Genomic DNA, 54,511 nt, shown 5'->3' with positions numbered 1-54,511 from the left:
CCTTTCACCAAGGCGCCGCCGTGTTCGCCAGCCTCACTCTCATTTTCCGTCATCTGCTGGCCTGGGCCGCGGCGCTGGTCGTGGCCGGCATGGTCTGGAGCGGCATCTTCAGCGGCATGAACGATGGCCCGGGCTGGATCTTCGGCCTGCTGGCGATGTTCCTGATGATTACCGCGCTGGGCAGTGCGATCAGCCATGTGCGCCGGGTCTGGCTGGTGGCCGGGCGCCTGGACGCGAGCACGCTGTCCGGGCGCCAGCGTCGGCAGGTGGAGCTGCCGATGGATGCCGGCCAGGCCTTTGCCGTGGTCGAGGCGGCCGTGGCCGAGCTGCCCCGGGTGGAGGACGTGGAAAGCGCGGCCGGCAGCCTGCAGGTGCGCGCCTACGTGCGCCGCGTCGACCCCTGGAACGGCCGCCAGCCCTCGCGCTGGAACCTGCCCGCGCGGCTGGCGATCAAGCGCAACGGTGTGCTGGCTACGGTCACGCCCGGGCAGGGCACCAGTACCGTCACCCTGCTGTTCGAGCCCGATGCGGGCTGGTGGGCCGATCTGCTGGCGCTGGACGAAGGCAGCAACTACGAGAATGCCGAAGCGGTCACCCGTGCGATCAGCCGTCGGGTGGCCGACCAGCGCCGCACCGAGCAGGCCGCGGCGGAGCAGACCCAGGTGGAAAAGGAGCTGTCGGTGGCGCGCCTGAACCTGCTGCACGCGCAGGTCGAGCCGCACTTCCTGTACAACACGCTGGCCAATGCCCAGGTGCTGACCCGCACCGATCCGGCGCGGGCCGAGCAGATGCTGGGGCACCTGATCCAGTACCTGCGCAGTTCGTTGCCGCAGGTGGACGAATCGATGTCGACCCTCGGCGTGGAGCTGGAGCGTACCCGCGCGTACCTAGAGATCCTGCGGATCCGCATGGGCGCAAGGCTGGCGGTGGAGGTGCAGGTGCCGCCGGAACTGCATGCGGTGAAGCTGCCGGCGATGGCGCTGCAGACGCTGGTCGAGAACGCGATCAAGCACGGCCTGGAGCCCAAGCCCGGAGGTGGAACGATCTGGATCCTGGCGCGCGGCTTCGACGACCACGTGACGGTGACCGTGGCCGATGATGGGCTGGGCTTCGGCCAGGGCACCACCAGTGGCACCGGCATCGGCCTGAAGAACCTGCGCGAGCGGCTGCGCCTGACCTGCGGCGAGCAGTCCGGCGTAGCGATCGTCGCCAATTTCCCCAGCGGCGTTGCTGCGACCATGACATTGCCGCCATCCAGCAAGGAGCGCAGCCATGCCGCTTGAAGCCCTGATTGCCGAGGACGAGGAACTGCTGCGGCAGTCGCTGGTGGACCAGCTGCGCCGGCTGTGGCCGGAGCTGAAGCTGGTGGCCGAGTGCGAAGACGGCGCCAGTGCACTGGAGCAGCTGGCCGAGAAGCAGCCGGACATCGCGTTCCTCGACATCCGCATGCCGGGCATCACCGGCATCGAGGTCGCGCGTGCACTGTCCGAGCTCAGCCCGCGCACGCAGGTGGTGTTCGTCACCGCCTATGACCAGTACGCCATCGATGCCTTCGAACAGGGTGCGATGGACTACCTGCTCAAGCCGGTCAGCGATGAGCGCCTGCTGGCCACGCGCGAGCGCCTCCTGGCGCGGTTGCCCTCCACGCGCCACGATGATGCGGTGCTGGAACGCCTTCTGCAGCGTCTGGGACCGGGACAGAACGGTGACCGCCCGCCGCTGGCGTGGATCACCGCCAGCAATGGCCGCGAGACCCAGCTGATCATGCTGGAGGACGTGGTCTACTTCCGCGCGGACAACAAGTACACCACCGTGATCACCGCCGCCGGCGAGAGCCTGCTGCGCACCCCGCTGCGCGAACTGCTGGAAGTGCTCGATCCGCAGCACTTCCGCCAGATCCACCGCTCGACCATCGTCAACATGAAATCGGTCGCTGCGGTCAGCCGCGACGATACCGGGCGCGGTGTGCTGCGCCTGCGCCAGCGGCCGGAGACGCTGGTGGTGAGCCAGCCCTTCATGAGCCTGTTCCGCGGCATGTAGCCGCGACGTTGCATCTGCCCCGAGGAATGACCATGCCCCGTCTGCTGCTTGTGTGTGCTGTGCTGCTGGCACTGGCCGGCTGCGAAAAATCCAGTAATTCCTCGATTACCCGCGCGCGCGCCAACGGCGTGGACACGCTGTACAGCAAGGGCACCGTCGTCGATGGCCAGGCGCGGTTCCAATGCATCGCCAGCAGCAGTGGCCGGTGCCACTATCTCGTGCTGGATCCGGCCTGCAGCACCGAGGCCACCTGCGCCACGCCGCCCCTGCGGCGTTTTTCGGTGGCCGTAGGCCAAACCGAAACCATGCGAGGCCTGCCCGAGGGCTTCCAGCAATGCGTCAGCCAGGACCCGATAGAACAATGCCACCGTGAGTGATCACGGTGGCATTGTGGACCCCCCCGTTTTCCGCAAGGGTCAGTAGGCAGGCTGCAGTGTCAGTTCGTGATGGTGTTCGGTTTCGCCTACATGGTTCAGCCGGCCGACCAGTTCGGAGTGCTGCTTCATCCGTCCGATCTCGGTCATGATGCGGATGTCCTCATGGCGCAGCTCGCGCCTGGCGGTGACCGCCTGCTTGTAGTCCAGCACTTCCGGGTAGTGCTCGGCCAGGTCCAGCGCCTCGGCCACATGCTCGACACTGTCGGCCTTGGAACTGATGCGGGCCCGGCTGTTGAAGGCTTTCATCCAGCGCTCGAAGCCGGCCTGCTGGTCGAACATGTTGGCCATGAACCAGATCACGAACAGGATCGAGACCCATGAGCCGAACACGATCACCACGCGGGTGAAGGTGATATGGAAGTCGTCACGCCACAGGTAGTTGGCGATCAGGCCCAGAATCACCAGCGACGCCGCCTGCCAGCCGATGATGGAGGCGATCAGCCACTGGCACTTGGCCTGGGCCAGCACCGCCACTTCATCACGGATCTGCTGCTCGCTGAGATTGCGCCAGTGCGCGACCTGTTTGTCGAACGGGCTGCTGTAGAGCTCGTTGTCGCGAAGCAGAATTCCCAAACCCTTGAACAAAGCAATCATGGCTGGCTCCTTGTGGAACGTGCGTCGATCAGCGTTGGACGGTGTGGCGGGTTCAGTTCTAGCACTTCCAGCGAGCGGTGCAATGGGCGGAACGCCAAGCGGCGTAAGGGTCTTGTCCGGCCGGGTGAAGTTTTGTGCGGTGCAGCATAGTGCCCGCAGCCTGCGACAGGATGTCGCAGGGTGAAACGTGCTGCGGGCGCACATGAAACCGGGGATGAGCAGGACTCCCGGAGATCGGCCTCGTCTTCGGCCTGAATCGGCACCGACCGCGCAGCCCGCCGCGCCGGTGCAGATGAAAACGGGCGCCTCGCGGCGCCCGTTTCCCTCATCTCACCAGACTTTGACCCGCTTGTCGGGGGCCAGGTACAGCTTCTGGCCCTCCTTCACCTCGAACGCCGGGTACCAGGCGTCGATGTTGCGCACGGTGAGCGCGCGGAACTGGCCCGGCGCGTGCACGTCGGTCAGCAGCGAATTGCGCAGCGCCTGCTCGCGGCTCTTGCTGCGCCATGCCTGGGCGAAGCCGAGGAAGAAGCGCTGGTCCGGGGTGAAGCCTTCCAGGGTCTGGCCCGGCTTGCCCTGCAGCGACAGCTGGTAGGCGTCGTAGGCCGTTCCCAGACCGGCGACGTCGGCGATGTTCTCGCCCAGCGTCAGCTTGCCGTTGACGTGCACGCCGGGGAACGGCTCGTAACTGCTGAACTGGGCCGCGAGCGCGTCGCCGGCGGCGTTGAACTGCTTCAGGTCCTCGGCGGTCCACCAGTTGTGCAGCTTGCCGGTCTCGTCGAACAGCGCGCCGGCATTGTCGAACCCGTGGCTGATCTCATGGCCGATCACCGCACCGATCGCACCGTAGTTCACCGCATCATCGGCGGCCCCATCGAAGAACGGCGGCTGCAGGATCGCGGCCGGGAACACCAGGCGGTTCTCCAGCGGCACGTTCATCGCGTTGATGGTCTGCGGCAGCATCGCCCACTCACCGTGGTCGACCGGCTTGCCCAGCTTGGCGATGTTGCGCTGGTACTCGAACAGTTCGGCGCGCTGTGCATTGCCCAGCGGATCGTCGCGGCGGATTTCCAGACCGCTGTAATCGCGCCATTTTTCCGGATACCCCATGCCCACGGTCAGGCCGGCCACCTTTGCCTTGGCGCTGGCCTTGGTCTGCGGCGACATCCACGACAGCGCGTCGATGCGCCTGGCGAACGCGGCGATGATGTTCTTCGCCATTTCGTCCGCGCGCTCCTTGGTCCTGGCGTCGAAGTGCTTCTCGACATAGCGCTTGCCGATGGCCTCACCGACGGCGTGGTTGGCATCATCCACCGCGCGCTTCCAGCGATCGCTCTGCTGCGGCGTGCCGCTCAGCGCGGTGCCGTGGAAGGCGAAGCGGGCATCGGCGAACTTCTTCGGCAGGTACGCTGCGGCGCGATCCAGCGCATGGAAGGCCAGGTAATCCTTCCAGACCTCCAGCGGCTCGGTGGCCACCAGCCTGGACAGGCCGGCCACCGCCCTGGGCTGCCAGACGATGAAGTCCTGCTGCTTGCCCAGTGCTGCGGCATCGAGGAAAGCGGTCCAGTCCATGCCCGGGGCCTTGGCGTTGAAGTCAGCCTGGGTCCAGGGGTTGGCACCCTTGGTCACGTCGTTGGTTTCTTCCTGGGTGGCGTGCGCCTGCGCGATCTTCGTTTCCAGCGCAACGATGCGCTGCGCCTTGCCGGCCGGGTCGGCGCTGCCGGCCAGCTGCAGGAGCTGCGCGATATAGGCCTGGTACTGCTTGCGCAGTTCGGCCATGCGGCCGTCGCCCAGATAGAAGTCGCGGTCGGGCATGCCAAGTCCGCCCTGTACCAGATACGGCGCGGTGCGGTCAGGCTGCAGCAGATCGACCGAGACCCACAGGCCGAACAGGCGGTCGGTGTAGAAGTTGGTGGCATTGAGCAGGTCGACATCGGCGCGCATGTCGCCGCCCAGCGCGCGGGCCAGGCCGGCCTTGTCAGTGATCGCTTCGATCGCCTTCAGCTGCGGCTGCACCGGCGCGATACCCCGCTGCTCGATGCCGGCCTCATCCATGAACGCGGCGTAGTAATCGCCGATCAGCTTGTCCTCGCCGCTGGCCTGGGCATTGCCGGCAGCGCCTTCGAGGATGGCGCGGGTGTCGGCCTGGGTCTTCTCCGCGATGACGTTGAAGCTGCCGAAGCGCGAGCGGTCGGCGGGGATCTGGGTGTTCTTCACCCAGGTGCCATTGGCGAAGCCGAAGAAATCGTCGCCGGCGGCGATGCTGCGATCCATGCCGCTGGCATCGAAGCCGAAGCTGCCCAGCATCGGCTTGGCGGCTGCGGGGGCGGATGCGGCCGGCGCGGCGGTACTGGCCGCCGGATCGGCGGCGCGGTCGCAGGCGGCCAGGGACAGGCTGGCAGCAATGGCCAGTGCCAGGGTGGGACGGCGCAGCTTGGACATGGACTTCTCTTGCGGCGGGAAAACGCCAAGTCTAATCCGCTCCGATGCGATGGGTCGCACCGTTGTGGCGCAAGGCTGTGCAGGATCTGGCTGAACACGGTGCGGCGATCTTCACGCCGTCACCGCCGTGGTGCATGCTGCATGCCGGACCCCTGCGCGGACGCAGGCAGGTGACCCGGCGTGGCGGGCCCGGCGGTCAAGAATGGCAGTCGCCGGCCGCTGAGGTCGGGGATGTGGAGGAATCGTTCGCGCATGAAGCCAGCCCACTGGACAGGGAACACCCACCGATGCCCGCGCTGAAACGCGCGTTGGCCCGGCCACTGCGCGCCATCACCTGGGGCGGGGTGGTGCTGGGCGTGCTGCTGGTGGCCGGTCTGGCGATGATGCTGGTCAATGACCATCATCGGCGGTTGGAAGCGGCGCAGCGGCAGAGCCGGGCACTGGCGGTCGGCAGCGAGCGCCTGCTGGCATTGCAGCTGCGCAACCTGGAGCGGGCCATGGGTGGCATTTCCGCCGACGCCGCCGAGCTGTTCCGGAGCGTGCCGGCACAGGCACCGCGGCTGCTCGATGCGGCCGTGGCCGGCGTGCTGCAACGGCACGCCGAGCTGCACAGCATCGTGGTGCTCGACAGCTACGGACGTGCGCTGACCGCGGGCCAGGGCGACCTGCAGCTGCCCCTGTGGACCGATCCGCAACGGCGAGGGCCTGGCAGTGCGCTGTACATCGGGCCGCCGCAGCGGGACAGCGATGATGGCTGGGTGGTGCCGCTGGCGCTGCCGCTGGACGACGACCGCTGGCTGCTGGCGCGCCTGCGCTGCGGCGAACTGCAGCGCATCATCGGCGGGCTGGACGTGGGCCCGAACGGCCTGGTGTCGATCAGTGATGCCGAAGGCTACATGTTGGCGCGCGTGCCTGATCCACATGGCACGGTCGGCCACCGCTACGACCTGCCCGGGCGCGATCTGCTCGGCAGACAGGCGGTGATCGAACTGGGGAACGTGCCCGGCGTGGTCGACGGCGTGCCGCGCATCACCACCATCAGTACGCTGGAGCGCAACCCGCTGGCGGTGCAGGTGGGCCTGGCCGAAAAGGACGTGCTGGCGCCGTGGTGGCCCTACCTGCAGGCATCGGTGGCCATCGTGCTGGTCTATGTGGCCGTGCTGCTGGTGCTGTTGTTCGCCGTCCGGCGAACGATCCGCCGGCAGCAATCGATGGCCGAGGAACTGCAGGCCGGCAACGCGGAACTGCGGCTGGCCCACCAGGTCGGGCGGGTCTGCACCTGGTACGTCGATGAGGATGCTGCACTGCTGCGCTGGTCACCGCTGGCACGCGAGATCTTCGGCGTGCAGACCGACGCGCTGCCGGTGGCCGATTTCTTTGCCCGGGTGCACCGCGATGATGCCGCACGGCTGCAGAAGGCGTTTGACCAGGCATTTGCCGGCAACGCGGTGATGGATGAGGTATTCCGCCTGGTGCTGCCGGGTGGCGCGGTGCGCTGGGTCGGCGCGCGGGGCCAGCGCGTGCCGGTGGCCGATCGCCAGCGGCGCATGATCGGCGCGCTCACCGATCTCAGCGAGCGGTATCAGGCCCGTGAACAGATGAACCAGGTCGAACGGCGCTTCCGCCTGCTGTTCGACCGCAATCCTGCGCCGTTCTGGGTGTTCGATCCGGACACGCTGCGCTTCATCGAGGTCAATGATGCGGCCGTGCGGCAGTACGGCTACAGCCGTGAGGAATTCCTCACCATGAGCATCCTCGACATCCGGCCGCGGGAAGGGTGGGACGAGGTCAAGGGAGCCATCGCGCGGGCGCGCGTGGGCGACCTTCCCGATGCCGCGGTGCGCCTGCACCGGCGCAAGGATGGCAGTGTGTTCGAAGTGCGCGCGCACCTGTCCCGGCTGGATTTCGATGGCCAGCCGGCCTGCCTGGTCCTGGCCGAGGATGTCAGCGAGCGGATGGCCTATGAGCGCGACCTGGCTTACCAGGCGCGGCACAACCCGGCGACCGGGCTGCTCAACGTGCGCGCGCTGACCGAGCAGCTGGATGCCCAGGCGGAGGGCTATACCATCGCCTTCGTGCAGCTGCGTGGCCTGCAGCTGGTGGCCGACACGCTGGGCCGCGAGATCGGCGATGCGGTGCTGCAGTCGATGGCCTCGCGCCTGGGTGTGCTGGCGGCCCGTTACGGCGCGCTGGCCTTCCAGCCGGCGGAAGATTTCGTGTTCGCCATCGGCGCCGCGCATGACACCCGGTGCGTACTCGACGATCTGCTGCAGATCGTGTCGGCACCGATGCGTGGCAAGGATTCGCTGCACCAGTTCGAGCCGCGCATCGGCGTGGCGGTGCACACGGCAGATGATGGCCACAGCGCCGAGCAGGTGATCGGCATGGCGGCACAGGCGGCGCATGCCGCGCGTGCCGAAGGAGACGTGGTGGCCTGGTTCGACGCTGCGGTCACCACGCGCCTGGCTGATCGCCTGCGCCTGGCCGGGCGCATCCATGCGGCGATCGACAGTGAGTTCCAGCTGTACTTCCAGCCGATCCGCCACGCCAGCGACGGCAGTCCGGCGGCACTGGAGGCATTGCTGCGCTGGCCGCAGGCCGATGGCAGCTTCATTCCTCCCAACGAGTTCATCCAGCTGTGCGAGGACACCGGTCTGATCCTGGCCCTGGGGCGCTGGGTGATCCGTGCGGCGGCGCAGGCGCAGCGGCGCCTGGTGGAGGCGGGTTGGGGCGATCTGCCGATCGCGGTGAACGTGTCGGCCGTACAGTTCTTCAACAGCGACCTGGTGGCCGAGTTCACCCGTGCCCAGCAGGACTTCGGCCTGGCCCGCGGCGCGCTGCATGTGGAGCTGACCGAGAGCAGCCTGATGCGCAAGCCGGCGCAGGCGATGCAGACCATGCAGCGCCTGCACGAGCAGGGCATCTGCGTGTCGCTGGATGATTTCGGTACCGGCTACTCCAGCATGTCCTACCTGCAGCACCTGCCGCTGGACATCCTCAAGATCGACCGCAGCTTCGTCGCCGACGTGGAGACCAATCCGCGCAACGCATCGATCTGCAGGGCGCTGCTGTCGCTGGGCCACAGCATGGGCCTGACCATCATTGCCGAAGGCGTGGAAACGCCGGGGCAGCTCGACTGGCTGGCCGCGCACGGCTGCGACCAGGTGCAGGGCTACCTGCTGGGACGTCCGGCCCCTCTGGAGCGGATCATCGGCATGCTGGACGAGGTCGCTGTCTAGCCCATGTTGCGGCTCGCCGGGCACGGCCTTGCGCCCGCGTGTCACGGGTGTTGTCCGGTGGCGCGGTCAGATCCCGGCCTCCACCAGATAGTCGATGAAGCTGCGCACCTTCGGCGCCAGGTGGCTGCGGCTGGTGTAGACGGCGAAGATGCCGATCGGCGCCGCTTCCCAGTCCGGCAGGATGCGCACCAGGCGGCCGTCGGCCAGTGCCTCCTGGAGCAGGAAATCCGGTTGCAGGATCACGCCCATGCCAGCAATGGCCGCCTCGCGAAGCACGTCGCCGTTGTTGGCGCGCAGCACGCTGTTCACCGTGACCTGGACATCGCCTCCGGGGCCGTGCAGTGGCCACTGGTCGCCGCCGGCCCAGTAGCTGTAGCCCAGGCATGCGTGATCCTGCAGTGCCTGCGGCGTGGCCGGCGTGCCGTGCGCAGCCAGGTAGGAGGGCGCCGCGCACAGGCTGATCCGCGATTCGCCCAGGCGACGCGCGATCAACGTGGGCCCGGGCTCGCGGGTGATGCGGATGGCCACGTCGTAGCCTTCTTCGACCATGTCCACCAGGCGGTCGGACAGGGCCAGGTCCAGTTCCACCTGCGGGAACCGCTCGCGGAAGCCGGCCAGCAGCGGGCCGAGACGGGCGATGCCCCAGCTGACCGGCGCATTGATGCGCAGCAGGCCGGACGGTTCCAGTGCCTGTGCGCCGATGCTGGCCTCCAGTGCGTCGAACTCCGCCAGCAGGCGCACGCACTGCGCGTAGTACGCGGCGCCGGCACTGGTGGGGCTGACCCGGCGCGTGGTGCGGTGGAGCAGCCGCGTCGACAGGCGCTTCTCCAGCGCCGCAACCTGCCGGGTGACGCCGGCGGTGGACATATCCAATGCCTGGGCGGCCGCACTGAAGCCATTGCGCTCGACCACGGCCACGAACACACGCATGGCGTCCAAAGTGTCCATTGTTGCGCCTTATGAAATAAATACGGTCGAATCATCGTATTTATCGGCATCGGTCGGCGCAATAAGCTGTGCTTCTTCCCTTTCGAGGCCCCGCCATGACGACCTCTGCCGCTTCCGCTCCGCCGCTGGCGCCCTATGGCGCGACGCTGTTGCGCCTGGCCCTCGGCGTCTTGTTCCTGATCCACGGGCTGACCAAGCTGCTGGTGTTCACCCCGGCCGGCACCGCGGCGTTCTTCGAGTCGCTCGGTCTGCCGGGTGTGCTGGGTTACCTCACTCTTGCGGCAGAACTGGTGATTTCCGCAGCCCTGCTGCTCGGTATCTACGCGCGCTGGGTCGGGCTGGCCGGTGTGCCCCTGTTGCTGGGCACCATCGTCACCGTGCACGGCGCGAACGGCTTCGGCTTTGCCAATGCCGGCGGTGGCTGGGAGTACCCGGCCTTCTGGGCGCTGGCGCTGGTGGTGCTGTTCCTGGTCGGTGACGGTCGCTGGACCCTGCGTTCGCGTTGAGCGCTGGCTGATACTGCAAACGGAGAATTCCATGTCCCGCCTGCCTTCGCTGTACATCTCGCACGGTTCCCCGATGACGGCGCTGCAGCCGGGCGAGGTGGGCGTGCGCCTGGCCGAACTGGCCCGCGACCTGCCCACGCCGCGCGCCATCGTCATCGCCTCGGCCCACTGGCTGGGGCGGCAGCCGTTGGTCGGCGGCCACCCACAACCGCCGACCCTCCATGACTTCGGCGGCTTCCCGCGCGCGCTGTTTGAACTGCAGTACCCGGCACCGGGCGATCCGGCGCTGGCCGAAGACGTAGCCGGGCGCATCGCCGCGGCGGGCCTGCCGGTGGCCATCGATACCCAGCGTGGTCTCGACCACGGCGCCTGGGTGCCGCTGCGCCTGCTGCGTCCGCAGGCCGACATTCCCGTGGTGCCGGTATCGATCCAGCCGTTGCTGGGGCCTGCGCACCAGTTTGCGCTGGGCCGCGCGCTGGCACCTCTGCGCGAGCAGGGCGTGCTGCTGGTCGGCTCGGGCAGCATCACCCACAACCTGCACGACTGGGGCGACTACCAGGACGGCAAGGAAGCGCCCTATGTGCGGCCGTTCATCGAGTGGGTGGAGCAGCGGCTGGCGGCCGATGACCGCCCGGCGCTGTTGGACTACCGCCGGCAGGCACCGTTCGCCGAACGCGCCCATCCCACCGATGAACACCTGTTGCCGCTGTTCTTTGCGATGGGTGCGGCCGGTGCCGACCGCTTCGGCGCACGTCGCATCGATGCCGGCGTCGATGGCGGCTTCCTGGCGATGGACATCTACCGCTTCGACGGGGCATGAGCCGGTGCTGACGCAGCGTCGCCGCGGTTGTCGCAGCCGTGGTCGCCTGTGGTAGTTTTTTCCGGGTTTCCGGCGCTGGCTTCATGCCCCCCCACGCGCCGCTTCCTGGAAGAAGCATGCATACCATTGAAGTCGTGCTGGCGATGCTGGTGGCGGTCGTCGCCAGCGGATACCTCGTCCGCGTCCTGCCGTTCTCACTGCCGCTGCCACTGGTGCAGATCGGTCTGGGCGCGGTCATTGCGGGCGTGTTCAACCGCGGCCATGCGCTGGAGCCGGAAGTGTTCTTCCTGCTGTTCCTGCCGCCCCTGCTGTTCCTTGACGGCTGGCGCATCCCCAAGCAGGGCCTGTTCCGCGACAAGGGCGCGATTCTCGAGCTGGCGTTCGGCCTGGTGGTGTTCACCGTCATCGGCGCCGGCCTGCTGATCCACTGGATGATCCCGGTGATGCCGCTGGCGGTGTGCTTCGCGCTGGCGGCGATTGTTTCGCCGACCGATCCGGTGGCCGTTGGAGCGATCGCCTCCAAGGCCCCCATTCCCAAGCGGCTGATGCACATCCTCGAGGGCGAATCACTGCTCAACGACGCCTCCGGTCTGGTCTGCTTCCGCTTCGCGGTGGCGGCGGTGATGACCGGTACCTTCTCGCTGGCCACCGCTTCGCTGACCTTCCTGTGGGTGGCGGTGGCGGGCCTGGCGGTGGGCGTGGCGGTGACGCTGGGCGTGTCGACCTTCCAGCGTTGGTTGTGGCGCCGTTTCGGTGAAGAGCCGGGTGCGGCGATGCTGGTCAACCTGCTGATCCCGTTCGCGGCCTACCTGCTGGCCGAAGAGATCAATGCCTCGGGCATCCTCGCGGCGGTCGCGGCCGGCATCTCGATGAGCTACGTGGAAATGACCGGCCGTGTTTCCGGCAGCATGCGCGTGCAGCGCGCGGGCGTGTGGAACATGCTGCAGTTCAGCTTCAACGGCATCATGTTCGTGCTGCTGGGCGAGCAGTTGCCGGGCATCGTCGAGCGTGCAACCACCACGATGAACGAGACCGGTCACCAGAGCGCGTGGTGGCTGCTGGTGTACGTGCTGGTGATCAATGCCAGCCTGATCGCCCTGCGCCTGCTGTGGGTGTGGCTGTCACTGCGCTGGAACCTGCTGCGTGCGCGTCGGCGTGGCCTGGAGCGGGGCGAGGCGCCGAACTGGCGCATCGTGGTGGCCACCTCGGTGGCGGGCGTGCGTGGTGCGATCACCCTGGCCGGCGTGCTGACGCTGCCACTGTTCCTGCCCGATGGCAGTCCGTTCCCCGCACGCGACCTGGTGATCTTCCTGGCGGCAGCGGTGATCCTGTTCTCGCTGGTCGGCGCCAGCGTGGCGCTGCCGCAGCTGCTGAAGGGCCTGCAGTTGCCGGCCGACTCCGGTGAGCGCAAGGAAGAGGATCTGGCCCGCCGGTTGTCCTCGAAGGCGGCGCTGGCCGGGGTGGAGCGCAAGCGGCAGCAGCTGGTGCTGAACCAGAACACCGAGAACGTGCAGTTGTACAACGACGCGGCCTCGCGGGTCAGCCTGCTGTACCAGCGGCACCTGGATCGCGAGAACCCGGACGTGGATCCGGAGAAGGTGAAGCGGATGGAGGAGGGCTATCGCCAGCTGCGCAGCGCCGGCCTCACTGCCGAGCGCGAGGAACTGTTCCGCCTCACCCGGCGCGGCGTGATCTCCGACGAGATCTCGCGGCGCCTGATCCGCAACCTGGATCTGCTGGAGTCGCGCAAGCGCGAGTGACCGGCCCTGTGCATCGGGGTCGGATCCCTTTCCCGCGGAAAGGGATCTGACCCCGGGCTCCGTCAGGCCGGCTTCTGGTCGAGGAAGTAGGCCTCGACCTTGCCTTTGACCTTGATCGTCATCGGGTTGCCGCGACGGTCACGGGCCTTGCCGGCCTGCACGCGGATCCAGCCTTCGCTGACCGAGTATTCCTCGACGTTGTCGCGCTCGACGTCGTTGAAGCGCACGCCGACGCCGCGCTCCAGCGCCTGCGCATCATGGAAGGGGCTGGCCGGATTGATCGCCAGGTGGTCGGGAGGGGTATCGCTCATCGCTGCATTCACAGTGACGGCCACCAAGGCCGGCTTCAGCGATACAGGATAAACCGTAGAATGCCGGCCTGCCCCGAGGAGTTCCCGCCATGCCCGACAACAGCGATTACTTCGACTTCGAGGAGGACGTCCATGATTTCGATGAGGATGGCTTCGAAGCGCGGGTCTGGAACCTGCTGGTACTGATCAACCCGGGCGACGAGGAGCTGGCGCTGCAGCAGTTCAACCGCTGGCGCGAGCTGCTGGCCGAAGCCGGCGAACCGCTGGAAGCAGACGCCGATTGGCTGCCGCCACTGCTGTCCGCGATCGGCTGGCAATCCGGCTTCGAGGTGGAGCGGGATGACCTGGAAACGCTGATATCGGCGGTGAACGAGCTGTCCGCGCGCTTCAACCTGCAGCTTGACTGGGGCGGTGACCTGGACGATGAGGATTTCACCGAAGACCTGGATGGCGTGCAGCTGATGTCCACCGCCTTCGACCGCCTGCGCGAGCACAACTACACGCTGTGGAGCGTGGATGCCGGCAGCGCGGGTTTCACCGGCTGGATGGCACTGACCCGTGACGACGACGCCATGCTGGCGCTGTGCTCGCTGCTGAACGTGGAAATCCGCCTGGGCAGCGACCCGTTCTGAGCGTCATCCCGGTTCGCCGGGCATGGCCCGGCGCTACCCCATCCCGGCACGCAAGGTAACGCCGGGCCATGCCCGGCGGAGGCACACGCATCCAGCACGCCAGGTAGCGCCGGGCCATGCCCGGCGGAGGCACACGTATCCGGCACGCAAGGTAGCGCCGGGCCATGCCCGGCGGAGGCACACGCATCCAGCACGCAAGGTAGCGCGGGCCATGCCCGGCGGGGGCACACGTATCCGGCACGCAAGGTAGCGCCGGGCCATGCCCGGCGGGGGGGGGGCACTGCGGCCTACGGCCGGTACTGTGCCCGCGCGTTGGCGATCACCGCTTTCACCTGTGCGCGGTCCGTGTGCCGTGAAATCGCCACGGCACCCAGTGCGATCGCCTGTGCGCGCAGCTCGGTGGTGACGTCGTAGTGCGCGCCGCTGGCCTTGTTCTGGAAGGCCCGGCGGGGGATGCCGAGCTGCGCCGCCATGGCGTGCAGCTCGGCCAGGGTGTCGGCCATCAGATGCGCCCAGCGCTGGTCGCGCCAGGCATGCACTGCGTCATCGACGTAGACCGTCACCGCCGCGGCCGGATCAGGCCTGCGGCTTGCCGTCAGCGTCGGCAGCCGGAGCAGCGTCGGCGTCAGCGGTACCTTCGGCAGCGCTGGCTTCTTCGGCCACATCGCCTTCAGCGGTCTCACCCTCAGCTTCCACGCCTTCGAATTCGGCGACCAGCGCGTCCAGGTACTCGTCGGCGGTCTGGCCCGCTTCGGCGGCCAAGGTATCCAGCAGCTTCTGCAGCAGTTCGGAATACTCCAGGCTGACCTTGCGGCCTTCCTTCTCCTGCACGTTGGCCAGGTGCTTGAGCATGGCCAGCATCGGCACCGGGTTCTCGGCATTGCCCATGGTCTGACCGCCGATGGCCAGCAGCCACTCGCGACCCTGCAGGCCGATGGCGGCGACCACCTGGCCGTCCTCGCTGGTCAGCACGGCGTGGTTCTGCACCTGCTGCTGGGCGTTCAGACGGAGGAACGGGCGCTTGGCCTGCTGCTTCTTGCGCTGGTCGCGCTTGGCCTTGGAAGACTTGGACATCGGGGGTGTCACCTGAAAACGGAAAGACCCCCATTGTACCGGTAGCGCCGGGCCATGCCCCTGGTGGGCGCGGACCTTGGTCCGCATGCTTTCCCGGATGCGCGGACCAAGGTCCGCACCCACCGTCTACTTTGCCTCACCCTGCGCCGCCTGTACGTCCGCATCGATGACCGGCGCCGACAGACCCACCTGTGGACCGGCGCCGGCCAGCGCGGCCTGCTCGGCGGCGCGGGTCATCACCACGATGCTGATGCGGCGGTTGATCGGGTTCTGCGGGTCGGCCCGGTCGAACAGCACCGACGAGGACAGGCCGACCACGCGGGTGATCTTGCTGTCCTCCAGTCCGCCATCGATCAGGGCGCGGCGGGCCGCATTGGCGCGGTCGGCGCTCAGTTCCCAGTTGCCGTAGCCGCGGGCGGCGGTGTAGGCGGTGATGTCGGTGTGGCCGGTCAGGCTGATCCGGTTCGGCACGTGGTTCAGGTACTCGGCCAGCTCATGCAGGATCTGCTGCGTGTAGGGCTTGAGCGTGGCACTGCCGAGGTCGAACATGGGCCGGTTCTGCTTGTCCACGATCTGGATGCGCAGGCCTTCCGGGGTCAGGTCCAGCAGCAGCTGGTCCTTGAACGGCTCCAGCGCCTGGCTGCGGCTGATCGCTTCCTGCAGTTCCTTCATCAGCTGTTCCAGCTGCTGCTTGTCGCGCTGCTGCTGATCCACCGGGTGCGGGACGGCTTCCTGCTGGTTCTGGAAGGGATCGTTGCTGCTGCCACGCGAGATGTCGGTGGCGCCGCCGAGCTTGATCATCGACGTGCTGGCACCGCCGGGCCCGGCCATGCCCGGGGCCGGCGTGGCGCTCTGGCCACTGAGCGGGCTGGGGTTGCGGAAATATTCGGAAATGGCCGCACGATCGTTCTTGCTGGTGGTGGCCATCAGCCACAGCACCAGGAAGAAGGCCATCATCGCGGTCACGAAGTCGGCATAGGCCACCTTCCACGAGCCGCCATGGTGGGCGGCATGGCCGGCCTTCCTGACCTTGCGGACGATGACGGTGGGTTTGCTCTCGGCCATGGCTTACTTGACCGTCTTCAGGTGCTGCTCGAAATCGGAGAAGGCCGGGCGCACGTTGGACGGCAACGTCTTGCGGGCGAATTCCAGCGCGATCTTCGGGTTGTAACCGCGCAGGCAGGCCAGCAGTGCGGTCTTCACCGATTCGTAGATGCGGCTGTCCTGCTCGGCACGTGCTTCCATCGCCGCTGCCATCGGGCCGACGAACCCGTAACCCAGCAGGATGCCCAGGAAGGTGCCGACCAGCGCACCGGCGACATGGCCGCCGACCTCGACGATGTCGCCACCGATCGAGCCCATGGTGATGACGATACCCAGCACCGCCGCGACGATGCCGAAACCGGGCAATCCGTCGGCCACCTTGGTCAGCACCTGCGAGGGGGCCATCGCTTCGGCGTGGTGCTTTTCCAGCTCCAGTTCGAGCAGCGGCTCCAGTTCATGCGGCTCGATGTTGCTGCCGATCATCAGGCGCAGGCAGTCGGTGATGAAATCGATCAGGTGGTGGTCGGCCTGCACCTTCGGATAGTTGCCGAACACGGCGCTCTCGGCCGGGCGTTCGACATGATCCTCCAGCGCCATGAAGCCTTCCCGGCGCGCCTTGTTGAGCAGTTCGTAGAGCAGGCTGAGGACGTCGATGTAGTCCTGCTGCTTGTAGCGCGGGCCCTTGAACACGCCGACGATGGCCTGCAGCGTCTGCTTGACCGTCTTGGCCGGGGTGCCGACCAGGAACGCCCCCAGTGCGGCACCGCCGATGATGACCAGTTCGTAGGGCTGCCAGAGAGCCCCCAGGCGGCCGTGGGCACCGAGGTAGCCCCCGATCACGCTGATGATGACGACCAGGAATCCAACGATGATGAGCATGGGGCAACGCAGGGAGGGGGGATATCTCCTTGTCGGCCCAGCCGGCGGATTTCTGAAGAGGGAATTCTGTGAAACCGGTCGGCGGGGGTGTTTCAGCCCGCCACGCCGCTTTCCGCACCGCCACGCTGCAACGGGTTGGGCCAGGCCTCGCCGTTGCCGGCAAACGAAAGTGAGACGGAGTTCAGGCAGTGGCGCTCATGGGTGGGCGGCGGCCCGTCCGGGAACACGTGGCCGAGGTGGCTGCCACAGCGGGCGCAGGTGATCTCGGTGCGGATCATGCCGTGGCTGGTATCACGGATCTCACGCACGTGTGCCGCGTCGTAGGGGGCGAAGAAGCTCGGCCAACCGGTGCCGGAATCGAACTTGGTGCTGGAGCGGAACAGGGGCAGCCCACACAGCCGGCAGCAGTAGACACCCTCACGCTTGTTGTCCAGGAACACGCCACAGAACGGTGCTTCGGTGCCGTGCTGCAGCAGCACGCGGCGTTCTTCGCTGCTGAGGCCGGCGACCAGGGTGTCGGTCTGGGAGGCGGTAGGGGGCGTCAGGTCGAAGGCACTCATGCTGGCTCTCCGTGGGGTCGATGGCCTGGGGATGCCTGCAGACGTGGGGGTGTGACCGCCGTCTTGCAAGTGTGAGCTGCGTTCATGGGCGGCACACGGGGGCAGGCGCATGGTGGGGAGGATTCCTGCTGGAGCGTGCCATGAAGACCCTTTCCATCTGGGTGCTGTCGGCTCTGCTGCCCCTGTCGGCACAGGCCCAGGTGCCCACCACATCGCCGACCACCACCCGCAGCACCACCACCGTGGCGCCAGCGCCGGTGACGCCGCCCCCACAGCCGGCAAGACCGCAGCCGCAGGTCCTGCCGTCACCGCAGCCAACGCAGCCGATCAAGTCCACCGGCCCGGCGCAGGTGGTGCCGACGCCGGCGCCGAAGCTGCCGGACAAGGTCTATGACCGCAACGGGCGCATCGTTCCCGGCGTCAAGCCGGTCGGCCCGAACCGTGTGTTCGACTCCCGTACCGGCCGTTATTACGACAGTGTGCCGGCCGGCAGTGGCCAGCAGGTCAAGCCATAGGGCAGGCCGCCACCGCCCGCGGCGGGGGGTGACCGCGCCGGCTGAACGCCTGAAAACGCAGTGCTGCCGCTCACGGCTTTTTCGCCTGTGATTAACCGCCGCAGGACCACCGTGGCCCTGCGCCGGCATCCCGCCGTCGCATGTCCTTCGTCCATTGGATCGCGATCATGAAGAACCCGCAGAACCGTCATCCCGGCAAGGAAGCGCAGAGCCATAAGCCGCAACAGCAGCAACAGCAGCAACAGCAGCAGATGGACCCGCAGCGGCCGCAGAAGGGCGGCAAACAGCAGGAAACACGTCAGCAGCAGGGCTCGATGAAGCACCCGCAGCAGCGCTGACGCCCCTGGAACAGGGCCGGAACCCGCAGCGCGGGCTCTGGCCCTTCATTCGGGGATCGGCAGGCTGAGCGTCTCCTTCACCTCTTCCATGACGATGTAGCTCTTCGATTCGCGCACATGTGGCAGGGTCAACAGGGTACTGCCCAGCAGTTTGCGGTAGGAGGCCATCTCGCTGATCCGCGCCTTCAGCAGGTAGTCGAAGTCGCCCGACACCAGATGGCACTCGAGCACGTTCGGCAGCTTCAGCGCCGCGCGCCGGAACTCCTCGAAGATGTCGCCGGACTTGTAGGCCAGGCTGATCTCCACGAACACCAGCAGGCTGGCCTTCAGGGCCGTGGGATCGAGGTGGGCGTGATAGCCGGTGATCACGCCCTCGCGCTCCAGCCGGCGCACGCGCTCGGTGCACGGGGTGGTCGACAGGCCCACGCGCTCGCCCAGCTCGGTAAAGGAAATGCGGCCTTCGGCCTGGAGGATGCGCAGGATCCTGCGGTCGATCTTGTCCAGTTCACGGGGGCGGGCGGCCATGGGCGTCAACCTGGGGAAGTGAATCACGGGGAAACATCTTGCCCGCAGCGTGAAAAACAGGCAAATCGCCTGGGAATGGAAGAATATACTTCCCCGATTATGGCCCTGGCGTGCTCAAACGCAGGGAATGATCGGGTTGGAGAATTTCCATGCGAGTCCTAGTTCTCGGCAGCGGCGTGATCGGCACCACCAGTGCCTGGTACCTGCGACAGGCCGGGTTTGATGTCACGGTCGTCGACCGCCAGCCCGGCCCCGCGCTGGAAACCAGTTTCGCCAATGCGGGCCAGCTGTCGTTCGGCTACACCTCGCCCTGGGCCGCGCCCGGCGTACCGAAGAAGGCGATCGGCTGGCTGTTCGAGAAGCATGCGCCGCTGGCGATCCGTCCCGGCATGGATCTGGCCCAGTACCGCTGGCTGTGGCAGATGCTGCGCAACTGCACCCACGAGCGCTATGCGATCAACAAGGCGCGCATGGTGCGCATGTCCGAGTACAGCCGCGATTGCCTGAACGAGCTGCGCGCGCAGATCGGCATCGAGTTCGAGGGGCGCGACCTGGGGACCACCCAGCTGTTCCGCACCCAGCAGCAGCTGGATGCCTCGGCACAGGACATCGAGATCCTGGCCCGCTATGGCGTGCCGTACGAAGTGCTGGATCTCGCCGGCATCATCGCCGCGGAACCGGCGCTGGCGCACGTTGATGGCCTGGTCGGTGCGCTGCGCCTGCCGCGTGACCAGACCGGTGACTGCCAGCTGTTCACCCGCCGCCTGGCGCAGATGTGCACCGACGCCGGTGTCGAGTTCCGATTCGACCAGGACATCAGCGCCATCGAATCGGATGGAGAGCGCATCACCGGCGTGCGCATCGCCGGCAAGCTGGAGACTGCCGACCGCTATGTGGTCGCGCTGGGCAGTTACTCGCCGGCGCTGGTCGCGCCGTTGGGCATGCGCCTGCCGGTGTACCCGCTGAAGGGGTATTCGTTGACCCTGCCGATCACCGATCCGGCCATGGCCCCGACCTCGACCATCCTCGATGAGAGCTACAAGGTCGCTGTGACCCGCTTCGACAACCGCATCCGTGTCGGTGGCATGGCCGAGGTGGCCGGTTTCGACCTGTCGCTGTCACCACGTCGTCGCGAGACCCTGGAGCTGGTGGTTCGTGACCTGTACCCGAAGGGCGGGGACCTGTCGCGCGCGCAGTTCTGGACCGGCCTGCGCCCGGCCACGCCGGATGGCACGCCGGTGATCGGCGCCACGCCCTTCCGCAACCTGTATCTCAACACCGGTCACGGCACCCTGGGCTGGACCATGGCGTGTGGTTCAGGTCGCTACCTGGCTGACCTGATGAGTGCACGCCAGCCGCAGATCAGCACCGAAGGCCTGGACATCTTCCGCTACGGCCAGTTCGGCCATGCCCCGCAACACGAGAGCCGCACATGCGTCCTGCCCGCGCGCTGATCGATCTGCACGCGCTGCGCAGCAACTACCGGCTCGCCCGCGAGCTGGGTGGCGGCAAGGCGCTGGCGATCATCAAGGCCGATGCCTATGGCCATGGCGCCGTGCGCTGCGCGCAGGCCCTGGAAGACGAGGCCGACGGCTTCGGGGTGGCGACCATCGAAGAGGCGCTGGAGCTGCGCAAGGCCGGTATCCGCGCGCCCATCCTGCTGTTGGAAGGCATTTTCGAAGCCAGCGAGATGGCGCTGGTGGCCGAGCATTCGCTGTGGTTCTCGGTCGGCTCGCCGTGGCAGCTGGAGGCGCTGGCTGCCTTCGACAGCCCGCATCCGTTGACGGTCTGGCTGAAGCTGGACAGCGGCATGCATCGCCTGGGTCTGGACGTGGAGACCTTCCGCGCCGCACACGCGCGCCTGCAGGCCATGCCGCAGGTGGAGCGGATCGTGCTGATGACCCATCTGGCGCGTGCCGATGAACTGGACAGCGAACGTACCCACGAACAGGCGGCCACCTTCGCACGTGCAATCGAGGGCCTGCAGGGTGAGACCAGCGTGTGCAATTCGCCGGCGCTGCTGGGGTGGCCCGACGTGCGCAGCGACTGGGTGCGCCCGGGGCTGATGCTGTACGGCGCCAACCCGCTGCCGGACGACACGGATCTGACCGGGCGGCTGCGGCCGGTGATGACCATGCAGTCCAAGGTGATTGCCGAGCGCTGGATCGAAGCCGGTGAGCCGGTGGGATACGGCGCGCGCTTCGTGGCCAAGGCGCGTACACGCGTGGGCGTGGTGGCCCTGGGCTATGCCGACGGCTATCCCCAGTTCGCGCCGAACGGCACCCCGGTACTGATCGACGGCCAGCCTGGCGTGCTGATCGGCCGGGTTTCGATGGACATGCTGACGGTGGACCTGACCGCACATGCACAGGCCGGCGTTGGCAGTGTGGTGGAACTGTGGGGGCAGGCCCCGACGCTTTCGGAACTGGCGCCACGTTGCGGGGTGAGCGCCTACCAGCTGCCCTGCGCGGTCAAGCGGGTCGCCCGCGTCTACCGCGATTGATGCGCCGCCGGGCATGGCCCGGCGGTTGTCGGAAATGCACAGGTAGCGCCGGGCCATGCCCGGCGGGGGCCGGTCAACGCGCGGCGGTGGCCTGGGCGGTCAACTGCCGCTTCACCCAGTCATCGATCAGCCGCTTCTCGTAGCGCAGCGGATCGCTGTCGCTGCGCAGGCCGAGAGTGTGCAGGTAGCCGGTATCGGTCAGCTTGGCCTCGCCCTCGTCGACGATGCGGCCGCTGGCGTCCTTCAGCGTGTACTGCAGGGTGATGCGCGGCGGATAGATGTCGCGCATCACGCGGATGTCATTGGCGCGCGGGCCATGCCACGGTTCGTAGTCGCCCGCGCGCTTGATGTCGACCAGGGTGATGTCCAGCGTCTGCCCGGCCTGCAGCGGCTTGGCGGCGCTGGTCTGCAGGTAGCGCGCCAGCTGCTGAACCCAGTCGCCGCGTTCGGCCTCGAAGCGGTTGTGGCTCTGGCGGATCTCGGTGAATGTCGCCGGATCGTTCCATTGCACGTTGACCGGGCCGTCGGCCTGCAGCATGCGTGGCGCATCCGGGCTGGTGACGGTGCGTGGCGCGGCGTTCGCGGCACCTGCGGCCAGGGCCGCGGCCAGCAGCAGGGTGGCGGACAGAGAGCGGTTCATGGCGGTCTCCTGCGTCCCCGGAATGGGGGCGGATGTTGATCTCGCATCGAGTGTGATCCTGCTGGCGGGGCCCAGCAATGGCCGAATGCGTCAACGGCGTCGGCGGTTGTCGCCAATTCATGGTCGTCAACCATGACTGACGGCGCTTGACGCTGTGAATACGTCCTTTGGAAGATGCTGTGCCTCCATCCGGTACGCCCCAGACGCCCTTGTCCACACTGCCGCCCCTCGCGGAGCGCCCACCCTTGATGGTTCCGGCGCCCGAACCCGACCTGCATCGCGGTGTGCTTGAACGCATCAACGCCGGCTTTTGTGTGATCCAGGTCATGTTCGACGCCGATCGCGCGGTGGATTACCGCTTCCTTGAGGTAAATGACGCCTTCGAGCGCCACACCGGTCTCAAGGACGCCCGCGGCAAGTGCATGAGCGCGCTGGAACCGAACCACGAGAGCGACTGGTACCGCATCTACGGCGAGGTCGCGCGCAGCGGACGGCCGGCGCAGTTCGAAATGGAAGCCCGGGCGCTGGGGCGCTCGTTCGCGGTGGACGCGGTCCGCGTGGGCCGCCCCGGCGAGGACAAGGTCGGCATCCTGTTCTTCGACATCACCGCACGCAAGCAGATGGAGCTGGAGCTGGGCGAGAGCGAGGCCCGGTTCAGCGCGTTGGCCGATGGCCTGCCGATGCCGGTCTGGGTGCTGGATGAGCGCGGACATGCGCGCTTCGTCAACAGCGCCTTCAGCGAGTTCTTTGGTGGCGACGAGACGCGTGTGCCGGAGGATGTCTGGCGCGGCCTGGTGCATCCGGATGATGCGTCGGTGTTCGAGTACGAACTGCAGGAAGCGTTGAAGGCGCAGCGCTCCATGCATGCCCTCGTCCGCGCACGGCGTGCGGACGGACAGTGGCGATGGCTGGAAATGAACGCGCGTCCGCGGTTCTCGCGGATGGGTCGCTTCATCGGCCTGGCCGGCAGCAGTCCGGACGTGACCGAGCGCCGCGAGATCGAACTGGCCCGCGAAGAGCTGCTGCAGTCCGAGCGCGCCGCACGCAGTGCCGCCGAGAACATGGCGCGCCTGAAGGATGAATTCCTGGCGACCCTGTCGCACGAACTGCGCACGCCGCTGACCACCATCCTTGGCTGGAGCGAGCTGTTGCTGCAGCGTGTCGACAACACCAGCCCGCTGTACAAGGGGCTGGGCGTGATCGCCAACAGCGCCGGTGCACAGAAGCGGCTGATCTCGGACATGCTCGACCTCAGCAGCATGTTGCTGGGCAAGGTGCAGCTGGAAGTGGAAGTACTGGACCTGCGCGAACTGCTGGGCGAGGCGATCGGTGCGCAGGAGCTGGTGGCCGAGGGCAAGGCACTGGACGTGCAGTTGCGGCTGCCTGAGCAGCCCAGCCTGGTGCTGGGGGATGCGACGCGGTTGCAGCAGGTGTTCTGGAACCTGTTGTCGAACGCCATCAAGTTCACTCCCGCTGAAGGCCGCATCGAGATGCAGCTGCGGGCCGACGGCAAGCATTGGGAGATCACCGTGCGCGATACCGGTGATGGTATTGCTCCGGAGTTCCTCAATCATCTGTTCAGCCGCTTCCGGCAGGCCGACGGCACCACCACCCGCCGCCATGGTGGGCTCGGCCTGGGCCTGGCGATCGTGCAGCAGCTGGTCGAGCTTCACGGCGGCACGGTCACTGCAGCCAGCGAAGGCCATGGCCACGGTGCCACGTTCACCGTACGCCTGCCGCAGCATCTGCCCGATGCCGAGCGGCGGCCGCTGCGCGAGGTGATCAGCGGGCCGATTCTGGAGCCGGTGGTCGTCGAGCCCTATCCGCTGCGGGGCATGCACGTACTGGCCGTGGAAGACCAGCCGGAAGTGCTGGAGTACCTGCGGCGCATGCTGGAAGAGCAGGGCGCGACGGTGTCGGCTGCCAGTTCGGCCGGCGAAGCGTTGGCGCTGCTGGCCGATGCCGGCCACCTGCAGTACCACGTGATGCTGACCGACATCGGCATGCCGGGTATGGATGGGTATGGGTTGGTGCGCACCCTGCGCGAAGACATGGGCGTGGATGCGGCGACCCTGCCGGCGGTGGCCGTGACCGCGCTGGCGCGTGCGGATGACCGTCGTCGCGCGCTGGCCTCGGGCTTCCAGGAGCATGTGGCCAAGCCGTACTCGGTGGCCCAGCTGGTGGCTGCGGTACGCAAGGTGCAGGTGCCGCGCGCCGACAGCGCGCTGCACTGAGCATTCACGGCGGATCGGCGACCCTGCACGCAGGAGGTTCACCGATGTCCCGCATTGCTCCACGCATCCATACCGACCCGGCCCAGATCGCGCGCCTGGAATCCCTGCTGCCGCAGCTCGGTGGCGAAACGCAGGTCGAACTGACCCTGCTCGATGGCCGTCGCCTGCTGGGCACGGTCGCCGTGCGCCCAACGGTGCAGCAGTACCGCAACGACGCCGGCGACGAAGGCAGCAACGGCCAGCTGCGCCTGGACGACTACGACACGCCGGTGCAGCAGCATCATGTCTGGCTGGACGAGATCGCCAGCATCCGCCAGCTGCCACCCCGAACGACGTGATGCGGGATGGGGCCGGGCTCACGCCCGGCTGCGGTCCGCACGCCCGGGCCCGGGCTCGGGCGCGACAGGCACGTCAGTGCTCGAACACCGTCGGCGTTGCTTCGAACCGGCGGGCATAGGCGCGCTCCTCCGCCACCCGCGCCACCTCGTCGTCGGCCAGGTCCGGCGCGCCGTATACCGCGTATGCCACGCTGCCATCGGCGCCGTGGCCGACCTGGTGCAGCCGGTAGCGTGAATGTCCACCGCCGGTGTCCTCGGGGTAGTGCACGGGAGGATGGCTGCCTTCCAGGTCCATTTCGCTGTTGTCGACCACGCCACCGACGAACAAGGCACGCATGCGGATTCTCCTGCTGGAAGTCTCGGGGGACCTCTACCCTGAAGGGTTCGATGTTGCTGGGGCATCAATGCCCCGTTGAAGTTTCGCAAAGTGGCCTGCCGGGCCGGACCGCGCGAGCCGGTACAATGGACGGCCCTCACGCTTCAAGTAACCGCGCCGATGGCCGCCAGCGACGACGCCCCCCTGCAGACCCTGTTCCTGCCGTTCTCCCAGGGCGCGCTGCGCTGGCCCGACGGGCCGGTTGCGTTCCTGCGTGCCCGCGACGGCTGGCCACTGCGTGAGCAGGCCGGCGGGCGCGAGGTGCACTGCGAGCAGAGTTTTGCGCCGTTCGCGCAGCCGCTGCAGCAGGCCGCCGGCTGGACCGTCAGCGGCCAGCTTGACGATGTCGCGGGCCGGGGCCGCTACCCGCTGGTGCTGGTGCTGCCGCCGCGCCAGCGCGAGGAGGCCCGAGCGCTGTTCGCCCGTGCCCTGGCACTGGCCGCTGAAGGGGGCCGCATCGTCGCCTGCCAGTCCAACAACGAGGGCGCGCGCTCCGGCGAAGGTGACCTCAAGCAGCTGGCTGGCCTCGGCGGCAGCCTGACCAAGAACCATTGCCGGGTGTACTGGACCGCGCCACTGCAGGGTCAGCACGATGCCGACCTGGCCAAGCGCTGGAGCGCGCTGGATGCGGTGCGCCCGATCGTGGGTGGCCGCTTCCTCAGCCGCCCGGGCGTGTTCGCCTGGGACCGCATCGACCCGGCTTCGGCGCTGCTGGCCGAGCACCTTCCGGCCGATCTGGCCGGGCGCGCGGCCGACCTCGGGGCCGGCTATGGCTACCTGTCGCGCGAGCTGCTGGAGCGTTGCCCGAAGATCACCGCGCTGGATCTGTACGAAGCCGAGCAGCGGGCCCTGGCACTGGCCGAGCTGAATCTTGCACCACCGCCGCGCCCGCTGCCGCTGCGCTTCCTGTGGCGGGATGTCACCGCCGGCATCGAGCCGGGGTACGACGTCATCATCAGCAATCCGCCGTTCCATACCCCGTCGCGCGCGGACCGGCCGGATATCGGCCAGCGCTTCATCGCCGTGGCGGCGCAGGCGCTGCGTCCGGGCGGTCGCCTGTATGTGGTGGCCAACCGTCACCTGCCGTACGAACACACGCTCAACGACAGCTTCGGCGCGGTGCGCGTGGTCGCCGAGCGTGACGGGTTCAAGCTGGTCGAAGCGGTGAAGGGGAAGGCCCGGTGAAGCTGGTCAAGCACATCGCCAACCTGGGCTATGGCAGCCGCAAGCAGGTGCAGTGGATGTTCCGCGAAGGCCGTATCACCGATGCCGACGGCGAGGTGCTGTATGCCGACGACCGGGTGCCGCACGAGGCCGTGCGGGTCGATGGCGAGCCGCTGGATCCGCCGCCGGGGCTGTCGATCGCGCTGCACAAGCCGGCCGGCTACACCTGCTCGACCAAGGACACCGGCCGCCTGATCTACGATCTGCTGCCGCCGCGTTTCCGCGACCGCGACCCGGTGCTGTCCACGGTCGGCCGGCTGGACCGCGACACCAGCGGCCTGCTGCTGCTGACCGACGATGGTGGCCTGCTGCACCGGATCATCTCGCCGAAGTCGAAACTGCCCAAGATCTACGAGGTGGAGCTGGCGCAAGACCTTCGTGGCGACGAAGTGGGCCTGTTCGCCAGCGGCACGCTGATGCTGGAGTCGGAGAAGACCGCCCTGCTGCCGGCTGAACTGGAGGTGCTGGGTCCACGCAAGGCGCGCCTGGTACTGCATGAAGGCCGCTACCATCAGGTGCGTCGCATGTTCGCCGCTACCGGCAACCATGTGCAGGCACTGCACCGCAGCCGCGTCGGTGGCCTGGACCTGGAGGGGCTGGCCGAGGGGCAATGGCGGCTGCTGACCTCCACCGACCTGGATACGCTGTTCGCTCCATGACTGTCATCGCTGCGCTGCCGTTTCTTCCCGACGCCGTCATCTTCGACATGGACGGCCTGATGATCGACAGCGAGCGGGTGTCCATCGCCTGCTGGAGTGAGGCTGCCGAAGCGTTCGGCCTGCCGCTGGATGCATCCTTCTTCGTGCGCATGGTCGGCCTTGGCGACCGCGACAGCCAAGCGCTGCTGCGCCAGCAGGGCGTGGAGGACAGCGTGATCGAGGCGATGGCGCGACGCTGCCATGATCTGTATGAGCAACGCACGCAGACCGGCCTGCCTCTGCGGCCGGGCATCCTGGAGCTGCTGGAACTGCTGAAGGCGCATGCGATTCCGCGTGCGGTAGCGACCACCACGCGTCAGCCACGGGCCAACCGCAAGCTGGGCGCTGCCGGTCTGCTGCCGTACTTCGATGCAGTGATCACCAGTGGCGACGTGGCGCGGCCGAAGCCGGCGCCGGACATCTACCTGCTGGCCGCACAGCGGCTGGGGCAGGCGCCGGAGCGCTGCCTGGCGCTGGAGGACTCACCTGCGGGGACCCGTGCGGCGCTGGCCGCAGGGATGACCGTGATCCAGGTGCCGGACCTGGTGCATCCCGATGAAGAACTGCGCGCGCTCGGCCATCGCATCGTCGGCTCGCTGCGCGACGCGCACGCCCTGCTGCTGCCGCTGCTGCCGCGCCCGGCGTAGGCGCGCGCTGCCTTTGCGCCGGGCATGGCCCGGCGCTACCGGAATCGGCCATTGCATCGTCGGCTCGCTGCGCGACGCGCACGCCCTGCTGCTGCCTTGGCGCCGGGGCAGGGCCCGCGCGACCGCCGGGGGCGCCGCCCCCCCACCCCGCGGCCTCGGAGCCCCCCCCTTGGTGGTCCGCGGGGCCCCCCCCCCCGCGACCGTGCAGGCCAATGGCGGGCGATCAGACCCGGCCGAACACCAGGGCCGCGTTGGTGCCGCCGAAGCCGAAGCTGTTGGACATCACCGTGTCCAGCACCTGTGCGCGGCTTTCGCGCAGGATCGGGAAGCCTTCCACCGCCGGGTCCAGCTCGCTGATGTTGGCCGAGCCGGCAACAAAGCCATCGCGCATCATCAGCAGGCAGTAGATGGCTTCGTGCACGCTGGCCGCGCCCAGCGAATGGCCGGACAGCGCCTTGGTCGAGGACAGTGGCGGCACGGCCTCGCCGAACACCTCGCGGATCGCGTTGAGTTCGGTGACATCGCCCAGCGGGGTTGAGGTACCGTGCGTGTTGAGGTAGTCCAGCGGGCGGTCCACGTTCTGCAGTGCCATCTTCATGCAGCGCACCGCGCCCTCGCCGGACGGTGCCACCATGTCCGCACCATCGGACGTCACGCCATAACCGATCAGCTCGGCATAAATGCGTGCGCCGCGCGCAACCGCATGATCGTAGTCTTCCAGCACCAGCATGCCGCCACCACCGGCGATGACGAAGCCGTCGCGGTCCTTGTCGTAGGGGCGCGACGCGTTGGCCGGGGTGTCGTTGAAACTGGTCGACAGCGCGCCCATCGCATCGAACATCACGCTCATCGACCAGTGCAGGTCTTCACCACCGCCGGCGAACATGATGTCCTGCGCGCCGTGCCGGATCATGTCCGCGGCGGCGCCGATGCAGTGCGCCGACGTCGCGCAGGCCGCCGACAGCGAGTAGCTCACGCCCTTGATCTGGAACGCGGTGGCCAGGCACGCCGACACGGTGGAGCACATCGTGCGCGGCACCATGTACGGGCCGACCTTGCGCACGCCACGTGCACGCAGCAGATCGACCGCGCCGATCTGCCACTCGCTGGAGCCGCCGCCGGAGCCGGCGATCAGGCCGGTGCGCAGGCCACTGACCTGCGCCTCGTCCAGCCCGGCATCGGCGATGGCATCGCGCATGGCGATGTAGGCGAACGCTGCTGCATCGCTCATGAAGCGCTTCTGCTTGCGGTCGATCAGGGCGTCCAGGTCGAGGTCGACACGACCGCCGATCTGGCTGCGCAGGCCCGCTTCGGCGTGGTCGGCCAATGCGGTGATGCCGGCACGCCCCTCGCGCAGTGCGGAAGAGACGGTATCCAGATCATTGCCGAGGCAGGACGTGATGCCCATGCCGGTGATGACGACACGACGCATCAGAAGCTCCCGGTTTCAGTGAACAGGCCCACGCGCAGGTCGCGAGCGTTGTAGATCTCGCGATCGTCCACATACATGCGGGCGTCGGACTGGGCCATCACCAGCTTGCGGTTGATGACGCGCGTGATGTCGATCTCGTAGCGCACGCGCTTGGCGTCCGGCAGTACCTGGCCGGTGAACTTGACCTCGCCGCAGCCCAGGGCGCGGCCCTTGCCGGGAGCACCCAGCCAGGTCAGGTAGAAGCCGGTCAGCTGCCACATCGCATCCAGGCCCAGGCAGCCGGGCATCACCGGGTCGCCGATGAAGTGGCAGCCGAAGAACCACAGGTCCGGGCGGATATCCAGTTCGGCGCGTACCATGCCCTTGCCATGCGGGCCGCCGTCCTCGCGGATGTCGGTGATGCGGTCGAACATCAGCATCGGGTCGTTGGGCAGACGGCCGGCGGCGGCGCCGAACAGTTCACCGCGTGCGCTGGCCAGCAGCTGGTCGCGGTTGAACGCGTGGAGACGAGTCATGAAACGCAATCCTGGAAGCGACGAACAGGGATACAAGTGCTCGAGAATGCCCTTGGAAGCGCTGCCGATCAAACATTTCAACCGTACGCAACCGTAGTGTTTTCAATGGAATACGCGCATCCTGTTGATGTGCAACGACCATACCTCGGCGTGTGGCCCACCCACGCCGAACCCGCCCCGTACACCTGACATGACCCGACTGCGCAAGATCATCCACGTCGACATGGACGCCTTCTACGCGTCGGTGGAGCAGCGCGACGATCCCTCACTGCGCGGCAAGCCGGTGGTGGTAGCGTGGCGCGGTGCGCGCTCGGTGGTATGCGCGGCGTCCTACGAAGCGCGCGTGTTCGGCGTGCGTTCGGCGATGCCGGCGATGCGTGCCGAGCGCCTGTGCCCGGACGCGATCTTCGTGCCGCCGGACTTCGCGCGTTACAAGGCCGTGTCGCGCCAGGTGCGCGAGATTTTCCTGCGCCATACCGACCTGGTCGAGCCGCTGTCGCTGGATGAGGCCTATCTGGACGTGACCGAGCCGAAAAGTGGCATCGAGCTGGCAACCGAGATCGCACGCACGATCCGCGCACAGATCCGCGACGAGACCCAGCTGACCGCTTCAGCGGGCATCGCGCCGAACAAGTTCCTGGCCAAGATCGCCTCGGACTGGCGCAAGCCCGACGGCCAGTTCGTGATTCCACCGCAACGGGTGGACGCGTTCCTGGCGCCGCTGCCGGTCAGCCGCGTGCCCGGCGTGGGCAAGGTGATGGAAGGCAAACTGACGGCGCGCGGCATCATCACCTGCGGTGACCTGCGGCAATGGGCGCTGGCGGACCTGGAGGACGCGTTCGGCAGCTTCGGCCGCAGCCTCTACAACCGTGCACGCGGCGTCGATGAACGGCCGGTGGAGCCGGACCAGCCGGTGCAGTCGATTTCTTCCGAGGACACCTTTGCCGAGGACCTGCTGCTTGAAGACCTGGGCGAGGCGATCGTGCAGCTGGCAGAGAAGACCTGGAATGCCACGCGCCGGACGGAACGCGTGGGCCACACCGTGGTGCTGAAGCTGAAGACGGCGCAGTTCCGCATTCTCACCCGCAGCTTCACCCCGGATCGCCCGCCGGAATCGATGGAGGAGCTGCGCGATGCCGCGCTGGCGCTGCGCGCGCGCGTGGACCTGCCGGCCGACACGCGCTATCGCCTGGTGGGCGTCGGCCTGGGCGGTTTCCGCGACAAGGAACCGGTGGTGCAGGGGGAGCTGTTCGAGCAGGCGTCGAACGATCCGCAGCGCCCCTGACCGCGGTCCTGCCTCACGGCCACTGCATTTCGCCCTTGGCCACCTTCGCGCTCAGCTGCAGCGACTCCACGCCCTCCAGCCGCGGGTAACGCGCCTGCATCGCCTTCACCAGCGCCTGGCTGTCCTTCGCTTTGGCCGCTTCCGCATCGAATGCACGGATGTACCCGGCGGTGAAGCGCAACGCGCTGGCATCCAGCGCCGCCCCTTGCGCGTAATGGCCCGGTACCACCACCTGCGGCTTCAGTGACTGCAGTCGCTGCAGGGTCTGCAGCCAGTCGGCATGCGACTTCGGGGTCTGCGTGTCGGCCATCCACACATGCTCGCCGGCGACCACCGGGATGCCACCGACGATCGCGCGCAGTGAAGGCACCCACAGCACACTGCGGTCCGGCGTGGGGCCGTCGAGTCCGATCAAGGGCAGGCGCTGCCCTTCCAGCAGCAGCGCGTCGCCCTCCAGCACCTGCGGCACAACGATGCGCGCCGGTGCGTCGGCCCCCATCTTCGGGCCCCAGTAGGCACGCTTGCCGGCGTGGGTCTGCTGGATGTGGGCCACGGTCTGCGCCGTGGCGACGATGCGCGCATGCGGGAAGGCGTCCTGCAGCGTGGCCAGGCCGAAGTAGTAATCCGGATCGCCATGGCTGATGTAGATCGTGGTCAGCTGCTTGCCGCTGGCACGGACCAGCTCGACCAGCCTGCGCGCGTCGCTGGCCGCGAACTGCGCGTCGACCAGGATCGCATCGTGGCGGCCTTCGATCAGCACCGATGACACGGAGAACATCGCCTGCGGGCCAGGATGGAAGTACTGCAGGTGCAACTGTGATTTCGCCGCGGTGGCCGGCGCCGGGGAAGCCGGCGCGGCCAGCAGCGGGGCGCTGGCGAAGCTGGTGACCAGTGCAAGCGGAAGCAGCAGGGCAACGGAACGCATGCGGAACTCCTTGTGCAGCGCCGGGCCATGCCCGGCATGTAGGTCGATCAGTACGCCGCAGTGATGATCTGCTTCGGGTAGGCATGCGCCTCCAGCTCCGCCACGAAGGCAGCGCCATAGTCGGCGTAGCTGATGCGGCTGTGGCCGCTGGCGTCGGCGAGGAAGGCCTTGGCCTGCACGCGGTACTGGCCACGCTCTTGGCCCGGTCCGATTTCCGCGGCCGGCGAGAAGAAGGTCCAGTCGAGGTCGTCTACCGCCTGCAGGCGCTTGAGTGCTTCGCGGTGGGCCAGCGCATAGGGCTTGTACGCCTCCGGGAAATCCGGTGTATCGACCAGCTGGACACCCGGTGCCACTTCCAGGCTGCCGGCACCGCCGACCACGACCAGGCGCGGCACCCCGGCCTTGCGTGCCGCGGCTGCCAGCTGTCCGGCCACTTCCCCGACCCGGCTGATGTCATCGCCCGGGCGTGGCCCGTAGGCGCTGGCCAGCACGTCGTGGCCGGCGATGGCGGCGGCCAGCGCGTCGGGATCATCCAGCGCGGCGATCACCGGATGGGCACCGGCCAGCTCCGCCGGCAGGTCCTGCGTGCTGCGCACGATCACGGTCAATGCGTGGCCGGCGGCCAGCGCGTGGCGCGCGATCTGGCGGCCGATGTTGCCGGTGGCACCGACGAGGGCGATTTTCATGGCGAACTCCGTAAGCAAGGGGAGGGAAAGACGACGGGGCCACTGTAGAACGCTGCAATTGTCCGAAAAACAGCGTATAACGCGCTTGTTTGTTGCATGGAGCGAGCAGATGGATCGACTGACCGCCATGACCGTGTTCATCGAGGTGGCCGAGCGCGGCAGCCTCACGGCCGCCGCTGAGGTGCTGGACATGTCGCGGGCGATGGTCACCCGTTACCTCGCCGAGGTGGAGGCGTGGCTGGGGGCGCGCCTGCTGCACCGGACCACGCGCCGGGTCAGCCTGACCGGCCCGGGGGAGGCGGCGCTGGCGCGCTTCCGGCAGATGCTGGAGATCGGCGAGGCGCTGCAGGGCGAACTGGCCAGCGACGATCCCGAGCCGCATGGCACGCTGCGGGTGACCGCCAGTGTCTCGTTCGGGCAGAGCCATCTGGCGCGCGCCGTCGCCGACTTCGTCAAGCGTCATCCGGCGGCGCGCATCGAACTGCTGCTGGTCGATCGCACGGTGAATCTGGTCGAGGAGCGGGTGGATCTGGCGGTACGCATCGCCCGGCAGATCGACCCCAGCCTGATCGCGCGACGTCTGGCCACATGCCGCTCGGTGCTGTGCGCCACGCCCGGTTACCTGGAGGTGCGCGGCACGCCGACCGCCCCGGAACATCTGGCCGCACACAACTGCCTGACCCATCACTACGTGGGCAAGAGCCTGTGGCACCTGCACCGCGACGGACGTTCGCAGTCGGTGGCGGTGGGCGGCAACATCAGCGCCAACGAAGCGTCATTGCTGCTCGAAGCCGTTCGCGCCAGCGCCGGCATTGCGATGCTGCCCACCTACCAGGTGGCGCCGTTGCTGCGCAGTGGCGAGCTGGTGGAACTGCTGCCGGCGTATACCCTGGACGAGCTGGGCATTCATGCGGTGTACGCATCGCGTCGCCAGCAGACGGCGATCATGCGGCGGTTCCTCGACTTCCTGGGCGAGTGCTTCGCCAGCCCGGCCTTCCAGGATCTGGACTGGCGACCGGCGCGTGTGGAACCTGCATGACATCCCGGTGCCATGCGCACACGGCATACAATGAGCGGCCCCACGTCGTACAGGTGCGTTGCGTGTCGTATCCCTATCCGCTGGTCGTGTTCGACCTCGATGGCACGCTGGTCGACAGCGCCGCCGATATCGCCGAAGCCCTGAACCGCACGCTGGAGGACATCGGCCTGGCCCGTGTGCCGGAAGCCACCGTGCTGGGCTGGATTGGCGACGGTGTCCGCCGGTTGGTCGAGCAGGCCGTGCATGCCGCAGGGCGGCAGGTCGATCTGGCCGAGGTCATGCCGGTGTTCATGGTGCATTACCGTGAGTGCCTGCTGCGCAGCCCACGCCTGTTCGACGGTGTGGCCGAAGCACTGGCGCAGCTGCGGGAACGTGCTGTGCCGCTGGCCATCTGCACCAACAAGCCTGCAGCGCTGGTGCCGCCGCTGCTGCAGCATCTGGGCATCGGCGATGCGTTCGCGCTGGTGCTGGGCGGCGATTCGCTGCCACAGCGCAAGCCCAGCGGTGAACCACTGCGGCACATCGCGGCACACTTCGGCGTGCCGGTGAATGCATGCCTGATGGTGGGTGATTCGTTGACCGACTACCGCGCGGCGGAAGACGCGGGAATGCCGATCGCGCTGGTGCGCTACGGCTACCCGCGTGGCCTGGACCTGGCCACCGCAGCTGCGGTGGCGGTGATCGACGATCTGCGCGAACTGCCGGGCCTGGCCGCGCGCATCCCGGTATAGCGCCGGGCCTGCGCCCGGCGCGCCTGCTCATTTCGGCTGGTAGCGCACGCTCAGCTGATACTCGCGGCCCGGCTGGTTGAACCACGCCACGGTCTCGTACCTGCGGTCGAACACATTGGTTGCCCGGGCCAGCAGCGACCACGATGGCGTGAGCGCGTACTCGGCGCGCAGATCCAATGTGCCATAGCCGCCGACCTTCACCGTGTTGGCGGCATCGTCATAGCGCTTGCCCGCACCCTGTACGGTCAGGCCGGCACGGAATGCGCCGAAGCGGCGATCCACATCCAGCCGTGCCGTCTGCTGTGCACGGCGCGGCAGCCAGTTGTCGAACTGGCTGCTGCCGTTCGTGCGGTTGCGCGGATCGGTGTAGCTCACCTGTGCAGCGATGTCGAAACCGGCCAGCACGACGCCGCCGGTCAGTTCGGCACCACGGATGCGCGCCTTCTCCACCTGCTGCATCCTGAAGGTGGCTGCATCGTAGGTGATCAGGTCATCGATGCGGGTCTCGTACACATCCAGGCCCCAGCGCCAGCCCTGGCCCTGCTGCGAAATGCCCAGGTTGGCGCTCTTCGACTTCTCAGGATCCAGCGTCGGCACGCCGCTCCACGGGTCATACAGGTCGCTGAAGGTGGGCGCCTTGAAGGCCGTGCCGTAGCTGGCGTTGATGCGCAGGCCGTGATCCAGCTCCATCGCCCAGCCGATGCTGCCGGTGGCATGGTTGCCGAACTGCTGGTTGTCGTCGTTGCGCGCGCTGGCCTGCAGCTGGTGCCGGCCGAAGCGCCCCTGGTACTGCACGAACACACCGGTGTTGCGACGGCTGTCGACACGATAGCCGGCACTGCTGCCGTCCAGGTTGTCCTCACTCCAGTCCACACCGGCACTCAGCAGCTGGCCTTCTGCCACGCCGAAGTCGCCCTGCAGCGACGCGCTGTCACGATGCGTCTGCGCGCTGCCATGCACGCCGTCCGCGCCGACGTTGTCCGATTCGTTGTCACTGCGACCGACGTTGGCGGTCAGCACCAGCCGTTCGGCCGGCGTGTAGCGGACCTTGCCGGACAGTACCTGCTGGCGCGTCTCGGAGTAGTTGTAGTAGCCGTCGTAGTGGTTCTGGCCGTCGGCGCGCAGCGCGCTGCTCTCCACCGTCCACTGCTCGTTGAAGTTGTAGCCGCCGCGCAGGCTCTTGGAGAGGTTGCGGTAGCCGTCGCGGTCGGGTTCGTCGGCGAAGCAGCCGGTGAACAGCGTGGCCGAGCCCCGGCAGGCATCGATGCCATCGGAATGCTGGTAGGCGATGTCGGCGCCGAACCAGCCGCGTTCGCTGCTGCCACCGATGCCGCCGCTGGCCTCACGCAGGCCATTGCTGCCACCGCCCAACTGCAGATGTGGCGCGAAGTCGCCCTGGTTGCGGCGGGTGAAGATCTGGATCACACCGCCGATGGCGTCGGCGCCATACAGGCTGGACTGCGGGCCGCGCACGATCTCCACGCGTTCGATCTGCGCCAGCGGCAGGTCCTGGATCATCGCCAGGCCGAGATCGGCGCTGTTGATGCGCACGCCGTCGACCAGCACCACCGTGTGGCCGGAGTTGGTGCCGCGCAGGAACAGCGAGCTCTGCTTGCCCAGGCCGCCGGCGTTGGTGAGGTTGATGCCGGCGCGGCCACGCAGCAGGTCCTGCAGCGAAGTGGCCTGGCTGGACTCGATCTGCGTCCGGTCGATCACCTGCGCAGGCGCGATGCTGTCCTGCAGGGCGATGGGGGTGCGGGTGGCCGTGACCAGGATGGGATCGAGCGCGCGGGCGCCATCATCGGCCTGGGCCAACGCGGGCAGGGCGGCCAACACGGCCAGGGAAAGCAATCGGGACTGCAGCTTCATCGGGGGACTCCAGGTGCCACGCACGCCCGCGTGGCGAAGGGGAGGAGCCGCGGAGGCAGGCAAGCGCCGATGCCGCAGGCAGTGCTGCGGACATCCAGCGCCATGCCCACCGCATCGCGACCTGAGGCTTCCGGGCCGGTCTCCGGGCTTGCCGCCAGGCGGCGCGAGGCCACCGTCCAGGCGCCTTCCCATGCTGTTGGCACAGTGGCGGTATTGCCTGGAACTGACGTGCTTACCGTTGCGGGGGCAGCGCCGGCATGGCGTGGGTTCACGCGTCACCGGCTTCCCGTTTCAACCTGCCGGCCATGGCCGCAGGTCACCTGGAAGTGCGCGCAGTCTACGGCATCGGCATGCCCGGTGCGGCGCATATGCGGCAATGTCTGTGGAGCTGATGATCCCCAGCCACTAGAATTGCTGCTTGATCCCGTGGTGCCGTTGCCGATGTCCGCCCGTTTTCCGCTGTCCCCGCGTTGCCTGCACAGGACGCATGCATGATCCTCGACCTGGTCCGCCACGCCGGCAACGGTCGCGACGAGTACCTCGATGGCCGCAGCGATCCGCCGCAGCTGGCCCGCCTGCCACAGGAACTGGTGGAGGCCTACGCCACGCAGCCCTGGGAGCGGGTGATCAGCTCGCCCCGCCTGCGGTCACTGCACACAGCGATGGCGCTGGCCACCCCGCGCGGGCTGGACGTGGATGCGGACGAGGAGTGGGAAGAACTCGACTTCGGCGACTGGGACGGGCAGGCGCTGTTCGACCTGCCGGAGCAGGCGCTGGCGGCATTCCATGCCGATCCGCATGCGTATCCGCCGCCCAACGGCGAAAGCTGGGGGCACTTCGAGCGGCGCATCGCGCGTGCGCTCGACCGCCTGCTCGACGATGACGACCCGCCGCCGACCGTCGTGGTCAGCCACGGGGGCCCGCTGCGCATGGTGCTGTCACAGGTCTGCGGCCTGCCGATGTCGCTGTGCTGGGCGCTGCGCATCGACCACGGCACGCGCCTGCGGGTCAGGCTGGAGCGTGGCGAGGCAGGCCTGGTGGGCGAGCTGCTGGAGCTGCAGCAGCCCTGATCCGGCCTGCGCCGATCAGTCCTCGTCGGCGCTTCCGGCCACGATTTCTTCTGCGTCGTCGTCTGCGTCGAAACGCTGCTCGTGCACCGGCCCCGAGGCCGGGCCGGCCGCCTTCAGCGGGTGCGCGGCGATGCGCGCTTCGTAGTCCTGCACCAGCGCCTCGCGCTGCGGCTCGCTCAGTTCCTGCCAATGGCAGTCCAGCAGGGCGCCTTCCAGCGAGTAGAGCAGGTTCAGGCTGGGCTTGAAGCCGGCGCGCTTGACCTTGACGAAGGCACCCACCGCGCCGACGGCGGCCAGATCCTCACGGCTGCGCAGACCGACCTGGCGCAGCCATGCCGCACTTTTCGGACCGATGTTGCGCAGCTTCGGCGCACTCATCCCAACGCCTCGACGAAGACGCGCGCGATGGCTTCCAGTCCGGCCTGGTCATCGGCATCGAAGCGACCGGTCTTCGGGCTGTCGATGTCGAAGACTCCGATCAGTTCATCGCCGCGCAGCAGCGGAACGACCAGTTCCGAGCGGGAGGCCGAGTCGCAGGCGATGTGGCCCGGAAAGGCATCGACATCGTCGACGCGCTGGGTCACGCGCTGGCGGGCCGCGGCACCACACACGCCCTTGTCCAGCGGAATGCGCACGCAGGCCGGCAGCCCCTGGAACGGGCCGACCACCAGCTCCTGGCCATCGTAGAGATAGAAACCCACCCAGTTCAGGTCGGGCAGGGCGTGGAAGACCAGCGCCGAGAGATTGGCCGCGTTGGCGATGCGGTCGGACTCTCCATGGACCAGGCCACGGGCCTGTTCAAGCAGCTGGGCGTATTGTTCCGGCTTGCTGCCGGTAAGCGAGGCATTGGCGAACATGACCGCAGTCTAGCAAGCGTGCCGGGCCAGCGATAATGCACGCTCTGTTGCCCCGCTGGAGCCTTCGATGCCGTTGCCCGCTGCCCTGCCATCCGCGCTGTTCGTCACCGGCACCGATACCGAGATCGGCAAGACGGCGGCCAGCGCCGCGCTGCTGCACGCCCTGCGCCGGCGTGGCCTGCGAGCGGTCGGAATGAAACCGGTGGCCAGTGGCAGCCAGGATCTGGGGCAGGGCCTGCGCAACGAGGATGCGTTGGCGCTGCAGGCGGCCAGTCGGCCGGTGCCGGACTACGTCGACGTGAATCCCTATGCCCTGCGGCAGCCGATCGCTCCCGAACTGGCGGCGGCCGAGGACGGAGTGGACATCGCCCTGGCACCGATCGTCGCCGCGTTCGAGCGCCTGCGTGCCACCGCCGACGTGGTGGTGGTGGAAGGCGTAGGGGGATGGCTGGCGCCGGTCTCCCTCCACCTGGACCAGCTCGACATCGTGCGGGCACTGCACCTGCCGGTCGTGCTGGTGGTCGGCCTGCGGCTGGGCTGCGTCAACCACGCGAGGCTGACCGCGCACGCGTTGCAGGCCAGCGGCGTGGAGTGCCTGGGCTGGATCGGCAACCACATCGATCCCGCCATGCAGCGCCAGGACGAGAACGTGGCGACGCTAGTGCAGCGGTTGCCGATGCCATGCTGGGGACGGCTGCCGCACCTGCCGGGCGCCGATGCTCAGGCCCTGGCCATGCACCTGCATGAGGGCTGAGTTCCCGTAGAGCGGAGCCTGCGACCGGTTGCGATCAACCGGCCGCGAGCTCCCGCGCGAGGGCGCCCAGGCGCTCCACGGCGGCGATGAAACGTGCGTCGAAGGTCTGGCAGCACGACAGCCGCAGGCAATGCCGGTAGCGCGGACCGCGCGAATACACCTGGCCGGGCATGAACACGATGCCCTCTTCCAGCGCCCGCTCGAACAGTGCGCGGGTGTCCACGCCCGGCAGTTCCATCCACAGCAGGAAGCCACCCTGTGGTTCCGTGGCGCGCGTGCCGGGCGGGAAATGCTCGGCCACCAGCTGGCGCAGCCGTCCCACCTGCTCGCGATACAGGCGCCGCATGCGGTGCAGGTGATGTTCGTATCCGCTCCCTTCCAGGTACGCGGCCACGGCATCACCCAGCAGCTGCGGCTCGCCGCCCGTGGACTGGAACTTCAGCAGGGCGATGCGTTCAGCGAAGCGCCCGCCGTCGAGCCAGCCGATGCGATAGTCCGGGGCCAGCGTCTTCGAGAAACCGCCAACCACCATCACCCAGCCGTCGCGGTCAAAGGCCTTCAGCAGCGGCGCAGGGGGCTCGCAGAACTGCAGTTCCGCGTACACGGCATCCTCGATCAGCGGCAGCTGCCGCGCGTTGACCAGCTCGGCCAGACGCTGCTTGGCCGCTACCGGCATGGTGCAGCCCAACGGGTTGTGCACGGTCGGCATCAGCACCAGCGCGGCCAGCGGTGTGTGCTCCAGCATCGCCTCCAACGCATCGACGTCCAGGCCCTGTTGCGGATGCGTCGGCAGTTCGATGGCCTGCAGGCCCAGGTTGGCCAGCAGTGGGTACAGGTTGAAGTACGACGGTGCTTCGATACCCACTGAATCGCCGGGCTGGGTCACCGCACGCAGTGCCAGCTGCAGCGCCTCCATCGCACCGTGGGTCAGCAGCAGGCGATCGCTGTGCGTGTGCAGGCCCATGCGCGGGCCGCGCCGCACGATCTGCGCCAGCAGCCGCGGCGAGCCATTGGGGCGTGCGTAGGTTTCGACCGTCTGCTGGCCGTGGCGCAATACCTGGGCGGTGTGCCGGGCCAGCTGGGCGCCAGGATAGAACTGGCGCCCGCGTGGCCCGGCGAAGGCGAGGTCGATCACCCCGGAACGGCGTTGCGCCTCCAGCACGCGTGCCATCAGCACCTGCTGCAACGGCGCGGTGGGGGCCGACGGCGCATCGCGCAGCGACCGTTGCGGCACTGACAGTCGCGGCGCCACTTCGAAACCTGCCTTTGGCCGCGGAACCACCAGGCCGGCGTCTTCCAGCTGGCGGTAGGCGGCGATCACCGTATTGAGGCTGAGCTGACGCTGTGCCGCCATCTGCCGCAGCGATGGCAGGCGGCTGCCGACCGGCAGGCGCCCGCCCTGGATGGCCTCGGCCAGTTCATCGGACAGCCGCTGGTAGCGGGGAGCAAACGCGCTGCTGCGTTGATCTGTATCCATCGGTTCCGGCCGGATCTGGTGCTGTACCCATGAGGACTCCGAGCCTAGCATGTCCTCGTCGGCAGGGCCTGATCGGTGCCCGCCGATATTTCAAGGGCGCGCGGCTGGATGGCCGCGCGCCCCTTTTTTGCGTGGGCCGGCACACCATGCAGTCAACGCATCGGCACCAGCACCGGATCCCGGCGATACAGGGCAGGGAACTGCCTGCCCAGTGCTGCCAGCTTCGGAGCGTCGTAGTAGCGGATGTAGGCGGCCTGCGGATAGTTGCTCATGTAGTTCTGGTGGTAGCTCTCGGCCGGATAGAAGCGCTGGCCGCTGCCCACCTGGGTGACGATGGGCGCGCGATAGCTTCCGGCCTGGCCCAGCTGGGCGATGTAGGCACGACTGGCCGCCTGCTGGCGCGGGTCATCGACGAAGATCGCCGAGCGGTACTGGCTGCCATGGTCCGGGCCTTGCCGGTCGAGCTGGGTCGGGTCATGCACCACCGAGAAGAACACCTGCATCAGCTGGCCGTAGCTCACCTGGCGCGGGTCGTAGTCGACCTTCACCGCCTCGGCGTGGCCGGTGCGTCCGCTGCTGACCCGCTCATAGCGCGCATCCGCCGCGCTGCCGCCGACGTAGCCCGAGACTGCGTTGCTCACGCCCTTGACGTGCTGGAACACGCCCTGCACGCCCCAGAAGCAGCCGCCGGCAAACACTACGCTGGCGTGCGTGCCGTCATCGCGGAATGCGGCGTCACCGGTGGGCGCAGGCAACACCTGCACCTGTGCGCTGCGCTCGAGCGGCGCGGCGATGGCACCGTGATCAACCAGCAATACCCCGGCAATCAATGCGGTGGCGACCAGCCCGGCAATGCCGGCGGCGATCCCCTGTTCGAACGAAATCTTCATCGTGTCCTCCCGGATCAACCGAAGGTGAAGGCGTAGGCCTGCGCGCCGGCATCGAGGAATTCGATCTCGAAGCGGTGTGGCGCGACGGCGCCGCGCTGGCGCACCAGCTGGTACAGACGGTGTTCGTCGATCACGCCGCTGCCATCGCTGCCAACGTCACTGCCGGCATCGGCCGCAGGCAACGGCCGGCCATCCAGCCAGACGCGGAAGCGCACCGGCGTGCCGTCCTGGCGCGGTGCGAGCACCAGATGCAGATCGCGGGCATGGAACTGGAAGGCGATGCGTCCACCGGGCTGCTGCAGCCGTGCCGCCTCGTCATCGATGAGCCAGCGGCCGGACAGGCCCCACTGGTTCAGCGCCAGCGCGGGTGGCAGTGTGTAGTCGAATGCCGTGTCCGCACGTTGTCCGCCTGGCGAGGCGAACTGTTCGGCACGCGCATGCCCCAGGTAGGTCTCCGGCGAGCGCAGGTTGCCCATGTCCGCCTGCGCGGCCACGCCCTTCAGGTCCGCTGCGGCCGGATCGGCCGGCGGTGGCAGCCGGGTCTGGCCGGCTTCGGCCAGCAGGCGGCGGATCACCTGCTCCGAACGCGCATAGTTGCCTTCGCCGAACTGATGGCCGCGGATGTTTCCCTGCGCATCCACGAAGTAGTGCGCGGGCCAATAGCGGTTGTTGAACGCACGCCAGATCGCGTACTGGTTGTCCAGCGCGACGGGATAGTCGACCTTCAACTGCTGCACGGCCTTCATGACGTTGCGCGGGTCGCGTTCGAAGGCGAACTCGGGGGTGTGCACGCCGATCACCACCAGGCCGTGATCGCGGTAGCGCCGCTGCCACTCGTGCACGAACGGCATCGCACGCAGGCAGTTGATGCAGGAATAGGTCCAGAAGTCGATCAGCACCACCTTGCCGCGCAGCTGGGCCGCGTCCAGCGGTGGGCTGTTGAGCCAGCCGGTGGCGCCATCCAGGGCGGGCAGCGTGCCTTCCACCGGCAGCGGTGCCTCGCTGCCTGCAGTGGCCGGGCCCATCATCATCATCGGTGGAGCAGAAGGCTGCGCGCCGGGTACCGCGTCGAGCAGGCCCTGCTCGATACGCGCGGTGCTGACGGTGGACAGCCGGGTCAGCAGGCCGGTGTCCCATCCCAGGGCAATGGCCACCACCGCCAGCAGCGCAGCGACGCCGAGCATGCGGCGGAGCAGATTGCCCAGCCCCAGCCTTGCCTGCAGGGCGCGGAACACCCGGCCGCCGATCCAGACCGCCATTGCCAGCGCGGTGACCGCACCCAGCGCGTAGGCCAGCAGCAGTGCACTGGTGCTGGCGCTGGCGCCATGCAGCGCAGCCCCGGTCAGTACCAGGCCCAGGATCGGGCCCGCGCACGGGGCCCACAGCAGGCCGGTGGCGATGCCGATCAGCAGCGACGTCCAGGCACCGCCGCGCCCGGCGGCATCGGCAGCGTCCGCGCGTGCGCTCAACCGCGCGCCGACACGCTGCAACGGCGCCAGCAGATGGTCTGCCAGTGCGGGCCACAGCAACGCCACCGCGAACAGCGCCATCAACAGCAGGGCGATCCAGCGACCGATCTGGTTGGCCTGCGCCACCCACTGGCTGCCGACCGCCGCCAGGCTGGCGACGAGGGTGAAGGTCAGCGCCATGCCCAGCAGCAGCGGCAGGGTGCTGCGCAGGAACGGGCGGTCAGCACGCGCGAACACGAACGGCAGTACCGGCAGGATGCAGGGGCTGAGCAGGGTCAGCACACCGCCGAGATAGGCAAGCAGCAACAGCAGCATCATCGGGCTCCAGAAGCAGGGGGCGATCCCACCGGCACGCGCCAGTCCGCATCGCTGTCATGCGCGGCGGGTCCGGGCTGGAAGGCCAGCGCGGCGCCGTTCATGCAGTAGCGCAGGCCGGTAGGGCGTGGGCCGTCGTTGAAGACATGGCCCAGATGGCCGCCGCAGCGGCGGCAATGCACTTCCACCCGCAGCATGCCGAAGGTGACGTCGCGGTCCTCGCCGATGGCGTTGTGCAACGGTGCCCAGAAGCTGGGCCAGCCGGTACCGCTCTCGAACTTGGTGGACGAAGAGAACAGCGGCAGCGCACAGCCGGCACAGGTGAACGTGCCTTGCCGGTGTTCCTTGTTGAGCGGGCTGCTCCAGGGGCGTTCGGTCGCCTGCTGGCGCAGCACTGCGTACTGGGCCGGGGTCAGCCGCTGGCGCCAGTCAGCATCACTGCGCATGATCTCGAACTGTCGCGCAGGGCGCGTTTCTGCTGCCGCTGGCGCGGCGCGGCTGCAGGCCCCGAGACCGAGCAGGCCGGCGGTGGTGGCGATACCGCCCAGACCCAGCAGATGGCGGCGGGTGAGGGGCATGGCGGACTCCGGGAAGGGGCGACGGGGCCATGCTGCGCCTGCCCTGGTCAACGAATCCTCACGCAGGATTCAATTTTTCGTGAGGTATCGGCGGCGATCCCGCGCCACAATGCGCTCAGCCTCCCCCCCTGGCCCGAGCTGCCGATGTCCCCGAAACGTGTCCTGATCGTTGAAGACGATGCCCACATCGCCGACCTGCTGCGCATGCACCTGGGCGATGAGGGGTATGAGGTCGCCCACGCCGACAGCGGTGATGGCGGGCTGCGCCTGCTCGAACAGGAAGGCCCGTGGGACGCGCTGGTGCTGGACGTGATGCTGCCCGGTGTCGATGGCCTGCAGGTCTGCCAGCGCGCACGGGCGATGGCGCGCTACGTCCCGATCATCATCATCAGTGCACGCGGCAGCGAAACCCAGCGCATCGTCGGCCTGGAACTCGGCGCCGACGATTATCTGGCCAAGCCATTCTCCATGCCGGAGCTGGTGGCGCGCGTGCGTGCCCTGCTGCGTCGCGCCGAGGCCATGGCGCAGAACGCGCGCATCGATGCCGGTGCCATCGAGCTGGGAGGACTGCAGCTGGACCCGGTCGCGCGTACTGCCGACGTGGATGGCAGGCCGCTGGAACTGACGCCGCGCGAGTTCGACCTGCTGCTGTTCTTCGCGCGCCATCCCGGCCAGGTGTTCGCGCGGATGGAACTGCTCAACCAGGTCTGGGGCTACCAGCACGATGGCTATGAGCATACGGTCAATACCCATATCAACCGCCTGCGCAGCAAGATCGAAACGGATCCGGCCAACCCGCGGCGGTTGCTGACGGTCTGGGGCCGGGGCTACAAGCTGGTGGACCCGGCCGGGGCGGCGGCATGATCCGGCCGAACCTGTGGCAGAAGCTGGCCGCGGTGATCGCGGCGCTGATGCTGATGTGCTGCATGGCGCTGCTGGCGCTGCAGATGCGCTCGAACACACGGCACGAGCAGGAAGTCGTGCAGCGGCTGTCGCTGGGGCTGGCCGAGCACATCGCGCAGCGCAGCGAGCTGATGGATACCAGCGGCATGCGTGACGCTGCGGTGCGTGCGCTGTTCGGGCAACTGATGGCGGTCAACCCCAGCGTCGAGGTGTACCTGCTGGACGACCAGGGCCGCATTCTCGGCCACGACGCACCCAGCGGGCACCTGATGCGCAACCGCGTGGACGTGGCACCGCTGCGCCGGCTGCTGGCGGGCGCGCCGCTGCCGATCCTGGGCGACGATCCGCGCAGCAGCGAGGGTCGCAAGGTATTCAGCGTGGCGCCGCTGGTGGTGCAGGGCCGGCAGGCCGGCTACGTCTACGTGGTGCTGGTGGGCGAGCACCGGCAGATGCTCGCCGACGACCTCGCCGCCAGCAACCAGTGGAACACCACTTTGTGGTCGGTGATGCTGGTGGGCAGCCTGGGCCTGCTGGCCGGCCTGGTGGCGTTCTACTGGGTGACCCGGCCGCTGCGCCGCCTGACACGTCGCATCCAGGCATTCGACATCGATGCGCCGACGCCGCTGCCGCCGCCCGGCCCGCTGCGGCCGGGCGAGCGCGATGAACTGGTCATCCTCGAACATGCGCATGCGCAGATGGCGCAGCGGTTGGGAGAGCAGTGGCAGCAGCTGCGCCAGCAGGACCTGCAGCGGCGCGAGCTGGTGGCCAACATTTCGCACGATCTGCGCACGCCGTTGTCTTCACTGCATGGCTACCTTGAGACGATGGCGTTGAAGGACGCGACGCTGTCGCCGGAGGAGCGCCGGCGCTATCTCGGCATTGCCCTGGCGCAGAGTGCGAAGGTCGGGCGATTGGCGCGCGCGCTGTTCGAGCTGGCACGCCTGGAACACGGCGAGGTGCGGCTGGAGTGGGAGGTGTTCGCGCTGCCCGAGCTGCTGCAGGACGTGCTGCAGAAGTTCGAACTGGCGGCGCAGGCGCGCGGCCAGCAGCTGCACGCGGATTTTCCGCAGGGGTTGCCGTTGGTACGTGCGGACCTGGGTCTGGTGGAGCGGGTGCTGACCAACCTGCTCGACAACGCGCTGCGCCATGCGCCGGAGGGAGGGCGGATCGAGGTGCGGCTGCGTGCGGTGGCTGACAGCGTGGAGGTGATCGTTTCTGATGACGGTCCCGGCGTTGCTGCTGCGGTGCGTGCGCAGCTGTTCCAGGCGCCTGCTGCGCTGGGGGCGCGACGGGGCGAGAACGGTGGCCTGGGGCTGCTGATCGTGCAGCGTATCGTGCAGCTGCATGGCCGCAGCATCGCGCTGCGCGACAGTGAGGCAGGGGCGACGTTCGTGTTCGAGCTGCCGCGGGCGGAGTCGGCGGCGGTGGCCTAGGCGCAGCTGGTTTCCGGGTGGCGGTGTTTGCCCCTGTGCGCAGGTATGTGCGTTTTTCCGTGTGGCGCCGGGCGGATGCCCTTGCGTGCGAATGTCCTCCGGCGCCGGCCGTTGGCCGTCACCTCCTCCTTTACTTCGTACGCAAGGGCATCCACCCGGCGTGCAGGGGTTATCGGCACGCAGCGGTGTGCGGACGACGGCACCGTGCCTGGTGGGCAGATGGGGACGTCATGGGGAGGTATCCGCACTGGCATGGCATCGCTCGGGCTGGGGCTGCCTGTGCGCAGGTGTGCGCGTTTTTCCGTGTGGCGCCGGGCGGATGCCCTTGCGTGCGAATGTCCCCCGGCGCCGGCCGTTGGCCGTCACCTCCTCCTTTACTTCGCACGCAAGGGCATCCACCCGGCGTGCAGGGTTATCGGTGCGCAGAGGTGCGGAAGCGACGGCACCACGCGCCGCAAGCCGAGCATCGTGGTGGTCGGCAGCGTGTGGCGCGAGGCCCTTGCGTTCGCGATCCGCTCGGGCGAAGACGCGCATCTGCGCGCAGGCGAGGAATAAAAAAAGACCCGGCAGAGGGAGGGATCTGCCGGGTCCGGATTGCATGGGGGGAGGGACCCATGCAATGAGCGAAAGCGTCGCGTCAGGGCGTGTGGCCGGTCGCGTCCGCTGTTGATTCGTTGTAGCCCTGCACCAGTTCGGACCAGGAGCGTCCAGCCATCAGGCCAAGACCGACCACGTCCTGCTGGGCCTGCCCAAACCGCTGCAGGTTGTCCTGCCACAGCTGAGCACCCTGCGACAGCAATCCGGCCGGGTCTTCGCTTCGTGCCAGCTCGCCGAGCCAGCCACCGGTCGCGGTCAGGTTGCGTTCCAGTGCCTTCAGCTGCACGCCGAACATGCTTTCAGCGTTCTCCAGCGCCAACCGGTTCGCGCGCGTTGCGGCGGCGGCCAGCTGGCGGGTGGCATCACTGAAGCGATCGCTGAAGGCGGCGGTCATGGGCGTCAGGAAAGGACTTGATGCATTGCAGCATACGCCGATGATGCCGCATTGCAACAAAAATCATAAAGGCGCCCAAGGCGCCTTTAGAAATCTTTGGATATCAATGAGTTGTTCAGGTGCCGGGGCCCCGGTACCGGCAGCCGGAGGTGCAGGTCTCGTGGACCGTGATCTCGCTCAGCGCCGGCAGCGCGGGCTTGAGTTCGTTCCAGATCCACACCGCCAGGTTCTCGCTGGTCGGGTTTTCCAGGCCGGGGATGTCATTGAGGTAGTGGTGGTCCAGGCGTTCGTAGATCGGCTGGAAGGCCGCCTTCACGTCGCCGAAATCCATGATCCAGCCGGTCTGCGCGCCGGGTTCGCCCTCGACCTTCAGTTCCACCCGGAAGGAGTGGCCATGGAGGCGCGCGCACTTGTGCCCCGGCGGTACGTTCGGGAGGCGGTGGGCCGCCTCAAGCATGAAGACTTTGAAGATTTCCATGAGCGGATTGTACGCCGCTGCTGTCGCATCCGACCGGGATCGCGCCGGCCCCGAAGCGGAGTGACTATTTTCATCCGGATGAAGAGATGTTAGCTTCTCTTATATCCGTATGAAGAGATGTTATTGGTCGGGCCCCGGCCAGTCATGGATTACTGCGGAACTTCGTCGCCCTACCACCACCCCACACATCGTCATGCCCCAGCACACCCTGCTCGTGGCGGCCCTGGCCGCCGCTCTGGCCGCGCCATTGTCCGCCGCCGCCGAAACCACCGCTGCCGCCAGTGGCGAAGCCAGTACCCTGGCCGCCGTCCGCGTCACCGGTTCCAACATCAAGCGCGCCGATACCGAGGCGTCCAACCCGGTGCAGGTAATCGGCCGCCAGCAGCTGGAACAGACCGGCAAGGCCACCGTCGCCGATGTGCTGCGCTCGATCTCCGCCAACACCGGCAATGCCAACAACGAGACCACCAACAACGGCTGGGCCTCTGGCTCGGCCAGCATCGGCCTGCGCGGCCTGTCACCGAAGAACACGCTGGTGCTGCTCAACGGCCGTCGCGTGGCGAACTACGGCTTCCCGGCCGGTGGCCTGTCCGATACCTTCGTCGACCTCAATGCCCTGCCGCTGGTTGCGGTCGAGCGCATCGAAGTGCTCAAGGATGGTGCTTCGGCGGTGTACGGCTCCGATGCCGTGGCCGGCGTGGTCAACATCATCACCCGCCAGAACTTCGAAGGTGCCGAGATCGGGGGCAGCTTCGGAGGCGCCGACCAAGGGGGCCTGCGCGAGCAGAACCTGAAGTTTGTCGGTGGCCTCGGTGATCTGGACAGCGATGGCTACAACATCCTGTTCAGTCTGCAGGGCTACAACCGCGATCGCCTGGACCAGGACGAGCGCGATCTGACCAAGAGCGGCATCTACACCGACCTGCCGGGCGGGCGCTGGAACGGCTGGTCAGCCAAGGGGGCGCGCTATCTGATCAATGGCGTGTCGGTGCCGATGCTCGACGCCAGCGGCAACTGCCCCACCGGGACCACACGCGTTGCGAGCGCTCCGATCGACGGCCTGGCTGGCGACACCTGCGGCTTCAACCAAGCGCCGTACACCACGCTGATACCATCCACGAAGCGCTACCAGGCCTATGCCAACGGCACCTTCCGCCTGGGCGACAACGTCGAAGCGTTCGGTGAAGTGCTGTACAGCCAGATCAAGAGCGCGGCCTGGTTCGGCAGCAGCCCGTTCTTCACCCTGGAAAGCGGGCGCTTCGCCCTGAATGCCGAGACCGGCCTGGCCGAGCCGGTGTCGTCGCAGCTGCCGGCGGGCAATCCGTACAATCCGTACGGGCGTGCCGTGCCGATCGAGTACACGTTCTTCGATCTCGGCGGCACCATCAAGACCAACCGCTCCACCGCCTATCGCGGCGTGTTCGGCCTGCGCGGCACCACCGCCAACTGGGACTGGGAAGTGGCGGCGTTCGGTGCACGCAGCAGCGAGCGTGAGACCGTTTCGGGCGGCTTCGCCAACCGCTGGGCGCTGGCCGATGCGCTGGCCAGCGGCAGCTACAATCTGCTCGACCCGGCGGCCACCCCGCAGTCGGTGCGTGATGCGATCAACATCGCCACGCTGCGTCCGGCCGAATCGAAGCTGCAGGGTGTCGATGCGAAGATCTCGGGCAGCCTGGGCCGCACCTGGGCCGGTGACATCGGCTTTGCCGCCGGCGCCGAGTGGCGCCGCGAGAAGCTCGATTCGAACAACCCCTGGCAGATCGATGCCGGCCTGCAGGTGCGTCCGGCCATCGCCGAGGTGCACGGCGAGCGCCAGGTCAGCGCTGCGTACGCGGAAGTGAACGTGCCGCTGGCCTCGACCCTGGAACTGTCCGCCGCTGCGCGTGCCGATCACTACGATGACTTCGGCGATGCGTTCTCGCCGAAGCTCGGACTGCGCTGGCAACCGCTGGACTTCCTGCTGGTGCGCGCGTCGGCCTCGAAGGGCTTCCGTGCGCCCTCGCTGTCGGAGAACTCCAACAGCACCAGCATCTCCTACGGCAGCGTGGTCGATCCGCGCGACCCGGATGTGCCGGGCTCGCGGCAGAGCCCGACGTTCTTCACCGTGGGCAACAGTGACCTGAAGCCGGAGCGCACCAAGAGCGTGAACTTCGGCGTGGTGCTGTCACCGTGGGCGAACACCAATCTGAGTGTCGACTACTACCGTATCCAGCTCGACAACCTGGTCGGCACCAACAACACGCAGACGCTGATCAACGACAACGTTGCCGGTGCCGTGCAGCGCGATGAGCGCGGCAAGCTGCAGGCCGTCTACAACCGCTACCAGAACCTGAGCGAGCTGAAGACATCGGGTATCGACGTGGAACTGCGCCAGCGCATTCCGGCGGCGCGCCTGGGAGATTTCACCCTGTCTTCGGCCTACACCCACGTCCGTGACTACCGCCGTCCCACCGTGGTCGGCGGGCCCCTGGTCGACTACGCCGGCAGCAACCTCGGCGCCACCCTGCCCAAGGACAGGGCCACCACCACGCTGGACTGGAAGTACGGCGACTTCAACGCGGCGGTGACCTGGTACTACACCAGCAGCTACCGGCAGGAAGCCAGTACCGCCGCCAAGGCCGTGCAGCAGCGTGTCGGCAGCTACAGCCAGTACGACCTGTACCTGGGGTACACCGGCATCGACAGCCTGACCCTGTACGCCAAGGTGCAGAACCTGGGTGACAAGACGCCGCCCTACGATGCGTCGTTCCCGGGCATCCGTGCGCCGTATGACTTCACCCAGTACGACCTGCGGGGTCGCTACTTCACGCTGGGCTTCGACTACCGCTTCTGATCCACCGCCGTGGCCGGTCGCCTGCCGTGACCGGCCACGTTGCCCTCTGCCGTCCTGTTTCCGGGGAGTCACCGTGTCCTTCCACCGCCGTGCCGTTCTTCCGTTGCTGTTCGCCGCTGCCAGCGCAGTGCTCCCCGCGTTGTCCGCGCAGGCGCAGAGCGCCTATTTCTTCCCGCAGGCCAGCGAGGCCGGCGCGTTCGACAGCGCCATTCCCACGCCGGAGCAGTTCCTCGGCTATCCGATCGGCAGCCGCTACACCCGCCACGACCAGTTGGTCGCCTATTTCGAGGAACTGGCCAGGCATTCGGACAGGATCCGCGTCCAGCACATTGGACGCAGCTATGAAGGCCGCCCCCTGCTGATCGCCACCATCACCGCGGCCAGCAACCAGGCGCGGTTGGAACAGATCCGCCAGCAGCACGCGACCCTGGTCGATCCGGCACAACCGCGCAGCGCAGCTGGTGACAGCCCGGTGGTGGTCTGGCTGGGCTACAGCGTGCACGGCAATGAAACCTCCAGCGGCGAAGCGGCGATGCTCACTGCGTATTACCTGGTGGCCAATCGCACCAGTGAAACCCAGCAATGGCTGCAGCAGGCGGTGGTGCTGTTCGACCCGGCGCAGAATCCGGACGGACGCGACCGTGCCGCCAACTGGCACAACGCCTGGGCATCGGACCCGGCCTCGGCCGATCCGGCTGACAAGGAGCATGTCGAGCCGTTCCCGCAGGGCCGTACCAACCATTACTTCACCGATCTCAACCGCGACTGGCTGGCGCTGACCCAGCAGGATTCGCGGCCGAAGGTGGCCGCCTTCCACCAGTGGTACCCGAACGTGCAGATCGACTTCCACGAGATGGGCAAGGACAGCACGTACTACTTCGAGCCTTCGCCGAAGAGCATGCACAGCCCGTTGATCCCGGCTGCCTCCTACGAGTTCAACAGGACGCTGGCCACGTACCACGCACAGGCGCTGGACGCACTGGGGTCGCTGTACTACACGGGGGAGAACTTCGACAACTTCTCGCCGGTGTATGGCTCGACCTATCCGGACTTCCATGGCGCGGTCGGTGTCACCGTCGAGCAGGCCAGTTCGCGGGGACGGGTGCAGGAGTCGGTGAACGGGCTGCTGACCTTCCCGTTCACCATCCGCAACCAGGTCGCCACCGGCCTGGGCACGGTGCGCGGTGCGGTGGCCGAGCGCAGTGGCCTGTTCGACCTGCAGAAGACCTTCTTCCAGAGCGCATTGAAGCAGGCCGCGCAGCAGCCGCAGAAGACCTTCGTGTTCGGCGACGCGCATGATCCGGCGTTGACCCGGCGCCTGCTTGAACTGCTGCTCCTGCACCGGATCGAGGTACGCGCGCTGGATCGCGATGTCACCGTCGAGGGGAAGCGCTTCCAGGCAGGCAGTGCCTATGTCGTGCCCGTGCAGCAGGCGCAGTTCCGCCTGGTGCACTCGATCTTCGCCGAGACGCCGCCGATCAAGGGCGACGTGTTCTATGGCAGCACCAGCTACGCCATTGCGCCAGCCTACGGCGTGGCCTTCGCCGGCAGCCGCAGCCGCATCGACGGCGGTGCACAGGTGAGCGAGCTGCCACCACTGCAGGGCGCGGTCGTCGGCGGCCAGGCGGGGTTCGCCTATGCCATCGACTGGCGTGACTACAACGCCAGCCGTGCGTTGGCCGAGCTGCAGGGCAGGGGATTGGCCGCGCGCGCTGCATTCCAGCCGTTCACCGCCGGAACCGCACAGGGCGACGTGGATTTCGCGGCCGGCAGCATCGTCATTCCCGTTGCCGGCCAGCCACTGCAGGGAGCGGCCCTGCTCGACGCGGTGGCCGCGGCGGCACGTGCTTCGGGCGTACAGGTGCATGCGTTGTCGAGTGGCCGCAGCCGCGAGGGCATCGATCTCGGCAGCGATGGCGTGAAGGCACTGCGCAAGCCGGCCGTGGCACTGGTGATGGGCGAAGGCGTGGCGGCCACCGAGATCGGATCGGCCTGGTTCCTGCTGGACCAGCACCTGCACCTGCCGGCCAGCAAGCTGGATCCGCAGCAGCTGGGCAAGGTTCCGCTGGATCGCTACACCACCCTCGTGTTGTCCGGTGGCACCTACAACAGTGTCGATGCGACTGCCGTGGCCGCACTGAAGCGCTGGGTGCAGGCCGGCGGCTCGCTGGTGACCTATGGCAGCGCGTCGAAGTGGGCGATCGAACAGAAGCTCGCCGATGGCGAGAAGACCGGCAAGGACGAAGAGGCCGGCGACGAATCCCGTCGCGCCTTCGGTGACCAGCGCGACATCGCTGCGATCGAGCGGGTGAGCGGCAACATCCTCAGCGCCGATGTCGATACCAGCCATCCCCTGGCGTTCGGCGTGCCGGGCCGGCAGCTGGCGGTGAACAAGGAAAACAGCGTGACGCTGCAGCCGAGTGCGAATCCGTTCTCGACGGTGGTGCGCATCGACGCGTCACCACGGGTCAACGGTTACCTGTCCGAGCGCAATCGTGCGCGGGTGGCAGGTAGTGCGTGGCTGCTGGTGTCGGCCCAGGGAAAGGGCAACGTGGTGCTGTTCGCCGATGATCCGGCACACCGCAAGTACTGGCATGGCACGGATCGACTGCTGATCAATGCGATCTTCTTCGGGAATCTGGCGAATCCGGCGAAAGCACGCGGATGAGGCGTCTGGCGCCTTGATTGATGCGCGGGCAACAAAAAAGGGACGGCGCGCCAGCGCCGTCCCCGATGTAAGGCCTCCCGCGCAGCGGGACGCCTCATTCCTGTCAGTCAGGATCAGCCGGCGCGACCGCCGCCGCCCTGGCCGCGGCCACGACCACCGCCGTTGCCGCCTCCGCCACGACGCTGGCCCTGACCAGCGCCGGCACGCTGCTGGCCGTTGCCACCGCCCTCACGACGGCCACCACCGGCCTTCTTCGGGCCGGCGTGGGCATGGCGCGGCGCATCGCCGTGCGGACGACGCGCATGGCTCTTGCGCGGGGCGCGCTCGCCGGTGTCGTGCTCGGCCTTGCCCGGTGCACTGTTGCCCCAGCGGATCGGCACCTGCAGCTCGAAGCCCGGCACATCGCGGATATCCATGTCGCGTCCGAGCAGGCGCACGATCGCGCGCAGCAGCTTGACCTCGTCCTGCGCCACCAGCGAGATCGCCTGGCCGGTGGAACCGTTGCGGCCGGTGCGGCCGATACGGTGCACGTAATCCTCGGCGACCATCGGCAGGTCGAAGTTGATCACCTTCGGCAGCTCGTTGATGTCGATGCCGCGTGCCGCGATGTCGGTGGCCACCAGCACGGTCACGCGACCGGCCTTGAAGTCACCCAGCGCACGCAGGCGCTGGCCCTGGCTCTTGTTGCCATGGATCGCCGCGGTCTTGATGCCCGACTTCTCCAGGAACGCGGCCAGCTTGTCGCTGCCGTGCTTGGTCCGGGCGAACACCAGGGTCTGCTCACGGCTGTCCTGTGCCAGCAGGTGCAGCAGCAGGTCGCGCTTGCGGCCGGCGTCGACCGGATGCACGCGATGGGTGATGGTCTCGGCCACGGTGTTCTTCGGCGTCACCTGGATCTGTTCCGGGTTGCGCATGAACTCCAGCGCCAGCTGGCGGATGTTGTCCTCGAACGTGGCCGAGAACAGCAGGGTCTGACGGTTCTGCTTGGGCAGCTTGGCCAGGATGCGCTTGATCGACGGCAGGAAGCCCATGTCCAGCATGCGGTCGGCTTCGTCCAGCACCAGCAGTTCGATGCCGGACAGGTCGATGCTGCGACGCTCCAGGTGATCGATCAGGCGGCCCGGGCAGGCCACCAGCAGGTCCACGCCACGGCGCAGGATGTCCAGCTGGTTGCCCATGCCGACGCCGCCGTAGATGCAGGCGCTGGGGATGCGCAGATACTTGCTGTAGCCGCGCAGGCTGTCATGCACCTGGGTGGCCAGCTCGCGGGTCGGAGCCAGGATCAGTGCGCGCGGCTTGCGCGGGCCACCGCCACGCACTTCCTGCGGCGCGGTGCCCAGATGCTGCAGCAGCGGCAGGCCGAAGGCTGCGGTCTTGCCGGTGCCGGTCTGTGCGCCGGCCAGCAGGTCGCGACCGGCCAGCGCCAGCGGGATCGCCTGCTGCTGGATCGGGGTCGGGTTTTCGTAGCCCTGCTCGGCCAGCGCACGCAGCAGGAAGGGCGCCAGGCCCAGCGATTCAAAAGACATCGAGTGTGCTCCAAGTACAAGAAACGCCTGTCCGAATGGACAGACGGGGGCAGATCAGACTGATCGGCTGACTCGGAGCGTTCCCGTGAACCGCGCTGCGAGAATTGGGTGCAGCCGGCACGAAGCGCAGGCTGGAATGCGTGACGAACGGCGTCGGAGTGGGGGCGGGCGAAGAGGGCGGACCCTGGTCGCCGGCGATCCCGGAGGGAAACGGACGGCCGCTGCAGACCCCGCAAGTCTAAACGATGTTTGAGACTTCACGCAAAAAGGCCTGTTCAGGTAAGGGTTCTCTCTGCAGGGCTGCGCCCTGCACCCGCAGAGGCCGAAGCCACGTCAACGTCAACGTCAACATCAAAAGCTGGTGTCCTGAGGGATGGCGGGGTGGGTCCGGTGGCGGGAGACGCCGTAAACCCGTCCCTGGGGGCTTGGCCGCGGCATCCATGCCGCGGACACTCCCGCCACC

The 54,511-nt window shown here is 67.8% G+C and carries 53 protein-coding genes and 1 riboswitch; of the genes, 27 read left to right on the top strand and 26 right to left on the bottom strand.

Features of this window, described 5'->3' with window-relative positions; genetic code table 11:
- Nucleotides 1-20 precede the first annotated feature (20 nt).
- From ACVOKU_RS11515 to ACVOKU_RS11505, 3 genes are read left to right on the top strand one after another with little or no spacing between them, the layout of a single operon-like run.
- Complete coding sequence (locus tag ACVOKU_RS11515; protein WP_481559972.1) at nucleotides 21-1,283, top strand: sensor histidine kinase; 1,263 nt, start codon at nucleotides 21-23, stop codon at nucleotides 1,281-1,283.
- On the top strand, nucleotides 1,273-2,040 hold the full coding sequence (locus ACVOKU_RS11510; protein ID WP_279942794.1) for a LytR/AlgR family response regulator transcription factor: 768 nt from the start codon (nucleotides 1,273-1,275) through the stop codon (nucleotides 2,038-2,040). The genes ACVOKU_RS11515 and ACVOKU_RS11510 overlap by 11 nt, the downstream gene beginning before the upstream one ends.
- Nucleotides 2,041-2,072: 32 nt before the next feature.
- A complete protein-coding gene (locus ACVOKU_RS11505) occupies nucleotides 2,073-2,417 on the top strand; it encodes a hypothetical protein (RefSeq protein WP_065175392.1) in 345 nt (114 codons plus the stop codon).
- A 39-nt stretch (nucleotides 2,418-2,456) separates the two neighbouring features.
- On the opposite strand, the gene ACVOKU_RS11500 is transcribed toward ACVOKU_RS11505, so the two are convergent.
- Together ACVOKU_RS11500 and ACVOKU_RS11495 are read right to left on the bottom strand one after the other, a co-directional pair.
- Nucleotides 2,457-3,071 carry a hypothetical protein gene (locus ACVOKU_RS11500; protein WP_053518857.1) on the bottom strand — a complete coding sequence of 205 codons (615 nt, stop codon included), beginning with the start codon at nucleotides 3,069-3,071 and terminating at the stop codon, nucleotides 2,457-2,459.
- 330 nt (nucleotides 3,072-3,401) lie between these two features.
- The gene (locus ACVOKU_RS11495) at nucleotides 3,402-5,513 is read right to left on the bottom strand and encodes a M13 family metallopeptidase (protein WP_481559971.1); all 2,112 of its coding nucleotides are present in this window, start codon (nucleotides 5,511-5,513) and stop codon (nucleotides 3,402-3,404) included.
- Between the two features lie 287 nt (nucleotides 5,514-5,800).
- Here ACVOKU_RS11495 and ACVOKU_RS11490 point away from each other — a divergent pair, with 287 nt between their 5' ends.
- On the top strand, nucleotides 5,801-8,752 hold the full coding sequence (locus tag ACVOKU_RS11490) for a bifunctional diguanylate cyclase/phosphodiesterase (protein ID WP_481559970.1): 2,952 nt from the start codon (nucleotides 5,801-5,803) through the stop codon (nucleotides 8,750-8,752).
- Nucleotides 8,753-8,818: 66 nt separating this feature from the next.
- Here ACVOKU_RS11490 and ACVOKU_RS11485 read toward each other — a convergent pair whose 3' ends face one another.
- Nucleotides 8,819-9,700 carry a LysR family transcriptional regulator gene (locus tag ACVOKU_RS11485; protein ID WP_053520278.1) on the bottom strand — a complete coding sequence of 294 codons (882 nt, stop codon included), beginning with the start codon at nucleotides 9,698-9,700 and terminating at the stop codon, nucleotides 8,819-8,821.
- A 95-nt stretch (nucleotides 9,701-9,795) separates the two neighbouring features.
- On the opposite strand from ACVOKU_RS11485, the gene ACVOKU_RS11480 reads away from it, so the two are divergent.
- The 3 genes from ACVOKU_RS11480 to ACVOKU_RS11470 all read left to right on the top strand — a co-directional run bounded on the left by ACVOKU_RS11480 (nucleotide 9,796) and on the right by ACVOKU_RS11470 (nucleotide 12,786).
- The gene (locus tag ACVOKU_RS11480; RefSeq protein WP_053520277.1) at nucleotides 9,796-10,206 is read left to right on the top strand and encodes a DoxX family protein; all 411 of its coding nucleotides are present in this window, start codon (nucleotides 9,796-9,798) and stop codon (nucleotides 10,204-10,206) included.
- A gap of 31 nt (nucleotides 10,207-10,237) precedes the next feature.
- Nucleotides 10,238-11,026, top strand: coding sequence for a dioxygenase family protein (locus ACVOKU_RS11475; protein WP_481559969.1), 789 nt, complete (start codon nucleotides 10,238-10,240; stop codon nucleotides 11,024-11,026).
- Nucleotides 11,027-11,142: 116 nt separating this feature from the next.
- A complete protein-coding gene (locus ACVOKU_RS11470) occupies nucleotides 11,143-12,786 on the top strand; it encodes a Na+/H+ antiporter (protein WP_053520275.1) in 1,644 nt (547 codons plus the stop codon).
- 62 nt (nucleotides 12,787-12,848) lie between these two features.
- On the opposite strand, the gene ACVOKU_RS11465 is transcribed toward ACVOKU_RS11470, so the two are convergent.
- Nucleotides 12,849-13,097: a DUF3297 family protein gene (locus tag ACVOKU_RS11465; RefSeq protein WP_053520274.1), complete on the bottom strand. Its 249-nt coding sequence runs from the start codon at nucleotides 13,095-13,097 to the stop codon at nucleotides 12,849-12,851.
- Between the two features lie 89 nt (nucleotides 13,098-13,186).
- Here ACVOKU_RS11465 and ACVOKU_RS11460 point away from each other — a divergent pair, with 89 nt between their 5' ends.
- Nucleotides 13,187-13,729 (top strand): DUF6630 family protein, encoded by a 543-nt coding sequence (locus ACVOKU_RS11460; RefSeq protein WP_053520273.1) that lies wholly within the window; start codon nucleotides 13,187-13,189, stop codon nucleotides 13,727-13,729.
- A 287-nt stretch (nucleotides 13,730-14,016) separates the two neighbouring features.
- On the opposite strand, the gene ACVOKU_RS11455 is transcribed toward ACVOKU_RS11460, so the two are convergent.
- The 5 genes from ACVOKU_RS11455 to msrB (ACVOKU_RS11435) all read right to left on the bottom strand — a co-directional run bounded on the left by ACVOKU_RS11455 (nucleotide 14,017) and on the right by msrB (ACVOKU_RS11435) (nucleotide 17,286).
- Nucleotides 14,017-14,292 (bottom strand): DUF4031 domain-containing protein, encoded by a 276-nt coding sequence (locus ACVOKU_RS11455; protein WP_111186594.1) that lies wholly within the window; start codon nucleotides 14,290-14,292, stop codon nucleotides 14,017-14,019.
- 13 nt (nucleotides 14,293-14,305) lie between these two features.
- Nucleotides 14,306-14,803, bottom strand: coding sequence for a hypothetical protein (locus ACVOKU_RS11450; protein ID WP_481559968.1), 498 nt, complete (start codon nucleotides 14,801-14,803; stop codon nucleotides 14,306-14,308).
- Nucleotides 14,804-14,929: 126 nt separating this feature from the next.
- Nucleotides 14,930-15,868, bottom strand: coding sequence for a flagellar motor protein MotB (gene motB, locus ACVOKU_RS11445; protein WP_053518234.1), 939 nt, complete (start codon nucleotides 15,866-15,868; stop codon nucleotides 14,930-14,932).
- A gap of 3 nt (nucleotides 15,869-15,871) precedes the next feature.
- The gene (gene motA, locus ACVOKU_RS11440; protein WP_053518236.1) at nucleotides 15,872-16,726 is read right to left on the bottom strand and encodes a flagellar motor stator protein MotA; all 855 of its coding nucleotides are present in this window, start codon (nucleotides 16,724-16,726) and stop codon (nucleotides 15,872-15,874) included.
- 92 nt (nucleotides 16,727-16,818) lie between these two features.
- Nucleotides 16,819-17,286, bottom strand: a complete 468-nt coding sequence (gene msrB, locus ACVOKU_RS11435; protein WP_053518238.1) for a peptide-methionine (R)-S-oxide reductase MsrB — start codon at nucleotides 17,284-17,286, stop codon at nucleotides 16,819-16,821.
- Between the two features lie 140 nt (nucleotides 17,287-17,426).
- Between msrB (ACVOKU_RS11435) and ACVOKU_RS11430 the strand changes: the two genes are divergently transcribed.
- Both ACVOKU_RS11430 and ACVOKU_RS11425 read left to right on the top strand, forming a co-directional pair.
- Nucleotides 17,427-17,801 carry a classical arabinogalactan protein 4 gene (locus tag ACVOKU_RS11430; protein WP_128988037.1) on the top strand — a complete coding sequence of 125 codons (375 nt, stop codon included), beginning with the start codon at nucleotides 17,427-17,429 and terminating at the stop codon, nucleotides 17,799-17,801.
- A gap of 140 nt (nucleotides 17,802-17,941) precedes the next feature.
- Nucleotides 17,942-18,139: a lana protein gene (locus tag ACVOKU_RS11425; RefSeq protein WP_481559967.1), complete on the top strand. Its 198-nt coding sequence runs from the start codon at nucleotides 17,942-17,944 to the stop codon at nucleotides 18,137-18,139.
- 45 nt (nucleotides 18,140-18,184) lie between these two features.
- Here the strand turns inward: ACVOKU_RS11425 and ACVOKU_RS11420 are convergent, their stop codons facing one another.
- Nucleotides 18,185-18,664, bottom strand: coding sequence for a winged helix-turn-helix transcriptional regulator (locus ACVOKU_RS11420; protein WP_053518243.1), 480 nt, complete (start codon nucleotides 18,662-18,664; stop codon nucleotides 18,185-18,187).
- A 149-nt stretch (nucleotides 18,665-18,813) separates the two neighbouring features.
- Between ACVOKU_RS11420 and ACVOKU_RS11415 the strand changes: the two genes are divergently transcribed.
- Both ACVOKU_RS11415 and alr read left to right on the top strand, forming a co-directional pair.
- Nucleotides 18,814-20,118 (top strand): D-amino acid dehydrogenase, encoded by a 1,305-nt coding sequence (locus tag ACVOKU_RS11415; RefSeq protein WP_481559966.1) that lies wholly within the window; start codon nucleotides 18,814-18,816, stop codon nucleotides 20,116-20,118.
- Complete coding sequence (gene alr, locus ACVOKU_RS11410) at nucleotides 20,097-21,167, top strand: alanine racemase (RefSeq protein ID WP_128988033.1); 1,071 nt, start codon at nucleotides 20,097-20,099, stop codon at nucleotides 21,165-21,167. Before ACVOKU_RS11415 ends, alr begins: the two co-directional genes overlap by 22 nt.
- A gap of 73 nt (nucleotides 21,168-21,240) precedes the next feature.
- Here alr and ACVOKU_RS11405 read toward each other — a convergent pair whose 3' ends face one another.
- Nucleotides 21,241-21,807, bottom strand: a complete 567-nt coding sequence (locus ACVOKU_RS11405; protein ID WP_111186590.1) for a DUF3016 domain-containing protein — start codon at nucleotides 21,805-21,807, stop codon at nucleotides 21,241-21,243.
- Between the two features lie 248 nt (nucleotides 21,808-22,055).
- Here ACVOKU_RS11405 and ACVOKU_RS11400 point away from each other — a divergent pair, with 248 nt between their 5' ends.
- Both ACVOKU_RS11400 and ACVOKU_RS11395 read left to right on the top strand, forming a co-directional pair.
- The gene (locus ACVOKU_RS11400; protein ID WP_065175384.1) at nucleotides 22,056-24,041 is read left to right on the top strand and encodes a hybrid sensor histidine kinase/response regulator; all 1,986 of its coding nucleotides are present in this window, start codon (nucleotides 22,056-22,058) and stop codon (nucleotides 24,039-24,041) included.
- 44 nt (nucleotides 24,042-24,085) lie between these two features.
- Nucleotides 24,086-24,379 (top strand): DUF3247 family protein, encoded by a 294-nt coding sequence (locus ACVOKU_RS11395; protein WP_197600640.1) that lies wholly within the window; start codon nucleotides 24,086-24,088, stop codon nucleotides 24,377-24,379.
- Nucleotides 24,380-24,452: 73 nt separating this feature from the next.
- Here the strand turns inward: ACVOKU_RS11395 and ACVOKU_RS11390 are convergent, their stop codons facing one another.
- The gene (locus ACVOKU_RS11390; RefSeq protein WP_053518254.1) at nucleotides 24,453-24,716 is read right to left on the bottom strand and encodes a hypothetical protein; all 264 of its coding nucleotides are present in this window, start codon (nucleotides 24,714-24,716) and stop codon (nucleotides 24,453-24,455) included.
- A gap of 159 nt (nucleotides 24,717-24,875) precedes the next feature.
- Here ACVOKU_RS11390 and ACVOKU_RS11385 point away from each other — a divergent pair, with 159 nt between their 5' ends.
- The 3 genes from ACVOKU_RS11385 to ACVOKU_RS11375 are packed head-to-tail and all read left to right on the top strand — an operon-like array spanning nucleotide 24,876 to nucleotide 27,324.
- On the top strand, nucleotides 24,876-25,940 hold the full coding sequence (locus tag ACVOKU_RS11385; protein WP_481559965.1) for a class I SAM-dependent methyltransferase: 1,065 nt from the start codon (nucleotides 24,876-24,878) through the stop codon (nucleotides 25,938-25,940).
- Entirely contained in the window at nucleotides 25,937-26,638 is a 702-nt protein-coding gene (locus ACVOKU_RS11380) for a pseudouridine synthase (RefSeq protein ID WP_481559964.1), read from the top strand. The genes ACVOKU_RS11385 and ACVOKU_RS11380 overlap by 4 nt, the downstream gene beginning before the upstream one ends.
- Nucleotides 26,635-27,324, top strand: coding sequence for an HAD family hydrolase (locus ACVOKU_RS11375; protein WP_481559963.1), 690 nt, complete (start codon nucleotides 26,635-26,637; stop codon nucleotides 27,322-27,324). Before ACVOKU_RS11380 ends, ACVOKU_RS11375 begins: the two co-directional genes overlap by 4 nt.
- Before the next feature lie 223 nt (nucleotides 27,325-27,547).
- On the opposite strand, the gene fabB is transcribed toward ACVOKU_RS11375, so the two are convergent.
- Together fabB and fabA are read right to left on the bottom strand one after the other, a co-directional pair.
- Nucleotides 27,548-28,756, bottom strand: a complete 1,209-nt coding sequence (gene fabB, locus ACVOKU_RS11370; RefSeq protein WP_164150991.1) for a beta-ketoacyl-ACP synthase I — start codon at nucleotides 28,754-28,756, stop codon at nucleotides 27,548-27,550.
- Nucleotides 28,756-29,271: a 3-hydroxyacyl-[acyl-carrier-protein] dehydratase FabA gene (gene fabA, locus ACVOKU_RS11365; protein WP_053518264.1), complete on the bottom strand. Its 516-nt coding sequence runs from the start codon at nucleotides 29,269-29,271 to the stop codon at nucleotides 28,756-28,758. The genes fabB and fabA overlap by 1 nt, the downstream gene beginning before the upstream one ends.
- A gap of 190 nt (nucleotides 29,272-29,461) precedes the next feature.
- Here fabA and dinB point away from each other — a divergent pair, with 190 nt between their 5' ends.
- Complete coding sequence (gene dinB / locus ACVOKU_RS11360; protein ID WP_065182525.1) at nucleotides 29,462-30,556, top strand: DNA polymerase IV; 1,095 nt, start codon at nucleotides 29,462-29,464, stop codon at nucleotides 30,554-30,556.
- Nucleotides 30,557-30,569: 13 nt separating this feature from the next.
- Here the strand turns inward: dinB and ACVOKU_RS11355 are convergent, their stop codons facing one another.
- Both ACVOKU_RS11355 and ACVOKU_RS11350 read right to left on the bottom strand, forming a co-directional pair.
- Nucleotides 30,570-31,481, bottom strand: a complete 912-nt coding sequence (locus ACVOKU_RS11355; protein WP_481559962.1) for an MBL fold metallo-hydrolase — start codon at nucleotides 31,479-31,481, stop codon at nucleotides 30,570-30,572.
- Nucleotides 31,482-31,528: 47 nt separating this feature from the next.
- Entirely contained in the window at nucleotides 31,529-32,167 is a 639-nt protein-coding gene (locus ACVOKU_RS11350; protein ID WP_481559961.1) for an NAD(P)-dependent oxidoreductase, read from the bottom strand.
- 109 nt (nucleotides 32,168-32,276) lie between these two features.
- Between ACVOKU_RS11350 and ACVOKU_RS11345 the strand changes: the two genes are divergently transcribed.
- Nucleotides 32,277-33,206, top strand: a complete 930-nt coding sequence (locus ACVOKU_RS11345) for a LysR family transcriptional regulator (protein ID WP_481559960.1) — start codon at nucleotides 32,277-32,279, stop codon at nucleotides 33,204-33,206.
- A gap of 62 nt (nucleotides 33,207-33,268) precedes the next feature.
- The gene (gene gph, locus ACVOKU_RS11340; protein WP_197600646.1) at nucleotides 33,269-33,937 is read left to right on the top strand and encodes a phosphoglycolate phosphatase; all 669 of its coding nucleotides are present in this window, start codon (nucleotides 33,269-33,271) and stop codon (nucleotides 33,935-33,937) included.
- 27 nt (nucleotides 33,938-33,964) lie between these two features.
- Here gph and btuB read toward each other — a convergent pair whose 3' ends face one another.
- Complete coding sequence (btuB, locus tag ACVOKU_RS11335; RefSeq protein WP_481559959.1) at nucleotides 33,965-35,806, bottom strand: TonB-dependent vitamin B12 receptor; 1,842 nt, start codon at nucleotides 35,804-35,806, stop codon at nucleotides 33,965-33,967.
- A 116-nt stretch (nucleotides 35,807-35,922) separates the two neighbouring features.
- A riboswitch (cobalamin riboswitch) is annotated at nucleotides 35,923-36,145 on the bottom strand.
- Nucleotides 36,146-36,297: 152 nt separating this feature from the next.
- Here btuB and ACVOKU_RS11330 point away from each other — a divergent pair.
- On the top strand, nucleotides 36,298-36,876 hold the full coding sequence (locus tag ACVOKU_RS11330) for a histidine phosphatase family protein (protein WP_481559958.1): 579 nt from the start codon (nucleotides 36,298-36,300) through the stop codon (nucleotides 36,874-36,876).
- 15 nt (nucleotides 36,877-36,891) lie between these two features.
- On the opposite strand, the gene ACVOKU_RS11325 is transcribed toward ACVOKU_RS11330, so the two are convergent.
- Entirely contained in the window at nucleotides 36,892-37,254 is a 363-nt protein-coding gene (locus ACVOKU_RS11325) for a TfoX/Sxy family protein (protein WP_481559957.1), read from the bottom strand.
- Nucleotides 37,251-37,733: a GAF domain-containing protein gene (locus tag ACVOKU_RS11320; RefSeq protein ID WP_053518280.1), complete on the bottom strand. Its 483-nt coding sequence runs from the start codon at nucleotides 37,731-37,733 to the stop codon at nucleotides 37,251-37,253. Before ACVOKU_RS11320 ends, ACVOKU_RS11325 begins: the two co-directional genes overlap by 4 nt.
- 67 nt (nucleotides 37,734-37,800) lie before the next feature.
- Between ACVOKU_RS11320 and bioD the strand changes: the two genes are divergently transcribed.
- A complete protein-coding gene (gene bioD / locus ACVOKU_RS11315; RefSeq protein WP_481559956.1) occupies nucleotides 37,801-38,487 on the top strand; it encodes a dethiobiotin synthase in 687 nt (228 codons plus the stop codon).
- Between the two features lie 34 nt (nucleotides 38,488-38,521).
- On the opposite strand, the gene ACVOKU_RS11310 is transcribed toward bioD, so the two are convergent.
- The 4 genes from ACVOKU_RS11310 to msrB (ACVOKU_RS11295) all read right to left on the bottom strand — a co-directional run bounded on the left by ACVOKU_RS11310 (nucleotide 38,522) and on the right by msrB (ACVOKU_RS11295) (nucleotide 43,216).
- A complete protein-coding gene (locus ACVOKU_RS11310; RefSeq protein WP_481559955.1) occupies nucleotides 38,522-39,964 on the bottom strand; it encodes an aminotransferase-like domain-containing protein in 1,443 nt (480 codons plus the stop codon).
- 152 nt (nucleotides 39,965-40,116) lie between these two features.
- Entirely contained in the window at nucleotides 40,117-40,854 is a 738-nt protein-coding gene (msrA, locus tag ACVOKU_RS11305) for a peptide-methionine (S)-S-oxide reductase MsrA (RefSeq protein ID WP_481559954.1), read from the bottom strand.
- Between the two features lie 14 nt (nucleotides 40,855-40,868).
- Nucleotides 40,869-42,638 carry a cytochrome c biogenesis protein DipZ gene (locus ACVOKU_RS11300; RefSeq protein ID WP_481559953.1) on the bottom strand — a complete coding sequence of 590 codons (1,770 nt, stop codon included), beginning with the start codon at nucleotides 42,636-42,638 and terminating at the stop codon, nucleotides 40,869-40,871.
- Nucleotides 42,638-43,216: a peptide-methionine (R)-S-oxide reductase MsrB gene (msrB, locus tag ACVOKU_RS11295; RefSeq protein ID WP_481559952.1), complete on the bottom strand. Its 579-nt coding sequence runs from the start codon at nucleotides 43,214-43,216 to the stop codon at nucleotides 42,638-42,640. Before msrB (ACVOKU_RS11295) ends, ACVOKU_RS11300 begins: the two co-directional genes overlap by 1 nt.
- Nucleotides 43,217-43,360: 144 nt before the next feature.
- On the opposite strand from msrB (ACVOKU_RS11295), the gene ACVOKU_RS11290 reads away from it, so the two are divergent.
- The 3 genes from ACVOKU_RS11290 (at nucleotide 43,361) to ACVOKU_RS11280 (ending at nucleotide 46,107) form a co-directional block, all read left to right on the top strand.
- Nucleotides 43,361-44,080, top strand: coding sequence for a response regulator transcription factor (locus ACVOKU_RS11290; RefSeq protein WP_065182516.1), 720 nt, complete (start codon nucleotides 43,361-43,363; stop codon nucleotides 44,078-44,080).
- Nucleotides 44,077-45,552 (top strand): sensor histidine kinase, encoded by a 1,476-nt coding sequence (locus ACVOKU_RS11285; RefSeq protein WP_065175368.1) that lies wholly within the window; start codon nucleotides 44,077-44,079, stop codon nucleotides 45,550-45,552. The genes ACVOKU_RS11290 and ACVOKU_RS11285 overlap by 4 nt, the downstream gene beginning before the upstream one ends.
- A gap of 252 nt (nucleotides 45,553-45,804) precedes the next feature.
- Nucleotides 45,805-46,107 (top strand): hypothetical protein, encoded by a 303-nt coding sequence (locus ACVOKU_RS11280; RefSeq protein WP_481559951.1) that lies wholly within the window; start codon nucleotides 45,805-45,807, stop codon nucleotides 46,105-46,107.
- 82 nt (nucleotides 46,108-46,189) lie between these two features.
- Here the strand turns inward: ACVOKU_RS11280 and ACVOKU_RS11275 are convergent, their stop codons facing one another.
- Nucleotides 46,190-46,543, bottom strand: a complete 354-nt coding sequence (locus ACVOKU_RS11275; protein ID WP_481559950.1) for a phasin family protein — start codon at nucleotides 46,541-46,543, stop codon at nucleotides 46,190-46,192.
- Between the two features lie 115 nt (nucleotides 46,544-46,658).
- Nucleotides 46,659-47,021, bottom strand: a complete 363-nt coding sequence (gene queD / locus ACVOKU_RS11270) for a 6-carboxytetrahydropterin synthase QueD (protein ID WP_053518296.1) — start codon at nucleotides 47,019-47,021, stop codon at nucleotides 46,659-46,661.
- A gap of 193 nt (nucleotides 47,022-47,214) precedes the next feature.
- Between queD and ACVOKU_RS11265 the strand changes: the two genes are divergently transcribed.
- Nucleotides 47,215-49,854 carry a TonB-dependent receptor plug domain-containing protein gene (locus ACVOKU_RS11265; RefSeq protein WP_481559949.1) on the top strand — a complete coding sequence of 880 codons (2,640 nt, stop codon included), beginning with the start codon at nucleotides 47,215-47,217 and terminating at the stop codon, nucleotides 49,852-49,854.
- Nucleotides 49,855-49,927: 73 nt separating this feature from the next.
- Nucleotides 49,928-52,522 carry a M14 family zinc carboxypeptidase gene (locus ACVOKU_RS11260; protein ID WP_481559948.1) on the top strand — a complete coding sequence of 865 codons (2,595 nt, stop codon included), beginning with the start codon at nucleotides 49,928-49,930 and terminating at the stop codon, nucleotides 52,520-52,522.
- Nucleotides 52,523-52,635: 113 nt separating this feature from the next.
- On the opposite strand, the gene ACVOKU_RS11255 is transcribed toward ACVOKU_RS11260, so the two are convergent.
- Entirely contained in the window at nucleotides 52,636-54,048 is a 1,413-nt protein-coding gene (locus ACVOKU_RS11255; protein WP_065175363.1) for a DEAD/DEAH box helicase, read from the bottom strand.
- Nucleotides 54,049-54,511: the final 463 nt, after the last annotated feature.

It is taken from the genome of Stenotrophomonas sp. STEN147 (assembly GCF_056757995.1).
This window is presented reverse-complemented; position numbering and strand designations above follow the sequence as displayed.

Bases quoted from the DNA above. Each gene is read 5' to 3' on its own strand.
- ACVOKU_RS11510 (WP_279942794.1), top strand. From the start codon at position 1,273: ATGCCGCTTGAAGCCCTGATTGCCGAGGACGAGGAACTGCTGCGGCAG.
- ACVOKU_RS11505 (WP_065175392.1), top strand. From the start codon at position 2,073: ATGCCCCGTCTGCTGCTTGTGTGTGCTGTGCTGCTGGCACTGGCCGGC.
- ACVOKU_RS11500 (WP_053518857.1), bottom strand. From the start codon at position 3,071: ATGATTGCTTTGTTCAAGGGTTTGGGAATTCTGCTTCGCGACAACGAG.
- ACVOKU_RS11495 (WP_481559971.1), bottom strand. From the start codon at position 5,513: ATGTCCAAGCTGCGCCGTCCCACCCTGGCACTGGCCATTGCTGCCAGC.
- ACVOKU_RS11490 (WP_481559970.1), top strand. From the start codon at position 5,801: ATGCCCGCGCTGAAACGCGCGTTGGCCCGGCCACTGCGCGCCATCACC.
- ACVOKU_RS11485 (WP_053520278.1), bottom strand. From the start codon at position 9,700: ATGGACACTTTGGACGCCATGCGTGTGTTCGTGGCCGTGGTCGAGCGC.
- ACVOKU_RS11480 (WP_053520277.1), top strand. From the start codon at position 9,796: ATGACGACCTCTGCCGCTTCCGCTCCGCCGCTGGCGCCCTATGGCGCG.
- ACVOKU_RS11475 (WP_481559969.1), top strand. From the start codon at position 10,238: ATGTCCCGCCTGCCTTCGCTGTACATCTCGCACGGTTCCCCGATGACG.
- ACVOKU_RS11470 (WP_053520275.1), top strand. From the start codon at position 11,143: ATGCATACCATTGAAGTCGTGCTGGCGATGCTGGTGGCGGTCGTCGCC.
- ACVOKU_RS11465 (WP_053520274.1), bottom strand. From the start codon at position 13,097: ATGAGCGATACCCCTCCCGACCACCTGGCGATCAATCCGGCCAGCCCC.
- ACVOKU_RS11460 (WP_053520273.1), top strand. From the start codon at position 13,187: ATGCCCGACAACAGCGATTACTTCGACTTCGAGGAGGACGTCCATGAT.
- ACVOKU_RS11450 (WP_481559968.1), bottom strand. From the start codon at position 14,803: ATGTCCAAGTCTTCCAAGGCCAAGCGCGACCAGCGCAAGAAGCAGCAG.
- motB (WP_053518234.1), bottom strand. From the start codon at position 15,868: ATGGCCGAGAGCAAACCCACCGTCATCGTCCGCAAGGTCAGGAAGGCC.
- motA (WP_053518236.1), bottom strand. From the start codon at position 16,726: ATGCTCATCATCGTTGGATTCCTGGTCGTCATCATCAGCGTGATCGGG.
- msrB (WP_053518238.1), bottom strand. From the start codon at position 17,286: ATGAGTGCCTTCGACCTGACGCCCCCTACCGCCTCCCAGACCGACACC.
- ACVOKU_RS11430 (WP_128988037.1), top strand. From the start codon at position 17,427: ATGAAGACCCTTTCCATCTGGGTGCTGTCGGCTCTGCTGCCCCTGTCG.
- ACVOKU_RS11425 (WP_481559967.1), top strand. From the start codon at position 17,942: ATGTCCTTCGTCCATTGGATCGCGATCATGAAGAACCCGCAGAACCGT.
- ACVOKU_RS11420 (WP_053518243.1), bottom strand. From the start codon at position 18,664: ATGGCCGCCCGCCCCCGTGAACTGGACAAGATCGACCGCAGGATCCTG.
- ACVOKU_RS11415 (WP_481559966.1), top strand. From the start codon at position 18,814: ATGCGAGTCCTAGTTCTCGGCAGCGGCGTGATCGGCACCACCAGTGCC.
- alr (WP_128988033.1), top strand. From the start codon at position 20,097: ATGCGTCCTGCCCGCGCGCTGATCGATCTGCACGCGCTGCGCAGCAAC.
- ACVOKU_RS11405 (WP_111186590.1), bottom strand. From the start codon at position 21,807: ATGAACCGCTCTCTGTCCGCCACCCTGCTGCTGGCCGCGGCCCTGGCC.
- ACVOKU_RS11400 (WP_065175384.1), top strand. From the start codon at position 22,056: ATGGTTCCGGCGCCCGAACCCGACCTGCATCGCGGTGTGCTTGAACGC.
- ACVOKU_RS11395 (WP_197600640.1), top strand. From the start codon at position 24,086: ATGTCCCGCATTGCTCCACGCATCCATACCGACCCGGCCCAGATCGCG.
- ACVOKU_RS11390 (WP_053518254.1), bottom strand. From the start codon at position 24,716: ATGCGTGCCTTGTTCGTCGGTGGCGTGGTCGACAACAGCGAAATGGAC.
- ACVOKU_RS11385 (WP_481559965.1), top strand. From the start codon at position 24,876: ATGGCCGCCAGCGACGACGCCCCCCTGCAGACCCTGTTCCTGCCGTTC.
- ACVOKU_RS11375 (WP_481559963.1), top strand. From the start codon at position 26,635: ATGACTGTCATCGCTGCGCTGCCGTTTCTTCCCGACGCCGTCATCTTC.
- fabB (WP_164150991.1), bottom strand. From the start codon at position 28,756: ATGCGTCGTGTCGTCATCACCGGCATGGGCATCACGTCCTGCCTCGGC.
- fabA (WP_053518264.1), bottom strand. From the start codon at position 29,271: ATGACTCGTCTCCACGCGTTCAACCGCGACCAGCTGCTGGCCAGCGCA.
- dinB (WP_065182525.1), top strand. From the start codon at position 29,462: ATGACCCGACTGCGCAAGATCATCCACGTCGACATGGACGCCTTCTAC.
- ACVOKU_RS11355 (WP_481559962.1), bottom strand. From the start codon at position 31,481: ATGCGTTCCGTTGCCCTGCTGCTTCCGCTTGCACTGGTCACCAGCTTC.
- ACVOKU_RS11350 (WP_481559961.1), bottom strand. From the start codon at position 32,167: ATGAAAATCGCCCTCGTCGGTGCCACCGGCAACATCGGCCGCCAGATC.
- ACVOKU_RS11345 (WP_481559960.1), top strand. From the start codon at position 32,277: ATGGATCGACTGACCGCCATGACCGTGTTCATCGAGGTGGCCGAGCGC.
- btuB (WP_481559959.1), bottom strand. From the start codon at position 35,806: ATGAAGCTGCAGTCCCGATTGCTTTCCCTGGCCGTGTTGGCCGCCCTG.
- ACVOKU_RS11330 (WP_481559958.1), top strand. From the start codon at position 36,298: ATGATCCTCGACCTGGTCCGCCACGCCGGCAACGGTCGCGACGAGTAC.
- ACVOKU_RS11325 (WP_481559957.1), bottom strand. From the start codon at position 37,254: ATGAGTGCGCCGAAGCTGCGCAACATCGGTCCGAAAAGTGCGGCATGG.
- ACVOKU_RS11320 (WP_053518280.1), bottom strand. From the start codon at position 37,733: ATGTTCGCCAATGCCTCGCTTACCGGCAGCAAGCCGGAACAATACGCC.
- bioD (WP_481559956.1), top strand. From the start codon at position 37,801: ATGCCGTTGCCCGCTGCCCTGCCATCCGCGCTGTTCGTCACCGGCACC.
- ACVOKU_RS11310 (WP_481559955.1), bottom strand. From the start codon at position 39,964: ATGGATACAGATCAACGCAGCAGCGCGTTTGCTCCCCGCTACCAGCGG.
- msrA (WP_481559954.1), bottom strand. From the start codon at position 40,854: ATGAAGATTTCGTTCGAACAGGGGATCGCCGCCGGCATTGCCGGGCTG.
- ACVOKU_RS11300 (WP_481559953.1), bottom strand. From the start codon at position 42,638: ATGCTGCTGTTGCTGCTTGCCTATCTCGGCGGTGTGCTGACCCTGCTC.
- msrB (WP_481559952.1), bottom strand. From the start codon at position 43,216: ATGCCCCTCACCCGCCGCCATCTGCTGGGTCTGGGCGGTATCGCCACC.
- ACVOKU_RS11290 (WP_065182516.1), top strand. From the start codon at position 43,361: ATGTCCCCGAAACGTGTCCTGATCGTTGAAGACGATGCCCACATCGCC.
- ACVOKU_RS11285 (WP_065175368.1), top strand. From the start codon at position 44,077: ATGATCCGGCCGAACCTGTGGCAGAAGCTGGCCGCGGTGATCGCGGCG.
- ACVOKU_RS11280 (WP_481559951.1), top strand. From the start codon at position 45,805: ATGGCATCGCTCGGGCTGGGGCTGCCTGTGCGCAGGTGTGCGCGTTTT.
- ACVOKU_RS11275 (WP_481559950.1), bottom strand. From the start codon at position 46,543: ATGACCGCCGCCTTCAGCGATCGCTTCAGTGATGCCACCCGCCAGCTG.
- queD (WP_053518296.1), bottom strand. From the start codon at position 47,021: ATGGAAATCTTCAAAGTCTTCATGCTTGAGGCGGCCCACCGCCTCCCG.
- ACVOKU_RS11265 (WP_481559949.1), top strand. From the start codon at position 47,215: ATGCCCCAGCACACCCTGCTCGTGGCGGCCCTGGCCGCCGCTCTGGCC.
- ACVOKU_RS11255 (WP_065175363.1), bottom strand. From the start codon at position 54,048: ATGTCTTTTGAATCGCTGGGCCTGGCGCCCTTCCTGCTGCGTGCGCTG.